Below are 55,993 nucleotides of genomic sequence, written 5' to 3' on the forward strand. Positions count from 1 at the left end.
TCGCCGCGCGGTCGAACAGCAGCCGGTGGCGCTGGCGCGGCGGCAATGTCATCAGTTCGGGATCGGTAACGCCGTCGACGACGTTTTGCAGCGACAAATCGTAGAGTTCGATATTGCGCGCGATATCGCGTTCGATCAGCAGCATCAGGTTGCGCGCATTTTCGACCGCATGGTCATACGCATCGCGCCGTGCCTCGATTAATAGCGACGCGGAAAGTCCCCAACTGAACATCAGCAGCACGATGCCCGCAACGAGCACGCCGCGGGGCGAAAGAATGCGTGCCACGATCGACGCGGTATGGCGGCGCAGCGTGGCGGGCAGCGGGAGTGACTTCATCCTCGGGCGTGGCGGGGGGCGGATATTCGCGGGGGCTGGCGGTTCCGCGCGGATTATTTCGAATTAATCGGCATTATCTCGCGAATTCGTGATTTTCGCGTACGCATGCAAAACATGCATGCGGAAAGGTCGATTCTAAACGGTTACGCATCATTACCGCATCCAGCGCGGGGGATTTGATTTGAATCGATTATCAGTTTCGGTCTTTTTGTCTGATTAATGGCGTGAAGGCCGGTCGATATTACGCATCGGTGCGGTAATTGGCGGATTGAGACAGGCTTCGCCCGCGCATCGGCCGAAATGAAAAACCGCATGACCTCGAATAATGCACGGTTCTTGTCCCGGCACGCAGTGGCGGCCGCGCCGACGCAGCCAACTCCTTGATTCTGCGAATTCTCTGCACGATGGCGGGCGTGCCGACCTGAGCTGCCCCGTTGGCGAATCAGGTAGAATCCGCGCTTCGCCGCAGGCGCCCGCCGCGCAATGCGTATCGGGGCCGCATCGAATGCATCGCTGGACGCGCACCGCGCTCCGATACCGCATGCGCCGGCTACGGATGCCGGCCCGCTCAACGTTCGTCTGGTTTTATGTCCGCAATTCCGAATTCCGACCAACCCGGTTCGTCCGCGAACCCACCCAAGCTTCATCGCGCGCTGAAGGCGCGCCACCTGACGATGATCGCCATCGGCGGTTCGATCGGCACGGGCCTGTTCGTCGCGTCCGGCGCGTCGATCTCGCAGGCCGGCCCTTGCGGCGCGATGGTCGCGTACATGCTGATCGGCCTGATGGTGTACTTCCTGATGACGAGCCTCGGCGAGATGGCTGCGTTCATGCCGGTGTCGGGTTCGTTCGCGACCTACGGCGCGAAATACGTGGACGAAGGCTTCGGCTTCGCGCTCGGCTGGAACTACTGGTACAACTGGGCCGTGACGATCGCGGTGGAACTCGTCGCCGCGCAGCTCGTGATGCACTACTGGTTTCCGGACGTCCCGGGCGTGTGGTGGAGCGCGGCCTTCCTCGGCGTGATGTTCCTGCTCAACGCGCTCACCGTGCGCGGGTTTGGCGAAGCCGAATACTGGTTCGCGCTGATCAAGGTCGTGACGGTGGTCGCCTTCATCGGCGTCGGCCTGCTGATGATCTTCGGCATTCTGAAGGGCGCGCCGAGCAACGGCTGGGGCAACCTGACGATCGGCGACGCGCCGTTCGCGGGCGGCCTGCCGGCGCTGATGGGCGTGGCGATGATCGCGGGCTTCTCGTTCCAGGGCACCGAGCTGATCGGCGTCGCGGCCGGTGAGTCGGAGAACCCGCGCACGACGATTCCGCGCGCGGTGCGCCAGGTGTTCTGGCGGATCCTGCTGTTCTACGTGTTCGCGATCTTCGTGATCGGCGTGCTGATTCCGTACACCGACCCGAACCTGCTGAAGACGGACGTGACGGACATCGGCGTGAGCCCGTTCACGCTCGTGTTCCGCCACGCGGGCCTCGCGTTCGCGGCCGGCGTGATGAACGCGGTGATCCTGACGGCCGTGCTGTCGGCCGGCAACTCGGGCATGTACGCGTCGACGCGGATGCTCTATACCCTCGCGACCGAGGGTCGCGCACCGAAGATCTTCGCGAAGCTGTCGTCAGGCGGCGTGCCGCGCAACGCGCTGTATGCGACCACCGCCGTCGGCGCGCTGTGCTTCTTCACGTCGCTGTACGGCGACAAGACCGTGTACCTGTGGCTGCTGAACACGTCGGGCATGACGGGCTTCATCGCGTGGCTCGGCATCGCGGTCAGCCATTACCGCTTCCGCAAGGGCTACGTGAAGCAGGGCTACTCGCTCGACCAGCTGCCGTACCAGTCGAAGTGGTTCCCGTTCGGCCCGCTGTTCGCGTTCGTGCTGTGCCTCGTGATCGCGCTCGGCCAGGATTACCAGGCGTTCCTCGCGAACCGGATCGACTGGGCCGGCGTCGCCGCGACCTACGTCGGCATTCCGCTGTTCCTCGTCGTGTGGCTCGGCTTCCGGTTCCTGAAGAAGAGCCGCTTCGTGCGCTACGAAGACATGGAGATCGCGCCGTGGATCGCCGCGAGCCGCGGCGCGCAGCGGCAGCCGGTGGCGAACCGCGAAACCGCGGGCTGACGCGGGCGCGGCAGGCAGCCGCGCGGCGGACGACGAAACGGGAAGCCGCGTGCTTCCCGTTTTTTTTGCCCGGCTTTTGCCTGCACGGGGTCAAAGCCGGTTATATTGCCCGACCCTACCGGGCCACGGCCCGGCCGGCGCGACAGGCGCAGCGCGGATCGGCATCCGGCGTGCGCGGCGCGCGGCGGCCGGCGGAATGCCCGGCGTTTTCATCGTTCCGTCCGGGCCGGCACGGCCCGCGGAGCGCGCAATCCAGAGGAATCCATGAGCGCATCACCCGCCGAGCGGAAGGCCGGACCCGTTTCCATCGTGCGAATCGAAGCCGCGATCAACGCGTGGCGCGAAGTGTACCCGCCGGCGCCGGACGGCGAGGACGGCTACGCGCTGGACGCCGGCAGCAACTGCCTCGCCGAACTGTACGGCACGATGATCTGCTACCAGTTGCCGGACGTGCCGCTCGACTCGCTGAGCCCCGAGCAGCGCGATGCGCTCTACGCGACCGAGGTGTGACGCGCGGTCGTGACGTCATCGTCACACGGCGTCGATGAAGCAACGGGAAGCTCGCGGGCTTCCCGTTTTGCTTCGGGCCGCGCGTGGCGGCGGGCGCCGCCTGCGGTATCGTGACGACATCATCCGGCCGCGGTTGGCGCCGGAGCGCTGTCCGGGAGACATCAAAATGGAGTTGAGACACCTCCGCTACTTCGTCGCGGTGGCCGAAGAGCGGAATTTCACGCGGGCGGCGGAGCGGCTGCATATCGCGCAGCCGCCGCTGAGCCGGCAGATCCAGCAGCTCGAGGAGGCGCTCGGCGTGCCGCTGTTCGAGCGCAACGCGCGGCCGCTGAAGCTGACCGACGCGGGCCGCTTCTTCTATTCGCACGCGGTGCAGCTGCTCGCGCAGACGACCGAGCTCGAATCGATGACGAAGCGCGTCGGCAAGATCGAGCGCAGCATGTCGGTCGGCTTCGTCGGCTCGACGCTGTACGGGATGCTGCCGAAGATCATCCGGCGCTTTCGCAGCGAGTATCCGGCCGTCGAGCTGAGCCTGCACGAGATGTCGACGATGGACCAGATCAAGGCGCTGAAGGAAGGGCGCATCGACGTCGGGTTCGGGCGCATTCGCCACGAGGATCCGAGCGTGCGGCGCGTCGTGCTGCGCGAGGAGCGGATGATCGTCGCGCTGCCGGTCGGCCACGTGCTCGACGCCGCGAAGCCCGTGCTGTCGCTGCACGATCTCGTGAACGACACGCTGATCATCTTCCCGAAGGCGCCGCGCCCGAGCTATGCGGACCAGGTGCTCGCGGCCTTTCACGATCGCGCGTTGCAGCCGCGCAGGATCTACGAGACGCGCGAGTTGCAGATCGCGCTCGGCCTCGTCGCGATGGGCGAGGGCGTGTCGGTCGTGCCGCACAGCGTGTACGGGCTGAAGCGCGACGACATCAGCTACAAGCCGCTCGACGATCCGAATCTCGTGTCGCCGATCATCATGAGCATGCGGATGCTCGACGAATCGGAGGACATCCGCGCGATGCAGGCGCTGATCTACCGGCTGTACGACGAAGCGCAGATGGAGTACCTGCCGCCGCAGCCCGAATGAACGCGCGGGCCGTAGGGGCTTGCTTGACACCGTGTGCGCCGGCCGGTCACCCTGTCCCGATTCGATGCGGCCGCCGGTGTGCGGCCGCTTTCACGCCGCAGGCAGACACATGACCGATATCCTGACCGAGGAGACCGCCGTCGAGACGCCGCAAGGGCGCCTCCATACGAAACGCTGGCGTGCGCGTCCCGCGCGCGACGCGGCAGCGCCCATCGTGCTGCTGCACGATTCGCTCGGCTGCGTCGACCTCTGGCGTGACTTTCCCGAGCAACTCGCGCGGGCCGCGCAGCGCGACGTGATCGCCTACGATCGCCTCGGTTTCGGCCGCTCGGATCGTCATCCGGGAACGCTCGGCACGACGTTCGTGCGCGACGAGGCCGATCATGCGTTCGCTGCGGTGCTCGAGCAACTGGGTGTCGATGCGTTCGTCGCGTTCGGACACAGCGTCGGCGGCGGGATGGCGGTGGGCTGTGCCGCCGCGTATCCCGAGCGCTGCCGCGCGCTCGTGACGGTCGCCGCACAGGCGTTCGTCGAGGATCGCACGCTGGACGGCATTCGCGAGGCGGGGCAGCAGTTCGACGAACCGGGGCAACTCGACCGGCTCGCGCGCTATCACGGCGACAAGGCCGAATGGGTGCTGCGCGCATGGGTCGACACGTGGCTGTCGCCGGCATTCCGCGACTGGAATCTCGACGACGACCTGCCGCGCGTGCAGTGCGCGACGCTCGCGATTCACGGCGAAGACGACGAGTACGGGTCCGACGTGCATCCGAAGCGGATCGCCGCACGCGTCGCGGGGCCGTCGTCGTTCCTGCTGCTCGCACGATGCGGACACATGCCGCACCGCGAGCGGACCGGCGACGTGCTGGCCGCCGTCGAGACGTTGCTGCGCGACGCGGGCGCCTGAGCGCCGGACAACCGGCGGGCCGGGCCCGCCGGCCGTCAGAACGACAGCTGGATCGCGAGATCGATCGCAAGCAGTGCGATCGAGCAGCCGATGCCGAGGATCACGTTCGGCAGCCGGTGCTCGAAGTCGCGATTGTCGCGGCGCATCGCGGCGCCGAGCAGGAAGATCGCCTCGACGACGATCTGCAGCCCGACGAACAGCAGCATCAGCAGATACTCGTAACCCATCTGCTTGAACGCGGCGAATTGCATCCCGTGATCGCGGATCCATTGGCCGACGCGCAGCAGTTCGTAGACGAACAGCAGGGCGGGGAACAGGTAACTGATGAAGTAGGTCGGCGCGGTGGCGTGCCGTAGTTCGAGGTGGAAGTGCTGATGCGTGGTGGCCATCACAACCCTCCTTGCAACGCGTGATTGCGGTCGCGACGGCGGCGCGATCGCGTGCGAACGAAGGGATTACCCGATGCACAATGCGCAGCCGTACGACGCCAGCATACTGCTGCGCGGGAAATTTGGCATGCGGTGCGTGCGATCGCCTTAAAAATGTGTGTGTGCCGTGCGACGCCGCGCAGGCGTGCACGCGTCAGCGTTTCGCTTCCGCGCCTTCGACAAACAGCTTCGCAACCGACTGGAACTCCCGTTTCAGCGACAACCCCGGCACGGTCAGCCAGCGCAGCATCGCCGCGAGATACAGGTGATGGAACCAGGTCGCGAGCTGATCGGCCTGCAGCGTGCCGTTCAGTTCGCCGGCCTGCTGCCCGGCGACGATCAGTTGCTGCCACACCAGCGCGATATCGCTGCCGTTCTCTCCGCCGCTTTCCGGTTCGACCGCACCGATGCTCAGGAGCCGGTGCCGCAGGTACGCGAGCAGGTACGCGGGATGCGCCTCGCACCACGCGGCCGACGCGTCGAGCACGCAGCCGATGCGCGATGCGAAGGTCTTGCGCCGTGCGACGTCGCGCTGCAGATGCGCGAGATCGCGCGCGAGCTCGCCTTCGAGCCAGTGCGCGAGCACGGCTTCCTTCGTCGGAAAGTGGTTGTACAGCGTGCGCTTCGCGACATCGGCCTCTGCCGCGATCTGCTCCATCGTGACGGCATCGTAGCCGTGTGCATCGAACAGGCGCGCGCCGGTGGCGGCGAGATGCGCGAGCATCTGGATGCGTTTGCGCGCGCGGCGGCCCGGATCGTCGGTCGGAATCGGCATGGCGGGGATTGACTAAAAATGTACGAATGGCATTAGTATACGACGTGCATTTTTTTGAATCCACCCGTTTCCATCGTGCGAGGAGTCGTGCATGAAGCTTGTCATCGCCACCTACGGCACCGAAGGCGATACGCGTCCGCTCGCGGCGCTCGGCCGCGCGCTGCTGGACGCCGGCCATGAGGTCCGCCTGCTCGCCGACGCGGCCACGCTCGGAGCGGCAGCCGCGCTCGGCGTGCCGTCGGCGCCGTTGTCTGGCGACATCCGCCGCGCGATTGCGCCGGACGGTGCGCTGGCCGATGCGGTGCGCGGGCGCGGCGGCTTCAACGACACGTCGAAGGCGCTCGCGGCGATCGCGAATGCGAACACGGCGGCGTGGATGCGTGAAGTGGCGGACGCGTCGGATGGCTGCGATGCGCTCCTCGTGTCGGGGCTTGCGTCGTTCGTCGGGCTGTCGGTCGCCGAGTATCGCGGTGTGCCGGCGATCGGCACCGGCATGATCCCGATCACGCCGACCGCCGAATTCGCTTCGCCGTTCCTGCCGCCGGGAAAGTTGCCGCGCTGGCTGAATCGTGCGAGCCACCGGTTCGTGAATGCGCTGTTGTGGCAGGCGTTCAGGCAGTCGACGAACGCCGCGCGCGCCGGCGTGTGCGGATTGCCGCCGCGCAAGCACGTGTGGTCCGATCATCCGATGCTGTACGGTGTGTCGCCGGCGCTGCTGTCCGGCCCGGCCGACTGGCCGTCGAATGTGCAGGCATGCGGCCAGTGGCGGATCGATGCGCGTGCGTGGGCGCCGCCGCCCGAATTGTCGGCGTTTCTCGAAGCGGGCGATCCGCCCGTGTACATCGGATTCGGCAGCATGGCCGGCTTCGACCGCGCCGCGATGGTCGACGCGCTGACCCATGCGCTCGCCGGCCGGCGCGCGCTGTTCTATCCGGGCTGGAGCGGTATCGACGCGTCGATGCTGTCCGCGCACGTCCGCATGATCGGCGACACGCCGCACGACTGGCTGTTCCCGCGCGTGGCGATGGCGATTCATCACGGCGGATCGGGCACCACGCATTCGGCTGCACGGGCCGGCATTCCGTCGGTCGTCGTGCCGTTCGCGGGCGATCAGTTCTTCTGGGCGAACCGGTTGCAGCGGCTCGGTGTGGCCGATGCGCCGGTGGTCGGCCGGCGCGTGGAGGCGGCCGCGCTGGCGCGGGCCATCGCGTTTGCCGAGCGGGGCGAGACGAAGGCGCGTGCGACCGAACTCGGCACGCGCATCGCGCAAGAGGACGGTTTGACGCCGGCTGTGCGTGCGATCGAGCGATGGGGGCGAGGCGCGGCACGGTGAACCCGCGCCGCGGCATCAGAAATGCCCGGTGAACCGGTAGCGGCTGCCCGGGTGCCACAGATTGGCGACCGACGCGACCATCGCCTGCGACCACGTGCGCCGATGCAGCAGCAGGCACGGCTCGCGGTCGTCCATCGTCAGGTGGCGGCGCGTTTCGGCGTCGGGCATCGCGGCCTCGATCCGGTATTCGACGCGCTGCAGCGGCGCGACGCGCGTCAGGTACTGGTTCGGCGTCGTCGTCGTGAAGTCCTGCAGCGCATATTCGGGTGCGCAGGCCGGATTGACCCAGCGTTCCTCGAGCTGCACGGGCGTATCGTTCTCGAAATGCAGCACGCGCGAATGAAAGATCGGGCTGCCCGTATCGAGCTGCAGCTCGTCGGCGAGCTTCGCGTCGGCGACGGCCGCGCCGACCTGGAGCACCTGCGCGCGGTAGCCGTGGCCGCGCGCGGCGACTTCGTCCGAGATGCTGCGGATCGCGACCAGCGTCGATTCGTATTTCGGCGAGGCGACATACGTGCCGGAGCCGCGCGTGCGCGTGAGCACCTGTTCGGCCGTCAGTTCGCGCAGCGCGCGGTTGACGGTCATCCGTGCGACGTTGAATTCGCGCGCGAGTTCGTTCTCCGACGGCACCTGGTCGCCTTCCGCCCACTCGCCGGCATGAATGCGGGCGAGGATGAAGTCCTTGATTTCCTGATAGATCGGTGTGGTCATGGGATCGCGATTCGAGAGTCGGCGGCGGCCCGCTGCCGAATGCCGATCCGGCGCGCGCCCGGCGCCGAGTGTACCGGTTTCGCGGGCGAGCGGGCCCGGATTCCCCGCATGATCCCTGTTCGGCCGGCGCGCGTCCATGCGGGATTGCACAGAGCGGCCGGCCTTGGACGGCCGGCGTGCGGTCAGAACCGATGCCGGATGCCGACCGTCGCGACGACCTGCGTGCGGGTCGACGAAGCCGCGAGCCCCGTCACGTTCGCGAACCCGAGCGTCGCGCCCGACGGTACGCCGAACTGGTGCTGGTACACGGTTTCCGCATAGACGTCGGTGCGCTTGCTCAGCGCGTAGCCGGCCATCAGCGTCACCTGGTGCCATTTCGGCCGGTGGCTGCCGGCGGCATCGTCGTAGCGGCCGTCGGTGAACGTGTAGGCGCCCGCGAGCGAGACGGCCGGCGTCAGCGCGTAGCGCGCATTGACCTCGTAGTTGTCGAAGCGCAGCGCATTCAGCGCGCCGGGCAGCGACGACGCGGCCGTGTCGTCGAACATCGAATGCGTCCACAGCGCGCCGACCGTCAGCCGGTCGAACGCATAGCTGCCGCCGGCGCCCATCACGCGCTGGCGCACGGCCGGGAAGTTCGCGCCGTCGTTGGTCGACAGCGCCCCGCCGGCCGTCAGCCCGCCGCGGTTGAGCTGCAGGTACGCGGCGCCGAGGCTGACCGGCCCGTTCGCATACGACACGCCCGCGCTGTACGCGCGGTTGTTCGCGAAGCCGCCGGCCGCGTTGCTGAACCCGTACAGGCCGCCGAACTGCCAGCCGGCGAGCGTCGGGCTCGTGTATTTCACCGCGTTGTCGATGTAGAACGAATCGTCGATGTTGTCGTTGTCGAACGGATGCGCCGCGAGGTTGTTGCCGTCGCCGTTGTTCGCCATCGCGAGCGGGCCGAGGGTGTCGACCACCGAGTCGTACTGGCGGCCGAGCGTCAGTGCGCCGTACTGGTCGCTCTGCAAGCCGACGTACGCGCGGCGGCCGAACATCGTGTTTTTGTAGGACTGCGTGCCGTTGTTCAGGTTGAAGCCGTTCTCGAGGCGGAACAGTGCATGCAGGCCGCCGCCGAGATCCTCGTTGCCGCTCAGGCCGAAGACCGTGTTCGACAGCAGGCCGCTGCCTTGCTGCCATGCGCTTTTGCCCGACTGGTTGTTCGTATAGGCGATACCGGCATCCAGCATCCCGTAGAGCGTGACGCTGCTTTGCGCATGCGCGGCGGCGCCGAAGAAGGCGAGGGAGAGGGTACCGACGACTGCTTTTTTCATTGCGTGTGCTTCCTGGAAAGGCCCGTTGCGACGGGAACGACGATTCGTCGCGCGTCTCCGTGCGGATCCGCGCGTTCAAATCGATGAAAGGGGGAGCGCGCGACGCGTGTCACGCGCGGCGGCGGCGAACGCCGGCTAGTGCTGCAACAGGCGGATCGCGCCGAATTCGGCGGCCGGCAGCACGCGGAGGATCGACAGGATCGCGGGCGACGCCTGCGACCGCGCGACTTCGAGCTCGATGCACGCGCGCCCGGTGCGGCTGTCGATCGCGGCCGTGTAGAAATTGAGTGCGGTACCGACGGCCTGATGCAGCCGGCGGCGCACGGCCGCGAGGTTGTCCGATTCGACGCGGATCGACAGCAGCACGAGCTCGTCCGCGGGGAGCCTGCGCCGCGAGCGCACGGGCGGCAGATCGTGTGAAGCAGCGGATTCGGTTCTGGTCGGTTTCATGCTTTCTTCCCCTGGTCGCATCGTGCTTCGCACCGCGGCAAGCTCGTCCTGGACATGGCACCCATTTTAAGAATCGCGGTGGCGATACGGTGTATAGACTCGCACGGGCACTGAAAAGAACGCATAAAAACGCAGCGCTCGTCGCCTTTCGTCTTTACAGCTTTTTTATTCCCCGTAAAGAAATTGAACACCGCTTTGATACGCGGATTTCTACACTGTCGCATCCCATTCGCCAGATGAGCATGGGGGCGTCATCCGGGCTTGCGCCGACACGGCAAGGCCCGCTATGCCGACAGTCGCGCGGCGATGCCGCGCATACGAACAAAGGGGAAAGCCATGTTGTGGATCACCGGCGCGCTATCGCTCGCGCTCTTCATCTATCTGTTTCATGCGTTGATCAAGCCCGAGCGGTATTGATCGGCGCGATTCAACAGGAATTCGAAAATATCGGTGAATGTCATGAGCGATCTGCTTTTCATTTTTTTCACGCTCGCGTTCTTTGCATTGACGGCCGGTTTCATCACCGGCCTCGACCGGATCTGAGCGAGCGTCGACATGTTCAACAATCTCATTCAATTCGCGATCGTGCTCGCGATCATGCTGGCGCTGGTGCCCGTCGTCGGGAAATGGCTCGCGCACGCCTTCACGAGCCCGCGCCACGCGTGGGTCGAGCGCCGCACCTACGCGCTGCTCGGCGTGAACCCCGACGAAGCGATGTCGTGGCAACGCTACGGGATGGTGCTGCTGCTCAGCAACGCCGGGATGATGCTGCTCGGCTACCTGCTGCTGCGCATCCAGGACGTGCTGCCGTTCGATGCGCTGCAGCGCGCGTCGCAAAGCCCCGACCTCGCGTTCAACACGGCCGCGTCGTTCATCACGAACACGAACTGGCAGGCCTATGCGGGCGAAAGCAGCCTGTCGAACTTCTCGCAGATGGCCGTCATCACGTTCCTGATGGTGGCGAGTGCAGCGACCGGCGTCGCGGCCGCGGGCGGCTTCATCCGCGGGCTGAGCCGCAAGAGCGCGGCCGACATCGGCAACTACTGGGTCGACTTCACGCGCGTGACCTATCGCGTGCTGCTGCCGCTCAGTTTTGTCATGGCGCTGGTTTACGTGTGGCAGGGCATGCCGCAGACGCTTGCGTCCGACGCCTGGGCAACCACGCTCGAAGGCGCACGCCAGCAGATTGTGATGGGGCCCGTCGCGAGCCTCGAATCGATCAAGCACATCGGCACGAACGGCGGCGGCTTCTTCAGCATGAACGCCGCGCACCCGTTCGAGAACCCGACGCCGCTCACCAACACGCTGCACATGCTGTCGATGCTGCTGATCCCGTCCGCGCTGACCTATGCGCTCGGCACGATGATCGGCCGGCGCCGCCAGGGCTGGGTGCTGCTGGGCGCATTCGTCGTGATGTTCGTCGGCTTCCTCGCCGTGATCTATTCGGCCGAGCAGCACGGCAACCCGCTCCTGACGGGCATCGGCGTCGACCAGCAGATGAGTGCGACGCAGCCGGGCGGCAACATGGAAGGCAAGGAGATGCGCTTCGGCATCGCGCAGACGAGCCTGTTCGCGACCGTCACGACGGCCGCGACCACCGGTTCGGTCGACGCGATGCACGATTCGCTGACGCCGCTGGGTGGGCTCGTGCCGATCGCGCAGATGATGCTGAACAACGTGTTCGGCGGCGACGGCGTCGGGCTGATCAACCTGTTCACGTTCGCGATCCTCACGGTGTTCCTCGTCGGGATGATGATCGGCCGCACGCCGGAATTCCTCGGCAAGAAGATCGAGGCGCGCGAGATGAAGTTCGTGATGCTCGCGGTGCTCGCGCATCCGTTCAGCATCCTCGGCTTCACCGCGCTGGCCGCGCTGCTGCACTCGACGATGGCGAGCCTCGCGAACCTCGGCCCGCACGGCTTCAGCGAAGTGCTGTACGCGTACACGTCGGGCACGGCCAACAACGGGTCCGCGTTCGCGGGGCTGAACGCGAACACGCCGTTCTTCAACACGACGATCGGCTTCGCGATGCTGATCGGCCGTTACCTGACGCTGCTGCCGATGCTCGCGGTCGCGGGCAGCCTCGCCGCGAAGAAGGCCGTGCCGGAAAGCGCGGGCACGCTGTCGACGTCGACGGGCCTGTTCGCCGGCCTGCTGGTGTTCGTGATCCTGGTGGTCGGCGGTCTCACGTTCCTGCCGGCGCTCGCGCTCGGCCCGGTCGTCGAGCACCTGCTGATGTCGGGCGGCCAACTGTTCTGAGGGAAACATCATGATTCAAGGCAATCGCCAGGCAGCGGCCGCCGCCGCGCCGGCATCCGATACTTCGTTCGGCGCGGCGACGCGCGGCCTCGTGCGGCCGGTGATCGCATCGTCGGTGCTGTTCATGCTCGTCACGGGCCTCGCGTATCCGCTGCTCACCACGGGCGTCGCGAACGTGCTGTTCCCGGCGCAGGCGCGCGGCAGCCTCGTGCAGCGCAACGGCACGACGATCGGCTCGGCAGTCATCGGGCAGCACTTCACGCGCGCCGGCTACTTCCACGCGCGGCCGAGCGCGACGGTCGGCACCGATCCGGCCGATCCGTCGAAGACGGTCGACCAGCCGTACAACGCGGCCGGCAGCGGCGCCAGCAACCAGGGTGCGACCAGCAAGAAGCTGCTCGCCGACGTCGCGCAGCGCGTGGGCGCATACCGGCAGGAGAACGCGCTCGCCGACGGCACGCCGGTGCCGGCGGACGCCGTCACCGCGTCCGCGTCGGGGCTCGATCCCGAGATCTCGGTCGCGAACGCGCGGCTGCAGGCGGCGCGCGTCGCGCATGCACGCGGCATCGATGCCGCGCAGGTGGCGGCGCTCGTCGATCGCACCGCGTTGCCGCGCCAGCTCGGCGTGCTCGGCGAACCGCGCGTACGCGTGCTCGACCTGAACCTCGCGCTCGACCGCACGTTCGGCCAGGCGGCCGGCGCGAAGCAATAGCAGGAACCACGGAGTCATTCATGTCCCATATCGAAACCCCGATCAACCCGGCGGCGTTGCCGGTCGGCGGCGTGCCGCCGATGCGCTGGACGGCCGTGCTGCGCGAGGCGTTCCGCAAGCTCGCGCCGCAGGTGCAGTTGAAGAACCCGGTGATGTTCGTCGTCTATCTCGGCAGCATCGTCACGACCGCGCTGTGGCTGCAGGCGCTGACCGGCACGGCCGATGCGCCGGCCGGCTTCATCTTCGCGGTCGCGTGCTGGCTGTGGTTCACCGTGCTGTTCGCGAACGCGGCCGAGGCGCTGGCCGAAGGGCGCGGCAAGGCGCAGGCCGACGCGCTGCGCGCGGCGCGCAAGCGCGTGTATGCGAAGGTGCTCGACGAGCCGAAGCAGGCCGGCAGCACGAGCCATCGCGTGCCGAGCGACGAACTCGCGGCCGGCAGCATCGTGCTCGTCGAGGCCGGCGACACGATTCCGGCCGACGGCGAAGTGATCGACGGCGTTGCGTCGGTCGACGAATCGGCGATCACCGGCGAATCGGCGCCGGTGATCCGCGAGTCGGGCGGCGATTTCTCGTCGGTGACGGGCGGCACGCGCGTGCTGTCCGACTGGATCATCGTGAAGATCACCGCGCAACCGGGCGAGGCGTTCCTCGACCGGATGATCGCGATGGTCGAAGGCGCGAAGCGCGGCAAGACGCCGAACGAGGTCGCGCTGACGATCCTGCTCGTCGCGCTGACGATCATCTTCCTGCTCGTGTGCGTGACGCTGCTGCCGTTCTCGCAGTTCAGCGTGCTGCTGAACGCGTCGGGCTCGGCCGTGAGCCTGACCGTGCTGATCGCGCTGCTCGTCTGCCTGATCCCGACGACGATCGGTGCGCTGCTGTCGGCGATCGGCATCGCGGGGATGAGCCGCATGATGCGCGCGAACGTGCTCGCGACGTCGGGCCGCGCGATCGAGGCGGCCGGCGACGTCGACGTGCTGCTGCTCGACAAGACCGGCACGATCACGCTCGGCAACCGGGAGGCCGTGCAGTTCCGGCCGGCGCCCGGGGTGGACGAGCGCGCGCTGGCCGAGGCCGCGCAACTGTCGTCGCTCGCCGACGAGACGCCCGAAGGGCGCTCGATCGTCGCGCTCGCGAAGCAGCGCTTCTCGCTGGACGTGGTGGGTGCCGCCGGCAGCATCGCGGTGCCGTTCAGCGCGCGTACGCGGATGAGCGGCCTCGACATCGGCGCACGCCAGGTGCGCAAGGGTGCGGCGTCGGCGATCCGCGCGCACGTCGATGCGCTCGGCGGCGTGTTTCCGCAAGCGGTCGAGACGGCCGTCAACGACATCGCGCGGCGCGGCGGCACACCGCTCGTCGTCGCCGACGGCTCGACGGTGCTCGGCGCGATCGAGCTGAAGGACATCGTCAAGCACGGGATCGGCGCGCGTTTCGCCGAGCTGCGCAAGGTCGGCGTGAAGACGGTGATGATCACCGGCGACAACCGGCTCACCGCGGCCGCGATCGCGGCGGAAGCCGGCGTCGACGACTACCTGGCCGAAGCGACGCCCGAAGACAAGCTGCGCCTGATCCGCGAGCACCAGGCGAAGGGCCATCTCGTCGCGATGACGGGCGACGGCACCAACGACGCGCCGGCGCTCGCGCAGGCCGACGTGGCCGTCGCGATGCACAGCGGCACGCAGGCGGCGAAGGAGGCGGCCAACATGGTCGACCTCGACAGCAACCCGACGAAGCTGATGCAGGTGGTCGAGGTCGGCAAGCAGATGATCATGACGCGCGGCGCGCTGACCACCTTCAGTGTTGCGAACGATCTCGCGAAGTACTTCGCGATCATCCCGGCGGCGTTCGTCGCGACGTATCCGGCGCTCGGCGCGCTGAACGTGATGGGGCTGAACAGCCCGACGTCGGCGATCCTGTCGGCGGTGATCTTCAACGCGCTGATCATCGTCGCGCTGATTCCCCTCGCGCTGAAAGGCGTGAAGTATCGCGCGGAGCCGGCCGCGAAGCTGCTGGGGCGCAACCTGCTGATCTACGGCGTGGGCGGCATCGTCGCGCCGTTCATCGGCATCAAGCTGATCGACATGCTGTTGACGCCGTTTATCTGACCGAACGCGCCGTCGCGGCCCCGCTCACGCCTTCGCGGCGTGTGCGGGGCCGTTCGGCGTTTCAATTGCCGGAAGCGATCATGGATGTGAATGTGAACGTGAACGAAGTGAATCGCCGGGCGAGGGTGCCGCAGGCGCCCGTGGCGGGCCGCGACAACTGGCGCCGCGTGCTGCGCGCATGCGCGTCGATGGCCGACCGCATCGCCGGTGCCGGGCCCGACACGCAGCCCGCGCTGGCCGTGCGCGAAGCGCATCCGCGCACGCAAGTCTGGATGTCGCGGTACGCGGTGCCGCTGCTGCTGGCCACGCTCGTCTGCGCGCTCGCGACGCTCGCGGCGAGCGCGCTGCTGCGCGTGTTCGACCTGTCGAACGTCGTGATGCTGTTCCTGATGACGGTCGTGCTGATCGCGCTGCGGCTCGGCAGGCTGGCCGGCGCGTGGGCCGCGTTCGTCTGCGTCGGCTGCTTCGACTTCTTCTTCGTCGAGCCGAGGCTGTCGTTCGCGGTGTCCGATACGCAGTACGTGTTCACATTCGCGCTGATGCTTGCCGTCGCGCTCGCGATCGGCCAGCTCGCGGCACGCCTGCGCGCGGAGGCGCGCGCCGCGCGGGCGAACGAGAAGCGCTCGGCGGCGCTCGCGCGTGTCGCGCACGATCTGTCGGCCGCAATCGAGACCGAACAGATCGCGTCGATCTGCACCGGCACGATCGCGCCGCTGCTCGGCGTGCGCGTCGCGCTCGTGCTGCCCGATGCGGATGACCGGCTGACGCCCGCGCGGCATGCGCGGTTCGTCGACGTACCGACGGCACGCTGGGTCTACGAAAATGCCCGCACGGCCGGTTGCGGATTGCCGCCGTTCGAGCGCGCGGCCGCGCAGTACCTGCCGCTGAAGGCGCCGATGCGCGTACGCGGCGTGCTCGTGCTGTTCGGCGATGCGCAGCCGGTGCCGACCGATCCGGACGACCGCCGGCTGATCGACGCATTGTGCTCGTCGATCGCGATGGCGCTCGAGCGCGTGCACTACGTCGGCGTCGCGCAGCACACGCTGGTCCGGATCGAAGGCGAGCGCTTGCGCAATGCGCTGCTCGCCGCCGTGTCGCACGACCTGAAGACGCCGCTCACCGCGATCCGCGGGCTCGCCGAGACGCTGGAGCGGCCCGAGCGGCTCGCGCACGGGCAACCGGCCGCGCTCGCGCACGGCATCCGCAACCAGGCCGAGGCGCTGCACGGGCTCGTCGTAAACCTGCTCGACCTCGCGCGGATGCAGAGCGAAGGCGTGCGGCTCAATCGCGAGTGGCACATGCTCGACGAGATCGTCGGCAGCGCGCTCGCGCACTCGGCCGGCGTGCTGGCCGGCCGCGACGTGAGCGTCGACCTGCCGGCCGACCTGCCGCTGATCGACGTCGACGCGCTGCTGATCGAGCGCGTGCTGATGAACCTGCTCGACAACGCCGCGAAATACGCGGGTGCGGAGGCGGCCGTGGCGGTGCGCGCACGCGTGTTCGGCGAAACGCTGTACGTATTCGTCGAGGACGACGGGCCCGGCTTCATCGCGCGCAACACCGAGCCGCTGTTCGAGCCGTTCGAGCGCGAACGCAAGGAACCGTCGATCAGCGGCGTGGGGCTCGGGCTCGCACTGTGCCGCAGCATCGTCAACGCGCACGGCGGCTCGATCCGCGCGGTGCCGCTCGATCCGCACGGCGCGCGGTTCGAGATTCGCCTGCCACTGGGCGCGCCGCCCGATATCGAACACGAGAGCCGGACATGATCAGATCGCGCGTATTGATCGTCGAGGACGAAGCGGACATTCGCCGCTTCGTGCGGATGGCGCTGGAACAGGAAGGGCTCGACACCTGCGAGGCGTCGACGGCCCGCGAGGCGCGGATGTATGCGTCGAGCAGCAAGCCCGATCTCGTGATCGTCGATCTCGGGCTGCCGGACGACGACGGCAAGGCCTTCATCCGCGAGTTGCGCCAATGGTCGACGGTGCCGGTGATCGTGCTGTCGGCGCGGCAGCAGGAGGTGGAGAAGGTCGCGGCGCTCGATGCGGGCGCCGACGATTACCTGCCCAAGCCGTTCGGCGTGCCCGAACTGCTCGCGCGGGCGCGCGCGCAGTTGCGGCGCGCGGCGTTCGTGTCGGCCGACGGGCAAGCGTCGTCGATCGTGCGGTTCGGCGACGTGACCGTCGATCTCGGCCGGCACGAAGTCGCGCGTGGCGGCGAGGCCGTGCATCTGACGCGCCTCGAATTCCGGCTGCTCGCCGCGCTGATCCGCGCGCGCGGCGGCGTGGTTGCCGCGCGGCAGCTGCTGGCCGAGGTCTGGGGCATTCACGACGCCGAGCGCGCGCACTACGTGCGCGTGTACATGACGAACCTGCGCCAGAAGCTCGAGCCGGTGCCGGCGCGGCCGCGGCACCTGCTGACGGAGCTGCAGTTCGGCTACCGGCTGGTCGGTCTGGAAACGGTCGGCGTGCCGCGCGAGGTCTAGACAGCCTTTGCGAGGTATCCGGTTGCCACCTTACGCCGCGAGAAAGCCGGAATTCAGCCTCGTGTAATCGATAATGAATTGAAAATTAAGGAGAATCGCGGCCCACGGCCATAATCCGCCGACAATTAGAGATAAACACGGATTGCTGGCGCCATCCCGGAAAAGGCAAAGTTGTATGTACAACTTGGCGCATCGCCGGAAGGGGCGATTGCCGGGTTGGAAGGGTTCCCGGCGGGCAGTCCGGCCGGAACCCGGCCCAGTTCGCCTCTGACAGGAACGCCATGAAGAAACTCGCGCTCAGTATTGCCCTTGCCTGCATCGCGGTCGGTGCCCACGCCAAGGATTGGTCGACGATCCGCTTCGGCGTCGACGCCAGCTACCCGCCGTTCGAATCGAAGGACGCAAGCGGCAAGGTCGTCGGCTTCGACGTCGATCTCGGCAACGAGATCTGCGCCCGCCTGAAGGCGAAATGCGTGTGGATCGAGAACGACTTCGACGGGATGATCCCCGCGCTGAAGGCGAAGAAGTTCGACGGCGTGCTGTCGTCGATGTCGATGACGCCGGCGCGCGCCGAGCAGATCGCGTTCTCCGACAAGCTGTTCAACACGCCGACGCGCCTCGTCGCGAAGAAGGGCACGAACCTGCAGCCGACGGCCGAATCGCTGAAGGGCAAGTCGGTCGGCGTCGAGCAGGGCACCATCCAGGAAACCTACGCGAAGGCCTACTGGGCGCCGAAGGGCGTGCAGGTCGTGCCTTACCAGAACCAGGACGGCGTGTACCAGGACCTGATGTCCGGCCGCCTCGACGCGGCGCTGCAGGACGCGGTGCAGGCCGACATCGGCTTCCTGAAGACGCCGCGCGGCGCGAACTTCGAATTCGCCGGCAAGGACCTCGACGATCCGAAGACGCTCGGCAACGGCGCCGGCATCGGCCTGCGCAAGGACGATGCCGACCTGAAGGCGAAGATCGACCATGCGATCGCCGACATCATCAAGGACGGCACGTACAAGAAGCTCGAGAAGAAGTACTTCGCGTTCGACGTCTACGGCGGCTGACCCTCCATGCGGCGCGCACCGATTGTGGCGCGCGCCGCGTGTGTTGCGGGTGCAACCCGCTTCGCGTGATGCGTCCGACTTGATGAGCAGGGTGCATCAGGTAGTGCGTAGATATCGTTTGATGCGCGGGTAATGGCTATTGACAATCCAGCCACCTCGCTCTGGACTCCTCATATGATCTTCCAAGGATTTGGCCCGCTGCTGTGGGCCGGCACGGTCGAGACCGTGAAGCTCGCGGTGCTGTCGCTCGCCGCATCGCTCGTGCTGGGGCTCGCCGGCGCGGCGGCGAAACTGTCGGCGAACCGCGTGCTCAAGTCGATCGGCACGTTCTATACGACGCTGATCCGCGCGGTGCCGGACCTCGTGCTGATGCTGCTGCTGTTCTACGGGATCCAGATCCTGCTGAACAACGTGACCGACCTGATCGGCTGGGACCAGATCGACATCGACCCGTTCGTGGCCGGGGTCGTGACGCTCGGCTTCATCTACGGCGCGTACTTCACCGAGACGTTCCGCGGCGCGTTCCTCGCGGTGCCGCGCGGCCAGCTCGAAGCCGGCTTCGCGTACGGGATGAGCGGCTGGCGCGTGTTCCACCGCATCCTGTTCCCGCAGATGATGCGCTTCGCGCTGCCCGGCATCGGCAACAACTGGCAGGTGCTCGTGAAGGCCACCGCGCTCGTGTCGATCATCGGTCTTGCCGACGTCGTGAAAGCGTCGCAGGACGCCGGCAAGAGCACGCTCGATTTCTTCTTCTTCACGCTGGCTGCGGGCGCGATCTACCTCGCGATCACGACGGTGTCCAACGTCGTGCTGCATCACCTCGAGAAGCGTTATTCCGTCGGTGTCCGGAGGCTCGCACTGTGATCGAACTCGTCAGCCAGTACTGGCAAAGCTATCTCTATACCGACGGCTACCGTTTCAGCGGCCTCGCGATCACGCTGTGGCTGCTGGTCGTGTCGATCGCGCTCGGTTTCGCGCTCGCCGTGCCGCTCGCGATCGCGCGCGCGTCGTCGAACCGCTGGATCTCGGGCCCCGTCTGGCTCTACACGTACGTGTTCCGCGGCACGCCGCTCTACGTGCAGCTGCTGATGTGCTACACGGGCATCTACAGCCTGCAGGTCGTGCACAACCACGTGCTGCTCGACACGTTCTTCCGCAACGCGATGAACTGCACGCTGCTCGCGTTCGTGCTGAACGAATGCGCTTACGCGACGGAGATCTTCGCCGGTGCGATCAAGGCGACGCCGGCCGGCGAGATCGAAGCCGGGATGGCCTACGGGATGTCGCGCTTCAAGCTCTATACGCGCATCATCCTGCCGTCCGCGCTGCGCCGCTCGCTGCCGAGCTACAGCAACGAAGTGATCCTGATGCTGCACGCGACGACGCTCGCGTTCACCGCGACCGTGCCCGACATCCTGAAGGTCACGCGCGACGTCAATTCGGCAACCTACATGTCGTTCCAGGCCTACGGCATTGCCGCCGTGCTGTACGCCGTCGTCGTGTTCGCGCTCATCTGGGCGTTCCGCAAGCTGGAGACGCGCTGGCTCGCGTACCTCTCGCCGCGCAGCCACTAACGCATCCGCAAGATTCGCAAGGAAGGACCCAGCATGTACAAGCTTACCGTTGACAACCTGCACAAGAAATTCGGCGACAACGAGGTGTTGAAGGGCGTGTCGATGAAGGCGAAGGCCGGCGACGTCATCAGCATCATCGGCTCGAGCGGCTCCGGCAAGAGCACGTTCCTGCGCTGCATCAACTTCCTCGAGCAGCCGTGCTCGGGGCAGATCACGATCGGCAGCGAGCCGATCCAGACCACGCGCGACCGCAACGGCTCGTTGCGCGTGGCCGACCAGAAGCAGCTGCAGCGGATGCGCACGAAGCTGTCGATGGTGTTCCAGCACTTCAACCTGTGGGCGCACATGACGGTGCTCGAGAACGTGATCGAGGCGCCGATGGCCGTGCTCGGGATCGGCAAGGATGAAGCGATCGAACGGGCGCGCAAGTACCTGGAGAAGGTCGGCCTCGCGCCGCGCGTCGAGGGCATGTATCCGTCGCACCTGTCGGGCGGCCAGCAGCAGCGAGTCGCGATCGCGCGTGCGCTCGCGATGGAGCCCGAAGTGATGCTGTTCGACGAGCCGACGTCGGCGCTCGATCCGGAACTGGTGGGCGAAGTGCTGAAGGTGATGCAGAAGCTGGCCGAGGAAGGCCGCACGATGATCGTCGTCACGCACGAGATGGGCTTCGCGCGCAACGTGTCGAATCACGTGATCTTCCTGCATCAGGGGAAGATCGAGGAAGAGGGCGATCCGCAGCAGATTCTCGTGAATCCGAAGAGCGAGCGGCTCGGGCAGTTCCTGTCGGGGCGGTTGAAGTAAGACCGCGTGCGGGTTTTGCATCAACGCCCGTGAAGTCGTCGCGGCTTCACGGGCGTCGATGCGAACCACGCCTACTGTTGCGCGAGCGCGTCCGTCAACGGCCGCTGCGCGACACGCACGAGATTGTCGCGGCCCGCACTCGGGCTCGACCATTGCAGGTGCATGCTGGCCGGTCCGTTCGCATGCACGTACTCCACGCGGATCGGCACGTTCCGCTTCTGCGCGAGGTGGATGCGGCCCTTCGCGGTCGCGAGCCCCGGCTGTTCCTTGTCGATCACCTTGCGCCCGTCGATCCACACGCGCGCGACGTTGTCGCTCGTCACGCTGAACGTGTAGTCGTCGCCCTTCGGAATATCGAGCGCGCCGGTCCAGCGGATCGCATAGTTCGTCGCATTCATCCCCTTCGACGCATCGGGCGAATCGGTGCCGCGCTCGGTGTTCAGGTCGAAATCGACCAGCGGCGTGATCGACGAGAACACCGGCGTCGTGAACGTCGTGTCGTTGTAGTACGTCGCGTTCAGCACGCGCAGCCGCGAGCTGAATGCACTCGCGAGCGCCTGCACCTCGGCCGTGCTCCACGGGTGGCCGTCGGGGTAGAGCGTGCCCTGGAACGGCGTGGCCGGCTCGACGGTGGCCGGCGCGGATGCCGTTTGCCCCCAGTGGAAGCGCGTATTCGTGCGGCCGATCATCAGTTCCCACACGAGGAAGCCCGTCTTGCCGCCGTACGTCGACGCGATGCCGGCCATCGTCTGGCCGGCCTGGCCGCCCGGCCAGCCGCGCTGCAGCGTTTCCGAATTCAGGCTGTCGAGCAGGCTCGGCGGCAGCGAGTAGTCGGGCGTCGTCGCGTTGAGCGCATACGGGTGGAATGCATGGAAGTCGGAGAAGTAGTCGCCTTCCGCCTCCTGCACGTTCGGCGAATTGATCGGCTGCGTCGCGCCCGCGTTCAGGATCGCGATGCGCGCGTCGTTCATCATCAGCGCGCGCGTCGGCTGCAGCGCGCCGTTGCCGCTGCAGCCGGGCTCGTTCATCGGTTCCCAGTACAGGATGCGCGGATCGTTGCGGTGCGCGGACACGAAATCGGCGATGTAGTGCTGCAGGTCCTGCTTGTACGTGGTCGACGCGCCCGCCGCGACCGGCTGCAGGTACTGCTGCTCGACCGACTGCCCGGGCGACTGCACCCAGCGGCTGTTGTGCACGCCGAAGATCGGCGCGGGCTGCGGGCCGTATGCGGGATCGACGTGCCAGCAGTCGTCGTAGAAGATCGGCGCGACCTTCAGGCCGTGGCGCGCGGCGATCTCGAGCAGGCTGTCGAACTTCGCGAGGAACGCATCGCGGTCGTTGACCCAGTTCAGGTAGTGCAGGTAGACGGTGATCGTGTTCATCCCGTACGTCTGCGCGTAGTCGAGCTCGCGGTCGACGATCGCCGGATCGTAGTTCTGCCAGAAGTCGATCGCGTTGACGGCATTCCACGGGTTGTACACGGCGCCGACCACGCGCGAGAAGTCGTACGTTGCCGGCGCGACGTCCGGATAGCGGCTGACGGTCACGTTGCTGAACGCGACGCTCGCGCCGAAGCGGCGCAGCCCGAACGCACCCGCGCGCAGCGCGGTCGTCAGGCCGCTCGTCGCGTCGTTGATGCTGATCACCTGCGTGCCGTCGACATAGACGTCGATCGCGTTGTTGCGCGTGACAACCTTCAGGTGATGCGTGCTGCCCGGCACGATCGCGGGCGCCGGGTAGTCGACGAAGTCGGTCCAGTTGTTCTGCTCGCGGCCGACCTGCACGACGTGGCGCACCGCATCGAGCCCGATGTAGTAGCCCGTCAGTGCGTCGGTGCCGACCGTCGGGTTCGTCACGTGCACGATGAAGCCCGCGTTCGCGGTATTGGCGCCGGGTGCCGGTGCGCCGATCGTGACGTCCGCTTCGTACGACGCGTGACCGTACGCCGGATGCTGCGCGTTCGTGACGAGCTTCGCGCCGTCCGTGCTCGTGCCGTCGATCCGGATCGTGTTCGCCCCGCCGCTCGTCCAGGCCGGGCCGTACGTATCGAAGTCGGCGAGCGTCAGCGTTTGCGTGTCGGTCGCGACAGGCGGCGCCGGCGGTGCATAGGGCGGCACGCCGCGCGACGACACGCGCAACGCGGGCGTCGGCCCCGGCAGGCCGAGCGTGACGAGCTGGTTCGGGAAGTGCGACGGGCCGCCGTACCCGGCATTCATGAAATCGCCGGATGCCGCGGGATTCGCGGCGGCGGCACTGTCGCTCGCCGCGGCGTCGATGGCGGCACGCGCGGCGAGTGCCGATGCGGACGGGGCGGACGAATCATCGCCGCCGCATGACGCGAGCAGCACGACGACCGCCAGTGCGGCGGGGTTGAGACGAGACGTGATAGTCATTCTGGACTCCCGGATGAATGAGGAGAAGCGGACGACTGGTGACTCGATGCGGATGCAGCGGTATCCGGACAGGACGCGTCGCGGAACGGTAGGCGTGTGATGTGCGGACGGGCGGAGCGGGCAGCGCGGCGGGTTCGCGCGCATTCGCTTCCGGTCGCCGTCTCGTCGTGTTGCCTTGTGGTGGCTCGGGGTTCTGCCCGATGCCGACGCAAGTATAGAAATGCTTTTAAATTATTACTAATAATTTAGCGATGGTGTTTACCCTGAAGCAGGCGACGGCCGAGGGTAAGGCGGACGGGAAGGGACGCGCGGCAAGGCGGCGGGCGGCGAATGCGCCGCGCCGTCGGGTGTTCGGCGGGAAGGCTAAGGCGAAGGCGGGCGCGTACTTACGCGCTGGCCGATTGCGCGGCCGTTTCGACGGTCCGCACCGAGCCGCGCTCGACCAGCGGCCCGTCGAGCTTGATCGCGCGGCGGCGCACGGGCATCCCGACCGCGCGGTTCTGCTCCTCCTGCAGCAGGATCTCGACGGCCCAGCGGCCGAGCTCGTAGTTCGGCAGCACGATCGTCGACAGCGGCGGGTGCGTGTGCCGCGCGATTTCCTGGTCGTCGTAGCCGAGCACCGACACGTCGTCGGGCACGCGCATCCCGAGATGCTTGACTGCCTCGATCGCGCCGATCGCCATCAGGTCGTTCGCGCAGAAGATCGCGGTGGGCGGGTTCGGCTCGCGCAGCAGCGACAGCGTCTGCTCGAAGCCGGTATCCGAACCCCAGTCGCCGTCGCGCACGAGCTCCGGCGCGAACGGAATGTCGGCCGTCGCGAGCGCGGTGCGATAGCCCTTCAGGCGATCCTTCGCGGCGTCCTGCCACGGCTCGCCGTTGACGTAGCCGATGCGCCGGTGGCCCGCACGCAGCAGGTATTCGGTCGCCGCATGCCCGCCCGCGACTTCGGCCGGCACGATCGACGACAGCCCGCTTTCGGCCGTATAGCAGTTGAGCAGCACGGCCGGCACGCGCAGCAGCTCGGGCGGCAGCGTGACCTTGCGCGTATAGACGGTCGCATAGACGACGCCGAGCAGGTTCGGCATCGCGAGCACCGAATCGAGCACCTGGCGCTCGATGTCGACGTTGCCGTGCGTCGAGTACACGGCGAGCAGCTTGCCGTTCGCATAGGCCGCGTCGCGTGCGCCGTCGATGTTGACGACCGGATGCGGGCTCGTCGAGATCTCGTCGGCGAGATAGACGATCAGGTCGCGCTCGCCGTCGTGCGTCATCGCCACTTCGCGCGGCAGGAAGCGATAGCCGAGCTCGTGCGCGATCTTCAGCACCTTCTCGCGCGTGGTGTCCGAGAACTTGGTGCCCGCCGCGTTGTTCAGCACGAGGGAGACGGTGGATTGCGACACGCCGGCAAGCTTGGCGATGTCGGTCATCGTGGGGCGACGTTGAGTAGAGCGTTTCACGGTAGGAGCGCGGTCCGGCCTCGGCAGGATGGGCAAATGAATCGGTAATGAGCGGGTCGGATCAATCTGACTCGACGGTAACATCGGCAAATCTGGCCGGCAATCAAGCTTTACGCGTGCTTTGCCGGATGCGTCGACGTCGAGATAATAATATCAACAAATATTATTGACCACGCGTGCCGCGCCGTGCCATCCTTTGCCGCACCTGCCCGCGGCCGGCGCCGTATGCCGTCCGGCGGGGTCGTCAGTCTCGCGTCCGGGGATGATCGATGATGCCGATGGAACTACCGCGCAGCGCCAACCTGATCGAATTGACCAGCGCCACGGCCCGCGTGTGCGTCGCGCCGAAGGTCGGCGGCTCGATCGCCGCCTACTACGAGGTCGAGCGCGACCGCCAGCGGCACTGGTTCCGGCCTGCCACCGCCGAGGCGGTCGCGAGCGGCGACCCGCTCGGCATGGCGAGTTTCCCGCTGTTCCCCTACTGCAATCGCATCCGCGACGCGAAGTTCGCATTCGACGGCCGCACGATCGACCTGTCCGGCCCGCACGATGCATTCCGGCATGCGCTGCACGGCCACGGCTGGAGCCGGCCGTGGCAGGTCGGGCGACAGGACGCCGCCTCGGTCGAGCTGCACTTCGAGCACCGCCCCGAGCGCGGCCGGCAGGGCGACTGGCCGTTCCGCTACGAGGCGCGCCAGACGATCCGGCTGGACGGCGGCAGCCTGTCGATCACGCTGTTCGCGCGCAATCTCGACGCGCTGCCGATGCCGTTCGGCATGGGCCATCATCCGTATTACGTCCGGACCTCGCGCACGCTCGTCAGGGCGCAGGTGGACGCCATGTGGCACATCGACGACGACGTTTTGCCGACCCGCGTCGGCGCGCATCCGGCCGTCGATGCGCTGCGCGACGGGCTGCGGGTCGATGCGTTCGATCTCGACAACAATTTCGTGGGCTGGGCACGCGAGGCCGCGGTGATCTGGCCCGAGCGCGGCTGCCAGGTCGTGTTGTCGGCGCAGCGGCCGTTCGACCAGCTCGTCGTGTTCGCACCCGCCGGCGCCGATGCGCTGTGCGTCGAGCCTGTGACGAACACGACGGACTGCTTCAACGTGGGCGCGCGCGACCGCGCCGCGCCCGTCGGCGGCTGCGTGCTGGCGCCCGGCGAGTCGCTGGAAGCCACGCTGCGCTGGACGCCTGGCCCGATCTGAGCGGGCGCCCCGGCGGTACGGGATTATCCCGAGTCGGGCAGGCGATAATATCGAGTAATAATATTAATTCGTGACGCCGGAGCCGACCGTGTGTGCCACGGCGTGCGGGTCGATCACAACACAACACTTGGAGACGATGATGCCGAGCCGTGCAAAGCTGCAACGTATCGTGGTGACGATGGGTGTGACGCTCGGATGCGTCGCGATCGCGCAGGCGCAGGACAATGCGCAGAAGGTCGGGTCGAGTTCCGCGCAGACCTGCACGAATCCGAAGCCGGGCAGCGTGAAGCTGACCGATCTGGTGGTCGGCTTCTCGCAGTCGGAGAACGAACAGAATCCGTTCCGCGCGACCGAAACCGCCTCGGTGCGCGCCGCTGCGAAGGCGGCTGGCGTCAAGCGGCTGCTGTATACGAATGCGAACGCGAACCAGGCGAAGCAGGTCGCCGACATCGAAAGCATGATCAACCAGGGCGCGCAGGCTCTGATCGTCGCGCCGAACGATTCGACCGGCCTGCAGCCCGCACTCGCGCAGGCACGCGCGAAGGGCATCCCCGTCGTGACGATCGACCGGCAGACGGCCGGCACGCCGTGCCAGGATTTCATCACGTTCCTCGGCTCCGACTTCTTCCGGCAAGGGCAGCGTGCCGCGCAGGCGCTCGCCGATGCGACCGGCGGCAAGGCGACGATCGCCGAGATCCAGGGCGGCTACGGCAATACCGTCGAGAGCCAGCGAACCGACGGTTTCGCCGACGGCCTGAAGAAATTCCCGAACATGAAGATCGTCGCGTCGCAGACCGCGAACTGGTCGGCCACCGAAGCGCAGAAGGTGATGGAGCAGGTGCTGCTCGCGCATCCCGACGTGACCGCCGTCTACGCGCAGGCCGACACGATGGCGCTCGGCGCGATGACCGCGCTGCGGCAGGCCGGCAAGCAGCGCGGCGTGACGGTCGTGTCGATCGACGGCACGAAGGATTTCGTCACCGCGATCGCGAACGGTTCGGCCGCGGCGAGCGTCGAGACGAACCCGCGCTTCGGCCCGCTCGCGTTCAAGTCGCTCGAAGCGTGGTTCGCCGGCAAGCCAGTCGCGCAGAAGCAGATCATGGACGATGCGCTGTACGACAAGGCGAACGCGAAGCATTCGCTCGAAGCGAACCTCGTCTACTGATCCGCGGGCAACCGGTCCACAAAACCGCTCACACGCGAACGCGAGGCGCACGATGGATGCAACGCTTCCCGCCGGACCCGGCGCCGACGATGGCACCGGCGGCAGACCGGTCGTGCTCGAGACGCGCGGCGTCGGCAAGACGTTCGGGGTCGTGCGTGCGCTCGACGGCGTGTCGCTGACCTTGCGCGCAGGCGAGGTGCACGGGCTGATGGGCGAGAACGGCGCCGGCAAGTCGACGCTGATCAAGATCCTCACCGGCTTTCACCAGCCCGATGCGGGCGAGATCCGTGTCGACGGCGCGCCCGTGTCGTTCGACAGCCCGCGTGCCGCGCAGCGCGCGGGCATCTGCGCGGTCTACCAGGAAATCAACCTGATCCCGGAACGCAGCGTGGCCGAGAACATCTTCCTCGGCCACGAGCCGCGCCGGTTCGGCCCGTGGATCGATCGCCGCGCGATGCTGGCGCGTACGCGCGAGATCGTCGAGCGCTTCGGGCTCGACGTCGATCCGGCCGACAAGGTCGGTTCGCTCGGGCTCGGGCAGCAGCAGATGGTGTCGATCGCGCGCGGCGTGTCGCTCGGCGCGCGCGTGCTGATTCTCGACGAACCGACGTCCGCGTTGAGCGGTGCGGAAGTGGAGGTGCTGTTCGGCGCCGTCGACCAGTTGCGCGCGACCGGCATCGCGATCGTGCTCGTGAGCCATCGGCTGTCCGAGTGCTACCGGATGTGCGACCGGCTCACGGTGCTGCGTGACGGCGCGGTGGTGCGCAGCGATACGCCCGACCGGCTGCCGCGCATGGCGCTGATTTCGGCGATGCTCGGCCGCGAGGTCGGCACGCATGGCCCGCGCGAACAGGCGGAAGCCGCCGCTGCCGATACGGCGCAGGAGCCGGCACTCACCGTCGACGGGTTGCGCTGGGGCACGCGTTTGCGCGACGTGTCGTTCCGCGTCGCGCCGAAGGAAATCGTCGGGCTCGCGGGCCTGCTCGGCGCGGGGCGTACCGAAACGTTCAAGGCCGTGTTCGGCGCGCAGCCGCCGGATGGCGGCGCGGTGCGCGTCGGCGGCCACGCGCTCGATGGTGCGGATCCCTCGCGCGCGATTCGCGCGGGGCTCGCGTTCCTGTCCGAGGATCGCCGCTCGGAAGGCATTTTCTCGAAGCTGTCGGTGCGCGAGAACATCGTCGTCTGCGTGCTGCCGCGCATCGCGCGCTTCGGCTTCATCTCCGTGCGCAAGCAGGAAGCGCTCGTCGAGCGCTACATCCGCGAGCTGGGCATCAAGACGTCGCATGCGGGCGCGCCGATCTCGACGCTGTCCGGCGGCAACCAGCAGAAGGCGCTGATCGCGCGCTGCCTGTCGACCGAGCCGTCGGTGCTGCTGCTCGACGATCCGACGCGCGGCATCGACGTCGGCGCGAAGGCGGAAGTGCACGATCTCGTCAAGCGGCTCGCCGATGCAGGGCTCGCCGTCGTCGCGACGTCGTCGGAGATGGAAGAGTTGCTCGAGCTGGCCGACCGGCTCGTGATCCTGCATGAAGGCGCGACGAGCGGCGAGCTGTCGACGCGCGGCGCGAGCCCCGACGACGTGACCGCGTTGCTCGCGAACCAGGCGTAGCGCGCCGGATATCGATTTGAGGATGAGGAAAGCGTGAACCTTGCCAACCTGATGAGCGAACCGGATGAAGCACGCCGCACGTCGCGCCGCTCGCTGTTCGCGCAGGCGCGCGACCACAGCGTGTATCTCGCGTTCGTCGCGCTCGCCGTCTTCAACCTGGTCGTCACGCCCGGTTTCTCGAATCCGCTCGCCGCGCGCAGCCTGCTGTTCCAGGCCGCGCCGATCGTGCTGATCGCGCTCGGGCAGAACCTCGCGATCGCGACGCGCGGGATCGACCTGTCGGTCGGTTCGGTGATGGCGCTGTCGAGTGCGATCATCGCCGTGTGCTTGCCGTATGGAACGGGCGCGGCATTCGCGGCGGCCATTGCGATCGGGCTCGCGGTCGGCCTCTTCAACGGCGGGCTCGTCGCGCGGCTCGGCATCGATCCGCTGATTTCCGGGCTTGCGTTGCTGGTTGCCGCGCGCGGGCTGGCGCAAGCATTGCTCGGCGGCTCGCGCGTGAGCCTGCCGCCTTCCGATGCGTTCGATTTCATCGGCGTCGGCACGTTCGCCGGGCTGCCGGTCGTGATGCTGATCGCGCTCGTGTGCGCGGCCGTCGTGTTCTTCGTCGTGCGCAACACGACGTTCGGGCGCTACACGATCCTCGTCGGCGCGAGCCGCGATGCCGCGCATCTCGCCGGTGTTCCGGTGCGCCGTACGTTGCTCGCGGTTTACGCGGCGAGCGGCGCGCTGGCCGGGCTCGCCGGCCTGTTCGCCACCGCGCGTCTCGGCGCGGGCGATCCGAACTACGTCGGCGTGAACTTCGAACTCGATGCGATCGCCGCGTCGGTGATCGGCGGCACGCCGTTGTCGGGCGGGCGCGTATCGATCGTCGGCACCGTGTTCGGCGTGCTGCTGCTGCAACTGCTCGACGCCAGCTTCATCATGAACAACATCAGCTACACGTATGCGCAGATCCTGAAGGCCGCGTTCATCCTCGGTGCGCTGTACCTGCAGCGCTCGGGAGCCTGACATGTCGACCGCGCCGATTTCCACGCCTACCGCGCAGGACGCGAGCCGCGCCCGCCGCGCGCAATTCGTCCGTCTCGTGCAGGCGCGCGGCGCGATCGCGATCCTCGTGCTCGTGTGCCTGATCGCCGGCCGCGTGTTTCCGCATTTCCTGAGCGCGCCGAACCTGCTCGACATCGTCGCGGCCGCCGCGTTCGTCGCGCTGATCACGATCGGGCAGAGCTTCGTCATCATCCTCGGCGGGTTCGACCTGTCGGTCGGCTCGCTCGTCGGGCTCGGCACCGTGATTGCCGCGTATGCGGCGCCGTATGGCTGGGGCGCGGCGCTCGCCGCACCCGTCTGCGCCGGGCTGATCGTCGGGCTCATGAACGGCTGGCTGATCGCACGGGCGCGGATGGCGCCGTTCATCGTCACGCTCGCCGCGCTGCTCGGGTTGAAAGGGCTGGCGCTCGTGCTCGCGAGCCAGGACATGCTGATCGCGAATCCCGGGTTCTTCGCGACGATCGCGAACGGTACGCTGTTCGGGATCGGCAATCTCGTCTGGATCGTGCTCGTCGCGTACCTCGTCGCCGCGTTCGTGCTGAATCACACGCGCTACGGCGCGGGCGTGTTCGCGATCGGCGGCAACGAGGAAGCCGCGCGGATGCTCGGCGTGAACGTCGAAGGGCTCAAGATCGTCACGTACGGGCTGAGCGGGGCGCTCGCGGGGCTCGCCGGCGCGCTGCTCGCGTCGCGGCTCGATTCGGGCCTGCCGGGCGCGGGCAACAGCTACGAACTGCAGTCGATCGCCGCGGCGGTGATCGGCGGCGTGCTGCTGACGGGCGGCGTCGGCACGCTGTTCGGGCCGCTCGCGGGCGTGCTGCTGCTCGGCGTGATCGAGAACGTGATCAACCAGGTCGGCACGTTGAGCCCGTACTACCAGAACCTCGCGAGCGGCGCGTTCCTGCTGCTCGCGGTGATCGCGCAGACGCTGCTGACGGGCAAGCGGCGCAAGCGGTGATGCGCACGGTTGCGTGCAGCTGCAAACTGGAACGCTAAATGCTTGTCACGCGTGATCCTTTCGATGAAGGAGCACGACGATGAGCACACCGACCACCACCGCCTTTTCCCACGTCAGGCCGCAGGACACCGTATTTCGCGGCGAAGGCCTGCGCGACTTCTTCCTGTATCGCGATCTTGGCATCGCGGCCGCGACGAACGGCAAGGTCGTCGCGCAACTCGTCAGGGCAAATCATGCACCGGAGGCGGGCACCGGCTGGCACCGTCACGAGGCCGAGTTCCATATCGTGATCATGCTGAAGGGCTGGGCGCGCTTCATGTACGGCGAACAGGAAACGCTGGTGGCCGCCGGCGACTGCGTGCACCAGGCGCCGGGGATCGTCCACTACCTGTTCGACTACTCGCCAGATATGGAGTACCTGGAGATCGTCGGGCCCGCCGATTTCAAGTCGATCGACGTCGACGGGCCGTGCGCGGTACCGACGCCGACGCCCTGGAGCGAGGCCGGCGCGTAGCTTTCACGCGTTGCTGCACACGCTGTCGACGAACCGCCTTCGGGCGGTTTTTTATTTCGCCATCGGCACCCGCGACGGGCTTCCTTCGCTTCGACGCGTTGCTTCGAATTCCCAAGCGTTCCCGAGCTGAAGATCCGGAAAGAAAGGAAAGGCATTCGTCAGCTTCGACGGCCGATTGGCGATGCGATGTCAAAGATCGTCAATTGCACGCACGCGCGGTGCACGGCCTGTCGACGACCGGCGTTAAGGAGGTACCAGCCGGATCACCGGCTGACCTATCCGGGAGAGTTTCACCATGAACCGCATCGCGAAGATCCTGACGGCAACCGCACTGGCTTGCGCCGTGCTCGTGCCGGCACTGGCCGAAGCGCATTCGCACCGCGTGTGCCACTTCGATCATCACCACCATCGCGTGTGCCGCTGGGTGCGGTAAACGTGGTCTTTCCCGGGGATGTCCCGGACGTTTCATCTTTCAGGCAAATCAGGAGAGGATCATGAAAAAGACGATGTTGATCGCCGCGCTGGTCGCCGGCATGGGTATGTCGATCGGTGCGTTCGCGCAGGTTCCGGCCAGCGCGCCGGCCGGCACGACCGGTCTGTGCAAGGACGGCTCGTTCTACTCGGGCGCGTCGAAGAAGGGCGCATGTGCCGGCCACAAGGGCGTGAAGGCGTGGTACGGCGCATCGGCCGCTGCCGCGGCGAGCGCGCCGGCAGCAGCACCGGCCACGGCGGCTTCCGCTGCGCCGGCATCGGGCGCCGCACCCGCGAAGAGCGCCGCCGCAACGACCGCAGCAGCGCCGGGCGGCGGTGCGGGCAAGGTGTGGGCGAACGACAGCACGAAGGTCTATCACTGCTCGACCGACAAGTACTACGGCAAGACGAAGCACGGCAGCTACATGTCGGAAGCCGACGCGAAGGCGAAGGGCTACCACGCGTCGCACGGCAAGGCCTGCTCGTAACGCAGAGCCGGCGCGCGCGTGCAGTCGAGCGCGCGTCGTCCGAACGCGGCAGCACACGTCGCCCCGCCTCTCCGGCGGGGCGATTCATTTGCAGCGCCGTGCACGCTCAGTGCGCGAGATGCGATCGCGTTTCGGTCGCCGCGTCATCCCCGGTTGCGCGCGCATCGAGCAGCGCGCGCAGCGTGACGTAGTGGGTGCCGCTTGCGTCGCCTTCCGCGGTCGCGGTGCGATCGTACGGCTCGTTGTCGTGGATCGTCGCCCGCACGATCGGATAGATCTGCGTTTCCCACCGGCTGCCGTTGAACACGCCGTAGTGCCCCACACCCGTCTGTACGTGGTGCGTCTTCAGATACGGCGGTAAACCCGAACACAGTTCCTGCGCGGCCACCGTCTGGCCTACTGCGCAGATATCGTCTTTCTCGCCTTCGATCGTCAACAGCGCGGTGCGATGAATCGCAGCCGGTTCGACGAGCCTGTCGCCGACGACCAACTCGCCGCGCGCGAGCGCGTATTGCTGGAACACCTTCTCGACCGTTTCCAGATAGAACTCCGCGGTGAGATCGGCCGTCGCGAAGTATTCGTCGTAGAAGTGCCGCAGCGTGTCGGCTTTCGCTGGGTCGCCTTTTGCGCGTTCGTAGTACAGATCGGCGAACGACGCCGCATGCCGGTCCGGGTTCATCGACATGAACGCGCCCACTTGCACGAAGCCCGGATACACGCACCGCTGCGCGCCGACGAAACCCGTCGGCACCACGCTGATCAGGTTGCGCGCGAACCATTCGATCGGCTGGCTCGTCGCGAGTTCGTTGACCTTCGTCGGATTCACGCGGCAGTCGATCGGGCCGGCCATCAGCGTGAGGCTCGCCGGTTGTGCCGGATCGCCGCCGGCCGCCATCAGCGCAACTGCCGCCAGCGACGCGACGGTCGGTTGGCAGATCGCCAGCACGTGCGCGTCCGGGCCAATGTGGCGGATGAAGTCGACCACGTGCGTGACGTATTCGTCGAAACCGAAGCGGCCGGCTGCCAGCGGGATGTCGCGCGGGTTGTGCCAGTCGGTGATGTACACGTCGTGATCGGCCAGCATCGTGCGTACCGTGCCGCGCAGCAGTGTCGCGAAGTGCCCGGACATCGGCGCGACGATCAGCACGCGCGGTTGGCGCGTGACCGCCCGCGCCTTGCGGAAATGCAGCAGCGTCCCGAACGGTGTCGTTGTCGCCGCTTCCTCGACGATCGGCACCGTTTCGCCGTCGACGACGATCGACTCGATCCCGAACGGCGGGCGCCGGTGCGAGAACGCGCAGCATTCGAGCAGTTCGCACAGCGCGTCGACCATGCGGCCCGTCGGTGTCGACGTCGCCGGCGGCCACAGCGACATCGTCGCGCGCGTGGCGGCTGCCCATGCGCGCGCCGGGCGCAGGCATTCAGCAGACCATTGATAAAACGGATAGGCAAGCAGGTTCATGGCCGTCGTTCGTTGCGCCGCAGAACAGGGAACGAGGCAAGCCGTGTGCCAGCATGCGGCTGGCACGCGCGTTGCACGCGGTTCGAGAGCGCGGCAGCGCAAGCGGCACGTGACGACGGATGGACGAAGGCGACGCGCCGCTGCGCCGTCCCGGCGCGCGATACGTGCCGCGATGCCGTGCGACGTTGCGCCAGTTCGGCGAACGGAGCGCACAGGTGTGGTGCGGGCGGTCGCACGGCGCGTCCGTTTGCGGTGCAGGGGCACGAACGACATTCAGCAGGGGAGTCACATGGAATCCAACGCACGGACGACGCTGACCATCAGCAGCCGCAATTACTCGTCATGGTCGATGCGCGGCTGGTTGCTCGCGAAGCTGAGCGGGCTCGCGTTCGAGACGATCAGCGTGCCGATCGATGCGACGTCGCGCGCGGAGTTGCTGCTGCTGTCGCCATCGATCCTCGTGCCGTGCCTGACGCACGACGGCAACGCGGTGTGGGACACGCTCGCGATCGCCGAATACCTGAACGAGATCCGCCCGCAGGCGCGGCTGCTGCCCGACGACCGCCATGCACGCGCGCACTGCCGGTCGATTTGCGGCGAAATGCACTCCGGCTTCAGCGCATTGCGATCCGCGCTGCCGATGAACCTGCGCGGGCATTTCCCCGGCTTCCGGATCTGGTCGCGCGCGCAGCACGACATCGAGCGGATCGTGACGATCTGGCGCGAATGCCTCGCCGAGTACGGCGGCCCCTGGCTGTTCGGTGCGGAGATCGGCATTGCCGATGCGATGTACGCGCCGGTCGTCACGCGCTTCCTGACCTACGACTTGAAGCTCGAACCGGATGTCGCCGAATACTGCCTGCGCGTGCTCGCGCATCCGTTCGTCGCCGAGTGGATCGAAGCGGCGAAGGCCGAGCACGAAGACATCGACGAACTCGACATGGAGTTCTGACGCACGCACTCGCCGCACACTTCCAATTTCGCGACATGCGCAAGAGGCGAAACGAACATTCGATGCGCTCGCGCAACTCGCAAACGTTTTACCTTGATTTCGGTTCGAAACGAGGACGAATTCCCTAAAGGATGTTGAGCCCGATGACGTAAACGAGTCACGGGGATGACTCGCGATCGCACGCTTCAGACGTGCGACGCGCAGTCCGCAACAACCAGCGCAGCAGGGGGATCGACTTGTGAATCGTCAGCAATCGTGGACGCGTACGGCGGCGCCCGGGGAAATCATCTATTCCGAGGGCTTCGCCGGCGAGCCCGTCATCTTTCTGATTACCGACGGCAAGGTCGAGCTGTCCACGCGATGCGACGACAAGCGCGTCATCGTCGCGACGCTCGGCCGTGGCGAGTTCTTCGGCGAATCGGCGTTGCTCGCGGCCGAACCGCGAGCGCATACCGCGAAGGCGCTGTCGTTCTGTCAGCTCACCGTCGTGCCGGCCAGCATGCTCGATGACGAAATCGAGCGTGTGTCCGCGCTGCTGCGCCACATCGTGCGGACGATGATTCGCCGCGTGAAGCGCAAGGACGACCAGCTCGCTACCTACACGCATGGCGACTTCATGCCGGGCGTGCTGTCGTATGCGCACCTGCTGGCGCTGATGGCGAACGCCGATGGGCGCGAAGCCGCTGACACGTGGGCGCGCCGGCCGATGCAGGCCCATGCGGCCGAAACCTCGGTGCCGCTCGCCGAAGTGATCCGCAAATGCCGCGCGATTGCCGGCCACTCGCGCCCGCACGTGCTCGCGATGCTGCGACGCATGGAGAAGCTCAATCTCGTCACGATCGAAGCCGCGCAGGGTGACGCTGCCGGCAGCGCAACCGACCATGCGGCCTCGTCGGATGCGCGCCAGGTCGTCACGTTCGACGCCGCGCGCGTGATCGATCGCGCGCAGCAGGTGGCCGATCACGATCTCGACCTGTCGATCAACAGCGAACTCGAACTCATCGAACTGGCCGATCTCGAATCGCTGATCGGCGTCGACAGGACGCTGCTGCTCAACAAGCTCTCGAACGGCGAGATCGCCGACGAAGTGTTCGCGTTCCGCAAATCGAAGGTGCTCAGTTTCGTCGAGCAGAAGGGTGTGGCGTACTTCTCGCGGCGCAACGGCCGTCGCGGCGGCGACGTGCGCGCGCTGGAGGACATCGTGTGGGTCGACCAGCGCACGCTGTTCGACGTGATCAGCGCGTTCGATACGTACGACCTCGCGAAGCTGATCGCGAACCTCGACGATCGCGCCGTGGCCGACAAGCTGTTTTCCGTGATGACCGAGGCGCGGCGCAACGAAGTGTCGTGGGTCATGCGCCGCGAGATCAAGCTCGATCCGATCGAGGTCGAGGAGATCGAGCAGCGCGTGCTGGATGCCGTGCGTGTGGCGAAGGCGCCTGCGGCGGGCGTGGCGCCGGTGGCGTCGACGTCGGCGTCGGATGCGTGAAACGGAGAAGCGTATGGATCTGTTGACCCTGGCCGGTGTGGTGCTCGGCGGCGCGGCGATCGTGTTCGGTTTCGCACTCGAAGGCGGGCATTTCTCGATGCTGTTCCAGTTCGAGGCGCTCGTGATCGTGCTCGGCGGCACGCTCGGCGCGGTGATGATCCAGAACACGTGGGCGCGCTTCTTCGACGCGGTGAAGCAGCTGCGGCTCGCGTTCGTGCGCGCGCGCGAGGTCGATCGCAAGAACCTGTCCGACCTGCTCGAATGGGGTGATCGCGCGAAGCTCGACGGGTTGCTCGCATTCGAATCGATGGATGTGAGCGGCATTCATCCATTCGCGCGCCGCGGGCTCGAACTGCTCGCGAACGGCGTATCGACCGCCGTGCTCGAGGATGCGTTGCAGCGCGAGCTCGATGCGTACGAACGCAGCCGCCTCGCCGCCGTGCGCGTGTGGCAGCAGGCCGGCGGTTATGCGCCGACCTTCGGCATTCTCGGCTCGGTGCTCGGGCTTGTGCAGGTGACGAGCCATATTCTCGAACCCGCGCAACTCGGGCCGGGCATCGCGATGGCGTTCGTCGCGACGCTGTATGGCCTTGCGTTCGCGAACCTCGTGTTCCTGCCGCTGTACGGCAAGCTGCGCGCGCAGATCGACAGCGAGATGCGGTTCCGCAAGCTGTATCTCGACGGCTTGCTCGCGATTTCGCGCAAGGAGTCGCCGCATACGATCGAAACGCGCTTGACCGGCGACGTGCGCGGGCGCGCGGCGGAATCGCTGGCGTGATGTTTGTGCGCTTTGTGCTTGCGCCTGGGCCTGTATCTGTACCGCATGACGAACCCGGATTCCCGACAGCATGACTGCTCGAACTGACGGCGCATCCGCTGCCGATCGCGACGATGACGAACTCGAAGGCGCGCAGTCCGGACGCTGGCTGATTTCGTACGCGGATCTCATCACGACGCTGATGGTGCTGTTTCTCGCGCTGTACGTGCTGCAGCTCGCGAAATACAACGCGCTCGATGCGCGGTACCAGACGCTCGCGCGGCAGGCCGGTGGTGCTGCGACTGCCGCCGCCGAACCCGTCAAGTCCGACGCTGCGCCGCCGTGGCTCGCGTTGCTCGATTCGTTGAAGTCGAACGGCCGGATCTCGCTGGTGAAGGCGCCGCACGGTGTCGAGATCGGCATCGACGCGAAGATCCTGTTCAATGTCGGCGATGCGCGCTTGCTGCCCGATTCGTCGCCCGTGCTGAACCAGATTGCGCAGGCACTCGGCGATCACGCGACAGGCGACATCCTCGTCGAAGGCCACACGGACAACGTGCCGATCGCGAACGCGAAATACGAATCGAACTGGGAGCTGTCGTCGGCGCGTGCGGGCAGTGTCGTGCGCTACCTGACCGAGCGCGGTATCGCGCCGCATCAGCTGGCCGCGATCGGGCGGGCCGATACGCAGCCGCTCGTCGCGGGCGACGATGCTGCATCAAGGGCGCGAAACCGGCGCGTCACGATCTTTGTTGCCTACTGATTCGCGTGGTACTTGCGTTGTGCCATCCCATATAGGCGGCCGCATATGCCCGCCTGTCATCAACATAACGAATCTCGCATGATTGGTATCTGAAATCAGCGATGCGGTTCTGCGTGTGCATGCCGATAACCCAAACTGGCTCAGACCGAGCGGTTATCGAGGGTTCCCCATGCATTTCTGGCGCAAGCTTTCCATTCAGAACAAGCTGATTCTCAGCATGACGAGTTGCCTGCTCGTGTTCGTCGCGATTTCGAGCGGGCTCAGCGTTCGTCTGATCGGCAACGCGGTGCGCGATCGCGTCGTCCGCGAAGAACTGCCGACCGCCGTGAACGGCATTCGCGCCGACGTGCAGCGCCAGATGGCCGGCCCGATCGCCGCGTCGCGCATCCTCGCGCGCGATGCGTTCCTGCTGCAATGGGAAGCCGACGGCGAACCCGATGCCGGCACGCGCAACTGGATCCAGTTCGCGAAGAACGTGAAGGACGAGCAGAAGGCCGCGTCCGTGCAGTGGGTGTCGGTGAAGAGCGGCAACTACTACAACGAAGCCGGCCTGCAGCGGAAAGTGACCGACAAGGATCAGTGGCTGACCAGCTTCCTGTCGTCCGGCAAGGCGTTCGACGTGAACATGGATCGCGAGGTGACCGTCGGCGGCTACATGATGTTCATCAACAGCCGCGTGGAAATCGACGGTGTGCCGATTGGCGCGGCGTGCATGAGCCTGTCCGTCGATGCGCTTGCGAAGGGTATCTCGGCTTACCGGATCGGTGAGAGCGGGTTTGCGTACCTCGTGCGCCCAGATGGCGCGATCATGATGCATCGCGATACGTCGCTGATCGACGGCAAGCATTTTCTGAAGGATGAGCCGGGGTTGCCGGGCGATGCGTCGTCGACGTTGCTTGCCGGTAAGCCTTATGCGTACCTCAGCTATGAGGGTGATGGCGGCGCGCGGTTCATCGCGACGTCGTTCATTCCTGAGTTGAACGCGTATGTGGTCGTCCAAGTGCCGCAGGCCGAACTGCTCGGGCCGGTGACGCGGGCGATCCATAGTGCGGCGCTGGTTGCGGCGGTAGTGGGGCTTGGGGTTGCGTTGCTCGTGATCTGGCTGGTGGGGCGCGCGATTGCTGCACCGATTCGTCGGGCGGCGACGCTGTTGTCGGAGATCGCGAGCGGCCAGGGCGATTTGACGCGCCGGATGACGGTCGAGAGCGGGGACGAGATCGGGCAGCTGTCGGATGCGTTCAACCGGTTCGTGTCGTCGCTGTCGACGCTGGTTCATCGGATTCGTGCGGCTTCGGCTTCGATCGCGACCGGGTCGGCGCAGATTGCTTCGGGGAATGCGGATCTCAGCGAGCGCACCGAAGGGCAATCGAGCAACCTGGAGCGGACGGCTTCGTCGATGGAAGAGATCACGGCCGTGGTGCGTAACAACACCGAGACGGCGACTACGGCCGCGAAGATGATCAATGGGGCGGCGGATACGGCGGCGCGTGGCGGGCAGGTGGTGGGGGAAGTCGTGACGACGATGGAGCAGATCAGCAACGCATCGCAACGGATCTCCGAGATCATCGTGATGATCGACAGTATCTCGTTTCAGACGAATATTCTGGCGTTGAATGCTGCGGTGGAGGCGGCGCGGGCGGGGGAGCAGGGGCGTGGGTTCGCTGTCGTTGCTTCGGAAGTACGGAATCTGGCGCAGCGCAGCGCGCAGGCGGCGAAGGAGATCAAATCGCTGATCGAGCACAGCGCGGGGACGGTGGGTGCCGGGTCGCGGCTCGTTAGTGAGGCGGGGAAGGTGATGAGCGATGTTGTCTCGCAGGTTCAGGGCGTTAGCGCGATGATGAGCGAGATTGCCGAGGCTAGCCTGGAGCAGAGTGCTGGCATTGATCAGATTGGGGATGCGGTGCAGTCGCTTGATCAGATGACCCAGCAGAATGCGGCTTTGGTCGAGGAAAGCGCTGCGGCTGCGGAGAGTTTGAAGCAGCAGGCTGCGGAACTGACGAAGCTGGTTTCGGCTTTTAAGGTGGATGAGTAAGGGCTGGTTTGGGATTTAGAATAGAGCGCTTCTGAGGGACGGCTGCCGTGGGTTCACAGCAGCCGTTTTTGTATGTTGGCGCGGGATTCGGTGGCGGTTATAAAAATGAAACGCATTTCAAGGTGGAAGATTGGAGTGGGGGCGGTGGTTCTCGTCGCGGTGGTGGCTGCGGTGGGTGCGAAGGTGATTGCGTCGCCTACCGATTCGTATCTTGTCTATCGGAAGAAAGCCGTTGACGCGGTTACCGCGGCGCGGATGGAAGATCAGGCGGATCTGGACAGGAAATATACGGCCGAGGTGAATGCGCGGCTGGTCAAGCTTGTCGGGACGGTCAGGGCGAAAGGTTTTCCCGCGAAGGCGGGGAGTACCGTGGATACCCTCTACATCGATAACGGGATGACACCCGGGCCGGATGGACTGCTCTTGAAGTCGAATGACGGGAAGGTGAATCTCGTTGTGACGACGGTTCCGCTTTTGAAGGCTTGGGTGGCAACGGCGGATGCGGGGATCAAGTCGGCGGATGATATCGCGGCGATTTTCGATAACGAGACGTTTTACACCGATGTGCTTGGCGGCGACGCTGCGGAGTTTCGGTTTGCCGAATTGCCGGTGAAGCGAAAGCCGGCTGATGCGGTGGTGAAGGCGTTGCTGGTGGGTGACAGCCAGGACGGGATGCCGGATGGGCCGAATACGTTGTTGGTGTCGGTCAGGCAGGGCGCGCGGGTTTATATCCTGTGGCGGGATGCGACGTTGCCGACGATTGCCGCTTGCAGTGCGGAGCACGTTGCCGAGGAACAGCGACCAGCCTGTTTCGCGCAGCAATTACCTAAACAGAGGCGTTATTCGCGGTTTGTGTCCGATGCGCAGGCGATGGTCGATGCAGTTGTTCAATAGGATGCAATTGTCTTGATTGTCGTCGAGTCGGGTGGGCGTTATCAACATTGGTCCAAGCTTTGGGAATGCCATCTTGAATGAGTCAGCGTTGGAACTTACGAAGCCACGTGTTCCGTTGTTTCGGGCAGGTAACCCGTGCACGCTTGTTACACGTGTCGGAACCATGCTTGCGATGACCATGCTTTGGTCAGGTCTTGCAAGCGCAGCACTGCAGTCCAATCTACGCTTTGCATTGCTCGGCGGAGCGGCAGTGCTCTATAGCAATGCGGCGAACCCTCAAGATCCATTGCCCCGTCGGGCCTGGAAGAAAGCGGTTTTCTCCTTTCCGAATGGAACGACATTTGGCTTGTTGCCGCGAGCGGGTGAATCGAACGCTGGCGGGGGAACGCAGATGGAGCCGCTCAACAAATGGAATATCTCCCCTTCAGGTCGATATGTAATCGTTATGCGAAACGATCAGGGAACAGTGTCCACGGGGCAGGGGCAACCGGACACGGTACTGAACCGCGAGTACTGTTCCATGATTGAGATAAAAACAGGCTGTATCACGGCCGAGCAAACCGGAGAGATTTGCGGGGCAGGATGGCAACCGAGTCAAGGCGCTCAGTGGGGAACAGATTCCCAAACTTCGATGATGCTCACGCGAGATCGTCCCACGGCAAGCAACAAGTTGGCCTCTATCAATGCGGGACAGCCTGCGCGTTTGCTGATGCGCGACGCTTCGGGGGCCGACAACCTCTTGCGTTGTGACCCGCCTTCCTCGGCCAATCGAGAGTCTTATCGGAAAATTGCAGCAGCTCTAAAGGCGGACGGGGCGCACTTCGATGCGCAACTGATTGATACGGCGCTTTCGAAAGGCTCTGCCACCTCTGTAGGCACGCCAGCGGCGCAAGAAGCGGGTGTTGAAGGCCCGACCGCCGCGGTGTCGGTTGCAAAAGCGACTCTGTTCACGGCCCCCGACGAAGCGACTGCAAGTCGAGCCTATCTCGTCCAGAATGATGTCGTAACGGTACTGAAGCAGTCTCCGACGGGGTGGGCCTACGTGAACTACGTTAAAGCCACCGGTAAACATCTATTTGGCTGGGTCAGAGTCGATCAGATCTCGCTTAGGCAATGATGTGTAAAAGGTTGGACTAGATCAAACAGGCAGCGTCAGATCGGCTGACTCACTTCGGCCAGGAAGCGTCGTTCGCCTGCATTTCTCGTCGCCACTTTGACATCGATTCCCTGCCGGTGAGCAGTCGGTCAGTTGGATTGGCCGGTAAAGCCTTAAGATTTTTAAGTAAATGCCGATAAGCAATAGATGGCATGTGACTCTCATCGAGAGCCACCACCTCTAAGTCAGTTGAAGCTCCGATGTCGTTGTTTTCAAAACGGCGTATTCGTTGGTTGACGCGGGAAATAATATATTTCAGAAGGAGAATTAATTGGTTGAGTTGAAACTGGAAAATATTCGTGGGATCAGAAGTATGTCGCTCTCACTTCCATTGAAAAAAGGACTTTACGCAATTACAGGCGAAAACGGGATCGGGAAGAGTACAATATTTGCCGCACTTTCAAAGCTTGTTTACCGTGGCGCATTGCAAAATTTCTTTAAAAATGATGGGGAAGCAACTTCTAAGATCTCCTATCGCAGCGGGGGGGATGAAAATGTTTGGGAGAAAAAAATAAGTTGGCAGAGAACCGATCAATGCCAAAGCGAAATTTGCGTCGATGGGTTTTACGAGGGAAGCCTGATATTTGGAAATAGATTTAGCGACGCACATATATCCAGGGTTTCCAAGGCAATTAAGATCTCCCCGGCCGACCTTCGTGACTCCGACCCCTTCGTCTCAGAAAATCTAGGCTGGATTCTTCGAAATGATAAAAGCCATTTTTCTGGGTTAAAGCGCGTTAAATCAAAACCTGTTGCAGAAGGTCTTGGTTTTCACGGAATTCCGTATCTTATCGAAAGGAACGGGAAGTGGCTTCATTATCTTAAAATGAGCTCCGGGGAATTTTTGCTTATTGGGTTGCTTCATCTTATCAATGAGCGCGTAAAGTACAAAGAAAAGAAACAAAACGATCATCTTAGTGTGATCATTATGGATGAAATTGAGTTGGCATTGCATCCTTCAGCGCAGGATCGGCTTGCAATTTTCCTGAACAAAATATCGGATCAGCATAATTTTTGCATTTATTTTGCCACGCACAGTGTCCAAATTATTGCAAATGTTCGACCCGAGAAAATTTTTCATCTTGAATCACCTACTGCAGGCGTGATTGAAGTACTTAACCCATGCTACCCTGCGTATGCTACCAGATGTCTATATACGGCAGATGGATTTGATTACATCCTGCTTGTCGAAGATGATCTCGCAAAATTCTTGGTTGAAGGGTGTCTTCGAGAAAAATCGATGTATAGCAGTCGATTGATAAAAATACTACCTTGCGGCGGATGGGAGAAAACGTTGGAGCTGCAACACGAAATCTCTCAATCGAGGCTTGCTGGTAACGCGTGCAAGGTAATATCGATACTCGATGGGGACATAAGGGGCGAGTGCGATAAACTTTACGGAAATGGCACGCAATATGGTGCACTCCCCAAGCAATTTTTGCCGATCAAGAGTTTGGAAAAATATCTTCTCAAAAAACTCGCATTGGATCTGGATGTGGCGTTTATGAGAAAATTTGGCGACGAATTTTTCCAAGTAAGAAGCTTGAGCGATATAATGAATGATTATAAATCAGATAAAAGATCTTCGTCGGATTCAAATGGCAAGGGATTGTTCTCTGTTCTTAAACGATGCGCCTCGGAACAGGGGATTGCTGACGAAATATTCAAAAGGGATGTGTGTCGGTTTATATACGATTACGAAGATCTTTCGAAACTGAAAGAAAGTATAAAACGGCTTTGCTCATAGTCGGTTGATTTGATGGGCAACCTTCTGGATAAGTAGATTATCGTCAAAAACGTCTATTGGTGATTGGCTGCTGGAATCGTATTGGTATTAGTCGCGCACAAGATGTAAAGACTTAGCCTTCCCGCTATTGCGTCGCTGATGAATAGTCGAGAGGTGCTGAAACTGACGGAGGCGGGCGTTCTGCCACATATTCCTCAGCGTAGCGGATGCTCGGAACCGTTGCGCTGAGGAAAGCTGCAGCAATTCCTCGGGAGCTATCCGGAATTCCGTGTGCGAGGCGGGTTGAGATTCAGACTCCAATGTTGAATCGTTCCGGGTAAAGCAGCGCGAACTGAGTCATGGCGCTCTTCCAATCGTGCCGGGAACCGGTCCACTTGGCCACGATGTTGCGCAGCGCCAGCCAGATCAGTTTGAGCGCGGCCTCGTCCGACGGGAAGTGGCCGCGCGCCTTGATGATCTTTCGAAGCTGCATGTGCAGCGACTCGATCGCGTTGGTCGTATATACAATTTTCCGGATATCAGGCGCGAAGGCGTAGAACGGAATCACCTGATCCCAGGCTCGGCGCCAGAGCGCGGCAATCGGAGGGTATTTCGTACCCCATGGGCTCGTATCGAACGTATCCAGCGCCACGGCGGCCGCTTCGGCGCTCGGTGCCCGATAGACCTCCTTGAGCGCCGCTGCGACCGATTTCCGGTCTTTCCAGCTCGCGAAGTCCAGCGAGTTCCGGATCAGATGCACGATGCAGGTCTGGACCGTCGTTTCCGGGAACACCGTGTTGATCGCTTCCGGGAAGCCCTTCAGGCCGTCGACCACGGCGATCAGAATGTCCTGCACGCCGCGCAGCTTCAGGTCGTTCACCACCCGCAGCCAGAACTTGGCCCCCTCGGTCTGCTCGATCCAAAGGCCCAGCACATCACGTGTGCCGTCACGGCGCACTCCCAGCGCCAGGTAGATCGCCTTGTTGCGCACGACGCCTTCGTCGCGGATCTTGACTCGCAAGGCGTCGAAGAACACGACCGGGTACATCGGCTCGAGCGGCCGCTGCTGCCATTCGCGCACTTCGTCGATCACCGCGTCGGTCACCGTGCTGACGAAGTCCGGTGACACCTCGATGCCGTACATCTCCAGCAGGAAACCCTGAATCTCCCGCACGCTCATGCCGCGTGCGTACATCGCGATGATCTTGTCGTCGAAGCCGGTGAAGCGTCGCTCGCCCTTGGCGATCAGTACCGGATCAAAGGTGCCTTCGCGGTCGCGCGGAATCTCGACGTCGAGCAGGTCGTCGTCGGTCGTGATGCGCTTGCGGCTGGTGCCGTTGCGGTGGTTCGTGCTACTCGCCGGCTTGGCTTCACCCTTCTCGTAACCGAGATGATGGGTCAGTTCGCCGCCCAGCGCACGCTCGAAGATCGCCTTCTTGAGCGCGGCCAGTTGCTCATTGATCGTCGCCCGGTCCAGCGTCCCGGGCACCAGTTGCTTGATGAGTTCCGGGTCCAGGTTCAAGCCCTTGCCCGGTTCAATCGTCACTTCTTCCTTGCGTTTGCGTGGCATAAAGTGGCTCCTTGGTCGCCAGTTTATGCCTCACACACAAACATTCGGATAGGCTCATTCCTCGATCATCCTCACGCCTTGCACAGTGCCATAGATTGACGAGATGCATACGTTTGTCGACTGCAGATGATCCTCAGTGTTGCGTAAGCAAGCTTGAATGCCAAGCAAGTAACTCGGTGGTGCCTCGCCGTCGCTGATAGGCGAATTTCTGCAGTCGCCGGAGTGCAGTAATCAACTCCATACGAACGGGCGTCCGCTTGACTATCAAAAGTGGACGGCACTGCCGCTTCGGCCCAAAGGGCGGTTCAGGGGCCATCACCGCCATTGGTGACGGGGGTCGCATTGTCCGATATCTATCTGACGTTGACCGATCGGTCAGGTCTCGGCCTATACAAATGAAGCAGGTCACCAAGCCTCACTCGTTAGTTCTGTCGGGACCGGAAAGCTTCCTCTTACAACGACATCTGCTCCAGCACGGTCGAAGGAGCCGCGTGCCGCGCGCACCCCTATGCCTAACGGCCAATCCCCCTCATTTCCCCTTTTCTGAGATGCCAGCCCGACTACACTGGTCATGAAGCCTTGCTTCTCACCATCGGATGCTGAACGTAGTCCCCTCCACCCCGATGGTCGATAAAAGTCTTGCCCAACAAGACACAGCGAAGAGGGGAGAAAGAAGGGGAAACCCAAGGCATCAAAGAAGCGCGGGCCGTATGGGCGGCAACCCATACGACCCGCTGACCACCACCAACTCACACCAGGAGTCGGAAATGGCTGACGCCAATAGTAAGACACGTCGTAGAAAGAACAAACCGGTCAACATGCAGGAGACGTTTGAGCTGGTCCTGCGCAACTACCCGGATCTTCCCAAGCGAGGCTGGCCGTACCTGCCGTGGATGAAGGCGATCGATATCAATTTCAAGATCTTCGGATTCAAGCCGGGCGACCGCGTGTACCTGAGAGTCAGCGACGTCGACCGGTCGATCACGATCACGCCGGACTACAGCCAGTTGGCGTTGCGAGAGCAGCCGTACCACGATCCTGATTGGGAACCGGCGCCGGAATAACACCTGCAAGGGCCGCCTGAAACGGCTCTAGCGAGTGGAATGCATACGTTTCCCGAACGCGATTGACCGCCGGGGCGACACAGCCCCGGCCATCGCCGCAAACGCCGCGACTCACCCCTAAAGCGACCTTCAACAACTGTCACGACCGAAAGGCCCGTGAGGCCGCGTCGCGCACGCCGAAATAGCAAAATGGCTTCACATTACCGCCCGCCAGCCCGCCGCTTCACAACCGCTCCCCGCTGCAACACATACTCGATCCGCGCACCTTCATCGGCCACAACCCCGATATCCTCGAGCGGATTGCCATCGAGCACGACGAGATCGGCGATCGCCCCCACGGCAACCACCCCAAGCACCCCCGGCATATTCACGATCTCCGCCGCCACCGTAGTCGCCGACCTGAGCGCTTCCAGATTCCCAAGCACCTCCGCCCGAATCCGGAACTCGCCCGACTGAAACGCATGCATCTCGCCGAGCAGGTCCGACCCGAACCCCATCTTCACGCCGGCCTTCGCATAGATCTCAAGCGACTCGCGTCCTTTCTGCTGCACGGAAGCCACTTTCGCGATGGAGTCCGCCGGCATCCCGAACTCCGCCCCGTGTTTAGCCAGCGCGTCATAAGTCACCAGCGTCGGCACCACGAACGCCCCACGCTCATGCATGAGCGTGGCAGCCGCTTCGTCCACGAGATTCCCGTGCTCGATCGTCCGCACGCCGCATCGCACGGCCCGCGCAATTGCCCGCCCCGTATACGCATGCGCCATCACATAAGTATTCGCGGCCTCGGCCTCGTCGACGATCGCCCGAATCTCGTCCTCCGAATACTGCGTGTTCGCAATCGGATCGGTCGGCGAAGCCACGCCGCCTGACGCCATGATCTTGATCTGCGTCGCGCCTTTCTGAATCTCCTCACGCACGGCGAGCCGCACGCCTTCGACGCCATCGACGACCCGCGCAATCGCGCCCGTCCTGAAACAGCAGGAGCAGGGCTCCAGCACATCGCCGCGAGGCCGGAAATCACCATGCCCGCCGGTCTGCGACAACGCTTTCCCCGACGGAAAAATCCGCGGCCCAGGAATCAGCCCCGTCTCGACCGCCTGCATCAGGCTCCAATCCGCGCCCCCCGCATCTCGCACACTGGTAAACCCACGCGACAACATCGCATCGAGAATCGGCAGCGACCGAATCGCCGCGAGAATATTCGGCTGCGTCGCATTCGCGCCCAGGTTCGCGTTCGACGCCAGCACATGCACATGGCAATCGATGAACCCCGGCATCACGGTCTTGCCGCGCACGTCGATCACCTGCGCATTCGGCAAATCCACCGGCCGATCGGTGACTTCGACGATCCGCTCGCCTTCGATCACGACATGATGATGTTCGAGCAACACGCCTCGTTCGAGGTCGAGTACGTTGCCGCCTTGAAGCACGGTAATGGTCATGGGGGAAAAATCCTTATCGAGTCGTTGCGGCCGCACGCTTCGCATCCCTCACGAAGCGCGTGCCGACGAAACTGACGGCCGCCGCGAGCATCACGTAGAACGCAGGCGCCATGTTGCTGCCGGTGCGGGCGATGAGCCACGTGATCAGGAACGGCGCGAAGCCGCCAAAGATCGTCACCGCGAAGTTGTACGCAACGGATAACCCCGTCGACAGCACCTTGGTCGGAAACAGCTCCGCGAATGCCGCGAGGATCGGCCCCGTATAGGTCGCGATCAGCACGCCGAACACGGCCTGGAACACGATCAGCGACACGAACCCGGGCGCATGGTTGATCCAAGAGAACATCGGCCACGCGAGCACGAGGATCGCGAGCGCCGAGCCGGACAGGAATACGCGTCGCCCCCACGCGTCGGCGAGTCGCCCGACGATCGGCGAGCAGCACATGATCATCAGCCCGCCGACCATGCCGGCCGTGAAGCCGGTCGATTGCGGCAGATGCAGCGTGCGCACGGAATAGGTCGGCATGTAGAACAGCAGCACGTAGGTGCAGACGGTCCACAGGATGACCATCGAGAAACTCGCGAACGTCTCGCGCGGATACGTGTGCAGCACTTCCTTCAGCGGCGAGCTTTCCTTCGCCTGCGATTCGACGGCGCTGAACGCGGGCGTCTCGTCGAGATGGCTGCGAATGAAGTAACCGACCGGCCCGACGATGATCCCGAGCAGGAACGGCAGCCGCCAGCCCCAGCTATGCAGCGCCTGCGTGTCGAGCGACGTCGTGACGAACGTGCCGGTCGCCGCACCGAGCAGCACGGCGAAGCCGATGCTCGACTGGATCCAACTGGAGTAATACGCGCGCTTCTCCGGCGGCGCGTATTCGGTGAGGAACGCGGTGGCGCCGCCCATCTCGCCGCCGGCCGAGAAGCCTTGCAGCAGCCGCGCGACGACGATCATGAGCGGCGCGGCGATGCCGGCCTGTTCGTAGGTCGGCGCGATGCCGATCAGCGCGGTGCCGGCGGCCATCAGCAGGATCGTGAGCGACAGCGCGGCCTTGCGTCCGACCTTGTCGGCATAGACGCCGAGCACGATGCCGCCCACCGGCCGCATGAAGAAGCCCACGCCGAACGTCGCGACGGTGAGCAGCACGGATGTCAGTTCGTTGCCGGTCGGGAAGAACAGCTTCGCGATGATCACCGCGAAGAAACTGTAGACGGTGAAGTCGAACCATTCGAGGCCGTTGCCGATCACGGTCGCGACGATGGCGCGGCGGCGCTGTTGCACCGCCGCATCGACGGAAGGCGCGGCGCGCGGGGAAAGCGTTCCTTGCATGGTCTCTTCCTTGGTCAGAAGACGGGACGGCTGCCCCGCGTGAATCCCATGCTAAGGACAGCCGGATTTTTTTCTGAAACGAAAGATTCGCATGCCTGCATGCGCTGCACGCATGCGTCGCGCTCGGGGCATTCAGGGCGCGGTCTGCTGCTCTGCCTGTTCGAACAGCCAGCGGGTGAACAGGCGGGCGGCCTGGTTCTGCGCGCGGTCGTTCGGCGAGATCACGTAGTAGCCGCCGCCGTGGCTCGCGGACGCTTCCGTCACGCGCACGAGCAGGCCGGCTTCGATGCACGCGTCGATCATGTAGCGCCAGCCGAGCGACACGCCCTGGCCGAGAATCGTCATCTGCACGATTTGTGGATAGGAGTTGATCGTGATGTCCTGCGGCTGCGCTTTCTGCCGGTCGACGTCGTTCATGTCGAACCATTCGGACCACGACATCCATTGGCGCTGGCCGTCTTCGAGGCGCAGCAGCGTTTCGTTCGCGAGATCGGCCGCGTCGAGCGTGCGGCCGGCCAGATAGCCGGGCGCGCAGACGGGGAACACTTCTTCGTCGAACAGCCGGCGCGCGGTGTATTCGGCCGGCGCCTGCTGACGCACGTAGTAGACGCCGACGTCGAATTCCGCGGGCGACATCGATGCAAGACCATCGCGCACGATCAGGCGCAGCTTGATGCTTGGATACGTGGCGCGAAAGTTCGGTAGCCGCGGCGTGAGCCACAGCAGCGCGACGCCGGACGAGCACGCGATCGTCAGTTCGAGATCGCCGTACGGTTTCATTACGTCGTGCGTGGCTTGCGCGCATTGCGTGAGCAGATGGTGGACTTGTGCCGCGTATTGCTCGCCGGCGATCGTGAGCCGCAGCGAACGGTGTTCGCGAACGAACAGCGAGCGGCCGAGAAATTCCTCGAGCTGCTGGATCTGGCGGCTGATCGCGCTTTGGGTCAGGTGCAGTTCGGTGGCGGCTTTCGTGAAACTCGCGTGCCGCACGGCGGCTTCGAACGCGATCAGGCACTGAAGAGGCGGCAGAGGCGTGATGCGCATGGCGGACAGGGAATCGGGGGCGCTATCGACATGATACGGGCGAATCGAACGGAAATGACCCGGCGGGAAGGGCGTTGCCGATCAGCCTGTTCGTGCGGAGATCGGGTACGACGCGCGAGCGGCCAGGCAACGCGCGCAGCCAGTTAGGGCCGCATCGCTTCGCCGAAAAGTGGATCGCGAGGTAAAACAGTTACAAGTTAGCGGTTGACGCGCACCTGCCCGGCGGTTAGTGTATGCGTCGAAGTCCAAGAAGTCCGATTGCTGTTCATCAATTGCTCGCTCCTCCAAGCGGTATTCGTTGTCCTCTCCCTCCTTGACGCTTCACGCGCTCTTCAACAGAGCAAATCTCTCTATTTTTTTATCAAGGAATCTTCATGGATACCGGTATCGTCAAGTGGTTCAACGACAGCAAAGGCTTTGGCTTCATCACGCCGGACAACGGCGGTGACGACCTCTTCGCTCACTTCTCGGAAATTCGTGCCGACGGCTTCAAGACGCTGGCTGAAAACCAGAAGGTGAGCTTCGAGACGAAGCAAGGCCCGAAGGGTCTGCAAGCGGCCAACATCAAGCCGCTGTAAAGTTTGAAGGGCCCGGCCTCCCATAATGGGCGCCGGGTCGCAGCGACATCCTCACGGAGCCTGGTCTCCTAAAGTTGGCGCGATTGTTCCTGGCTGCCGCTGTTAAGTCGGCAGCTGGCCAAGCGCCACACGTCTCGTTGCACTTCATTCCCCCCTCCGGCCGCAACGCCTGATTTTCGCTTTCCGACTGCTTTTCAGATTCAGCTCGCAATGGCTTTGAATCGGCGTATCCGTGCGCATTTCGCACGGCACGCGCGCAGTCGTTCATTATTAAAATTAAAAATGCAAACCAAACACAATCATCAATACAACGGCTATGCCGTCCAGCCCTCGGCGCATCGTTTGCCCGACGGCAGTTTTTCCGCCAACCTGCTGCTCGAGCGCGTCGATGGCGCGTCTGCCGAAGGCCGCTACCAGTTCTATTCGCTCGATTACTTCCCGAGCGAAGCGCAAGCGCTGCGGCACTCGGCACGCTGGGCGCGCCGCTGGGTCGACACGCGCGGTTAAAGGCAACGCGGTAGTGCCGAATACTCAACGCATATAGAGTCCTCCGGGCGCGCACGACAACGCGCGCCCGAACCTCGCGTGCGGCCGGTTCTTGCGCGACGACCTGAGCGGCCAGGGCGGACCGAACGGTGCTGCCAACCTCCGCATTTGTGCGAAGATTGCCGATATCCCAAATATGCGAGACCGCCGTGACCCAATCGACCGCCGAGGGCACCCCGGAAGCAACCGCCCACTCACCCTGGATGCCTGTCGCGCTGGCCGAACTCGGTATCCGCCGCCACCCGCCGGGCAGCATCAACCCGCGTATCGTCGAATACAACAACCAGACGAACCTGGTCGGCTACGACGACAAGATTTCCTGGTGCTCGTCCTTCGTCAACTGGTGCATGACCCACGCCGGGTTCCGCGGCACCGGCTCCGCGCTCGCACGCTCATGGCTCGAATGGGGCCGGCCGCTGGAGCGCCCGGTCTACGGCTGCATCGCGATCCTGACACGCGACGATCCGACGAGCTGGAAAGGGCACGTCGGTTTCTACCTGCGTCACGACGCCGAGCATGTTCACCTGTTCGGCGGCAACCAGCTGGAAGAAGTGCGCGAACTCGCGTACCCGTTGCATGAAGTGATCGGCTACCGCTGGCCGGCCGCTGCCAATCTGCCGCACACCGCATTGACCCACCCGGAGCCCGTCGGCGCGCCAACCCGCCGTCGCCGGCCTCCGCACCCACAAGGAGCCAGCAGTGCAAACCGGTAATCTCCGTCTCTACGCGGATGCGCAATACACGAGCCCTTATGCGATGTCGGTTTTCGTCGCGCTCGAGGAAAAAGCGCTGCCGTACGAACTGGTGACCGTCGATCTCGGCAACCGTGCGCATTTCGCGCCGGACTATGCGGCGACGTCGCTGACGCAACGCGTGCCGACGCTCGTGCACGACGATTTCGCGCTGTCGGAATCGTCGGCGATCACCGAGTATCTCGACGAGACTTTCCCGGGCACGCGGCTCTATCCGGCCGAGCCGCGCCAGCGCGCGCGGGCGCGCCAGGTGCAGGCATGGCTGCGCAGCGACCTGATGCCGATCCGCACGGAACGGTCGACCGAAGTGCTGTTCTACGGCCCGTCGAGCGAGCCGCTGTCGAGTCTCGCGCAGGCCGCCGCGCAGAAGCTGTTCGCGGCTGCCGACAAACTGCTCGCGCCGGGCGCGGCGAACCTGTTCGGCGAGTGGAGCATCGCGGATGTCGATCTGGCGGTGATGCTGAACCGTCTGGTGCTGAATGACGATCCGGTGCCGCAGCGTCTTGCCGACTATGCGCGTGCGCAGTGGGAGCGGGCGTCGGTGCAGCGCTGGGTGAAGCTGAAGCGACCGGCGCTGTAATTCGCCGAGGCAAGCGGCATGTCGGCGGCGCGGCAAACGACGCAGCCCGACGGCACGCCGTACGCGCCGAAAATCGGCATGCCGGATTGAGTCGGCTTCCCCCTTTCACAAACGAATCCGCCCGAACCGCCATGAGCTATCTTCCCCAACTCGCCGCAGTCGGCGGCGTGATGTTGCTGGCGTGCGTCAGCCCCGGCCCCGACCTGATCGCTGTTTCGTCCCATGCGCTCGGCAATCGCCGTGCGGGCCTGCTGGCCGCGTTGGGTATCGCGTCGTCGCATGCGGTCTGGGCGGCGATGGCGATTTTCGGGCTCGGGCTGATCGTCGCGAAGCTTGCGTGGCTGTACGAGGCGATCCGCATCGCTGGTGCCGCGTACCTGATTTACCTCGGTATCAAGACGCTGTCGGGCCTGCGACAGTCGGCGCAACAGGCCGAATCCGCGAGCCAGCCGGTTGTTCGAGGCGGCGTGCATGCGTACCGGAAAGGGCTGCTGGTCGGGTTGACCAATCCAAAGGGTGCAGCGTTTTTCGGCAGTTTGTTCGTCACGCTGTTGCCCGCACACGCACCGGCGTGGGTGCATGGCACGACGCTGGCGGTTGTCGTCGCTGTCTCGCTGACGTGGTTTTGCACGGTCGCCGTGCTGTTCTCGACGAACCGCGTGCAGATCGGCTACGCGAAACTGCGCAAGCCGATCGACGCGGTGATGGGGACGATCCTGCTGGGGCTCGGCGCGAAGCTGGCGCTGGATCGGTAACGCAGCGAGAACCTGTCCGCATTTTTGTGGGCGAGGCCGGCCTCGACGACGCGCCGCAGCAGGTCTGCGCGCGCGTCGAACCATTGGTGTTGCTTGGCAACGCGATCGACGATCGCTCGATCCACGCCGAGTGCCTTGCCCGCTTCGTGCACGGCGCTACGTGGCCGATAAATCATCCGTCCTTCGACAAACGGCAACGTGCGCAACAAGCGGGCCAGATAGAACACGTTCTGGCCGAGGCCGTTTGCCCAGACGTTCAGGCCGGCATGCGTGAAAACCGAATTCCGATTCGCATGATTGTTCACCCGAGAGCGTATGCGTCGCTTACCACTGGTAGGCTGCGCCAGCACCGTACGTATTTCCGCCCGCACCGTTGATCGCCACCCCTCCCTTGACCTTCAGGTTGTTCGTGATTCGAGCGGTAAAGCCAAGGGCCACTGCCTGATATCCCTGGAAGCCGGCGGTACCTATGCCGAACGAGAGTGTCTTCCCGGGATCGACTTCAGGAATCATCGTCAGCGCGGCGGCACTGGCAATTCCGGAATAGGCCATCCTTGCCACCTGATTCACGTTCGACTGCACGGCGCCCAATTGCGACATGTTGACTGCGTCCGTCGGGTTCATCCCGGGCGCCAGATTCGTGATCCTGCGCTCGTTGCCAGGCGAGCCCACCGACACCGTGTTCGATTCGGTCGCGATTGAGCCCGCGCCGAGCGCGACCGAATTCTCCGCTGTTGCTATCGCTCCCGCGCCGAGCGCAACGGAGTTCGTCCCCGAGGCGAGCGCGTTGGTGCCCGCTGCCGTGGCGGAGCCGTTGACGACCTGTGCTGCGGCGCCTGTCGCGACCGGATTTGCCGACATGCCCTGATCTGCTTGCGCGGCAACGACTGCCTTCGTGCTGGTCGAGAGCGAGGTCGAGCTGGTAGACAGCGAAGCCGTCCCCGTCGATGGGGTGCTTTGCGCAGTACTGGCACTTGTCGAGGTCGATGTCGAGAGCGCGGTAGCCGTAGGCGTGCTCGTGGTCTGCACCGCGGCTTTGCCGGACCCCTGGGAGTTTATCTGCGTGGACAGGGAGGCCAATCCCGTCGACAGCGATGTCACCGCGGTATTCAACGTCGCCACCTTGCCGTTTGTCGTGTTCAAGCTGGTCGAGAGAGATGCAACGCCGGTGAAGAGCTGAACCACGCTGGTCGATGTGGAAAGGCTCAACGTCGACAGGCTGTTGTTGACCGCGTTCAGTTTGTTGAGCCAGGAGGCAATCGAGCCGGAATACGAGGTCGACAACGACGCCAGATTGCTGTTCGTCGTGTTCAGGCTCGTGGAGAGTGAGGTCACGCCGTTCGCCGCCGCGCTGATTCCGGTCGATGCCGATGTCGACAGGCTCGATACGTTGTTGTTGGTCGTGTTCAGACTCGTTGATAGTGAGTTGACCCTGCCGGTCGTCGTGTTCAAGCTCGTGGAAAGCGAGCCGACCGTGCTGTTCGTCGTGTTCAGGCCAGTCGACAGCGAGCTTACGCCGCTTTGCGCCGTGCTGATGCCGGCCGCGGTCGAGGTCGACAGGCTTGCCACTTTGCTGTTGGTCGCGATCAGACTTGTCGACAGCGAGGTCACACCGCTTTGTGCCGTGCTGATGCCGGCCGCGGCCGAAGTCGACAGGCTTGACACGTTGCTGTTGGTGGTGTTCAGGCCGGTCGACAAGGAGGTCACGCCGCTTTGCGCCGTGCTGATGCCGGCCGCGGCCGACGTCGACAGGCTCGCCACGTTGCTGTTGGTGGTGTTCAGGCCCGTCGACAGGGATGTCACACCGCTTTGCGCCGTGCTGATGCCGGCTGCGGTCGATGTCGAAAGACTTGCCACGTTGCTGTTCGTCGTATTCACGCTGGTCGACAGAGAGGTCACGCCGCTTTGCGCCGTGCTGATGCCGGCCGCGGCCGACGTCGACAGGCTCGCCACGTTGCTGTTGGTCGTGTTCAGGCCCGTCGACAGGGAGGTCACACCGCTTTGTGCCGTGCTGATACCGACCGCGGCCGACGTCGACAGGCTCGCCACGTTGCTGTTGGTAATGTTCAGGCCCGTCGACAGCGAGCTGACGTTGCCGTTGGTCGAATTCAAGCTGGTCGACAGCGATCCCACGTCGGTCGATTCCTGCGTCGACAGTGCACTGAGGGTGCTGTTGGTCGTGTTCAGGCTCGTCGACAGCGAGGTCACGCCACTTTGCGCCGTGCTGATGCCGGCCGCGGCCGAGGTCGACAGGCTCGTCACGTTACTGTTCGTGGTGTTCAGGCCCGTCGACAACGAGCTGACGTTGCCGTTGGTCGCATTCAAGCTGGTCGACAACGATCCGACGTCGGTCGATTCCTGGGTCGACAGTGCACCGAGGGTGCTGTTGGTCGTAGTCAGGCTCGTCGACAGGGAGGTCACACCGCTTTGTGTCGCGCTGATGCCAGCCGCAGCCGAAGTCGACAGGCTCGTCACGTTGCTGTTCGTCGCATTCACGCTGGTTGACAACGATCCGACGTCGGTCGACTCCTGCGTCGACAGTGCACCGAGGGTACTGTTGGTCGTGGTCAGGCTGGTCGACAGGGAGGTCACACCGCTTTGCGCCGTGCTGATACCGGCCGCTGCCGAAGTCGACAGACTCGCCACGTTGCTGTTCGTCGTATTCACGCTGGTCGACAACGATCCGACGTCGGTCGATTCCTGGGTCGACAGTGCACCGAGGGTGCTGTTGGTCGTGGTCAGGCTGGTCGACAGCGAGCTCACACCGCTTTGTGCCGCGCTGATGCCGGCCGCGGCCGAGGTCGACAGGCTCGCCACGTTACTGTTGGT

The 55,993-nt window shown here is 64.7% G+C and carries 54 protein-coding genes and 1 pseudogene (1 of these 55 running past the window's edge); 39 read left to right on the forward strand and 16 right to left on the reverse strand.

The genetic code is table 11. The features are described 5' to 3' along the window. Positions 1 to 337, reverse strand: partial view of a sensor domain-containing diguanylate cyclase gene (locus tag DIE03_RS30085; RefSeq protein WP_124455862.1) — the 5' end (the start) only. 1,196 nt of this gene lie to the left of the window's left edge; the window shows 337 of its 1,533 coding nt (coding positions 1-337); the start codon lies at positions 335 to 337; its stop codon lies beyond the left edge, outside the window. A 587-nt stretch (positions 338 to 924) separates the two neighbouring features. Between DIE03_RS30085 and DIE03_RS30090 the strand changes: the two genes are divergently transcribed. The 4 genes from DIE03_RS30090 (at position 925) to DIE03_RS30105 (ending at position 4,961) form a co-directional block, all read left to right on the forward strand. Further along, positions 925 to 2,460 (forward strand): amino acid permease, encoded by a 1,536-nt coding sequence (locus DIE03_RS30090; RefSeq protein WP_124455863.1) that lies wholly within the window; start codon positions 925 to 927, stop codon positions 2,458 to 2,460. 264 nt (positions 2,461 to 2,724) lie between these two features. Then, positions 2,725 to 2,970: a DUF3717 domain-containing protein gene (locus tag DIE03_RS30095; RefSeq protein ID WP_074804087.1), complete on the forward strand. Its 246-nt coding sequence runs from the start codon at positions 2,725 to 2,727 to the stop codon at positions 2,968 to 2,970. Positions 2,971 to 3,136: 166 nt separating this feature from the next. Then, positions 3,137 to 4,054 carry a LysR family transcriptional regulator gene (locus DIE03_RS30100; protein ID WP_124455864.1) on the forward strand — a complete coding sequence of 306 codons (918 nt, stop codon included), beginning with the start codon at positions 3,137 to 3,139 and terminating at the stop codon, positions 4,052 to 4,054. 109 nt (positions 4,055 to 4,163) lie between these two features. Further along, positions 4,164 to 4,961: an alpha/beta fold hydrolase gene (locus tag DIE03_RS30105; RefSeq protein WP_124455865.1), complete on the forward strand. Its 798-nt coding sequence runs from the start codon at positions 4,164 to 4,166 to the stop codon at positions 4,959 to 4,961. Between the two features lie 35 nt (positions 4,962 to 4,996). On the opposite strand, the gene DIE03_RS30110 is transcribed toward DIE03_RS30105, so the two are convergent. Further along, positions 4,997 to 5,350 carry a hypothetical protein gene (locus tag DIE03_RS30110; protein WP_124455866.1) on the reverse strand — a complete coding sequence of 118 codons (354 nt, stop codon included), beginning with the start codon at positions 5,348 to 5,350 and terminating at the stop codon, positions 4,997 to 4,999. 193 nt (positions 5,351 to 5,543) lie between these two features. Next, a complete protein-coding gene (locus DIE03_RS30120) occupies positions 5,544 to 6,164 on the reverse strand; it encodes a TetR/AcrR family transcriptional regulator (RefSeq protein ID WP_124455867.1) in 621 nt (206 codons plus the stop codon). Between the two features lie 91 nt (positions 6,165 to 6,255). Here DIE03_RS30120 and DIE03_RS30125 point away from each other — a divergent pair, with 91 nt between their 5' ends. Next, the gene (locus tag DIE03_RS30125; RefSeq protein WP_124455868.1) at positions 6,256 to 7,497 is read left to right on the forward strand and encodes a glycosyltransferase; all 1,242 of its coding nucleotides are present in this window, start codon (positions 6,256 to 6,258) and stop codon (positions 7,495 to 7,497) included. 15 nt (positions 7,498 to 7,512) lie between these two features. On the opposite strand, the gene hutC is transcribed toward DIE03_RS30125, so the two are convergent. The 3 genes from hutC to DIE03_RS30140 all read right to left on the reverse strand — a co-directional run bounded on the left by hutC (position 7,513) and on the right by DIE03_RS30140 (position 9,968). Beyond that, the gene (gene hutC, locus DIE03_RS30130; RefSeq protein ID WP_124455869.1) at positions 7,513 to 8,208 is read right to left on the reverse strand and encodes a histidine utilization repressor; all 696 of its coding nucleotides are present in this window, start codon (positions 8,206 to 8,208) and stop codon (positions 7,513 to 7,515) included. A gap of 182 nt (positions 8,209 to 8,390) precedes the next feature. Continuing rightward, the gene (locus DIE03_RS30135) at positions 8,391 to 9,518 is read right to left on the reverse strand and encodes a porin (protein WP_124455870.1); all 1,128 of its coding nucleotides are present in this window, start codon (positions 9,516 to 9,518) and stop codon (positions 8,391 to 8,393) included. A 135-nt stretch (positions 9,519 to 9,653) separates the two neighbouring features. Further along, positions 9,654 to 9,968: a hypothetical protein gene (locus DIE03_RS30140; RefSeq protein WP_124455871.1), complete on the reverse strand. Its 315-nt coding sequence runs from the start codon at positions 9,966 to 9,968 to the stop codon at positions 9,654 to 9,656. A 336-nt stretch (positions 9,969 to 10,304) separates the two neighbouring features. Between DIE03_RS30140 and kdpF the strand changes: the two genes are divergently transcribed. Beyond that, positions 10,305 to 10,385, forward strand: coding sequence for a K(+)-transporting ATPase subunit F (gene kdpF / locus DIE03_RS39105; RefSeq protein WP_063623159.1), 81 nt, complete (start codon positions 10,305 to 10,307; stop codon positions 10,383 to 10,385). Here kdpF and DIE03_RS38435 read toward each other — a convergent pair. Continuing rightward, positions 10,355 to 10,525 (reverse strand): hypothetical protein, encoded by a 171-nt coding sequence (locus DIE03_RS38435; RefSeq protein ID WP_175845364.1) that lies wholly within the window; start codon positions 10,523 to 10,525, stop codon positions 10,355 to 10,357. The genes kdpF and DIE03_RS38435 overlap by 31 nt on opposite strands. On the opposite strand from DIE03_RS38435, the gene kdpA reads away from it, so the two are divergent. The 9 genes from kdpA to DIE03_RS30195 all read left to right on the forward strand — a co-directional run bounded on the left by kdpA (position 10,524) and on the right by DIE03_RS30195 (position 20,959). Next, positions 10,524 to 12,227 (forward strand): potassium-transporting ATPase subunit KdpA, encoded by a 1,704-nt coding sequence (kdpA, locus tag DIE03_RS30155; protein ID WP_124455872.1) that lies wholly within the window; start codon positions 10,524 to 10,526, stop codon positions 12,225 to 12,227. The genes DIE03_RS38435 and kdpA overlap by 2 nt on opposite strands. 10 nt (positions 12,228 to 12,237) lie before the next feature. Then, complete coding sequence (gene kdpC, locus DIE03_RS30160; RefSeq protein ID WP_185658252.1) at positions 12,238 to 12,939, forward strand: potassium-transporting ATPase subunit KdpC; 702 nt, start codon at positions 12,238 to 12,240, stop codon at positions 12,937 to 12,939. A gap of 80 nt (positions 12,940 to 13,019) precedes the next feature. Further along, entirely contained in the window at positions 13,020 to 15,044 is a 2,025-nt protein-coding gene (kdpB, locus tag DIE03_RS30165; RefSeq protein WP_221623703.1) for a potassium-transporting ATPase subunit KdpB, read from the forward strand. 80 nt (positions 15,045 to 15,124) lie between these two features. Then, positions 15,125 to 16,810, forward strand: a complete 1,686-nt coding sequence (locus tag DIE03_RS30170; protein WP_124455874.1) for a DUF4118 domain-containing protein — start codon at positions 15,125 to 15,127, stop codon at positions 16,808 to 16,810. Then, entirely contained in the window at positions 16,807 to 17,529 is a 723-nt protein-coding gene (locus tag DIE03_RS30175) for a response regulator (RefSeq protein WP_124455875.1), read from the forward strand. The genes DIE03_RS30170 and DIE03_RS30175 overlap by 4 nt, the downstream gene beginning before the upstream one ends. A 281-nt stretch (positions 17,530 to 17,810) precedes the next feature. Beyond that, complete coding sequence (locus DIE03_RS30180) at positions 17,811 to 18,584, forward strand: ABC transporter substrate-binding protein (protein ID WP_124455876.1); 774 nt, start codon at positions 17,811 to 17,813, stop codon at positions 18,582 to 18,584. A 174-nt stretch (positions 18,585 to 18,758) separates the two neighbouring features. Next, a complete protein-coding gene (locus DIE03_RS30185) occupies positions 18,759 to 19,448 on the forward strand; it encodes an ABC transporter permease (protein ID WP_124455877.1) in 690 nt (229 codons plus the stop codon). Beyond that, positions 19,445 to 20,158 (forward strand): ABC transporter permease, encoded by a 714-nt coding sequence (locus DIE03_RS30190; protein WP_124455878.1) that lies wholly within the window; start codon positions 19,445 to 19,447, stop codon positions 20,156 to 20,158. The genes DIE03_RS30185 and DIE03_RS30190 overlap by 4 nt, the downstream gene beginning before the upstream one ends. Positions 20,159 to 20,191: 33 nt before the next feature. Then, positions 20,192 to 20,959, forward strand: a complete 768-nt coding sequence (locus tag DIE03_RS30195) for an ABC transporter ATP-binding protein (RefSeq protein WP_124455879.1) — start codon at positions 20,192 to 20,194, stop codon at positions 20,957 to 20,959. 71 nt (positions 20,960 to 21,030) lie between these two features. Here the strand turns inward: DIE03_RS30195 and DIE03_RS30200 are convergent, their stop codons facing one another. Next, complete coding sequence (locus DIE03_RS30200; RefSeq protein WP_124455880.1) at positions 21,031 to 23,352, reverse strand: PA14 domain-containing protein; 2,322 nt, start codon at positions 23,350 to 23,352, stop codon at positions 21,031 to 21,033. Positions 23,353 to 23,738: 386 nt separating this feature from the next. Next, positions 23,739 to 24,779 (reverse strand): LacI family DNA-binding transcriptional regulator, encoded by a 1,041-nt coding sequence (locus DIE03_RS30205; protein ID WP_124455881.1) that lies wholly within the window; start codon positions 24,777 to 24,779, stop codon positions 23,739 to 23,741. Between the two features lie 302 nt (positions 24,780 to 25,081). On the opposite strand from DIE03_RS30205, the gene DIE03_RS30210 reads away from it, so the two are divergent. The 8 genes from DIE03_RS30210 to DIE03_RS30240 all read left to right on the forward strand — a co-directional run bounded on the left by DIE03_RS30210 (position 25,082) and on the right by DIE03_RS30240 (position 32,272). Then, a complete protein-coding gene (locus tag DIE03_RS30210) occupies positions 25,082 to 26,017 on the forward strand; it encodes an aldose 1-epimerase (RefSeq protein ID WP_124455909.1) in 936 nt (311 codons plus the stop codon). 136 nt (positions 26,018 to 26,153) lie between these two features. After that, a complete protein-coding gene (locus tag DIE03_RS30215) occupies positions 26,154 to 27,182 on the forward strand; it encodes an ABC transporter substrate-binding protein (protein ID WP_124455882.1) in 1,029 nt (342 codons plus the stop codon). 52 nt (positions 27,183 to 27,234) lie between these two features. Then, positions 27,235 to 28,791: a sugar ABC transporter ATP-binding protein gene (locus DIE03_RS30220; protein WP_124455883.1), complete on the forward strand. Its 1,557-nt coding sequence runs from the start codon at positions 27,235 to 27,237 to the stop codon at positions 28,789 to 28,791. A 33-nt stretch (positions 28,792 to 28,824) separates the two neighbouring features. Continuing rightward, positions 28,825 to 29,802: an ABC transporter permease gene (locus DIE03_RS30225; RefSeq protein ID WP_124455884.1), complete on the forward strand. Its 978-nt coding sequence runs from the start codon at positions 28,825 to 28,827 to the stop codon at positions 29,800 to 29,802. 1 nt (position 29,803) lies between these two features. Then, positions 29,804 to 30,799 (forward strand): ABC transporter permease, encoded by a 996-nt coding sequence (locus DIE03_RS30230; protein ID WP_124455885.1) that lies wholly within the window; start codon positions 29,804 to 29,806, stop codon positions 30,797 to 30,799. Between the two features lie 79 nt (positions 30,800 to 30,878). Further along, entirely contained in the window at positions 30,879 to 31,313 is a 435-nt protein-coding gene (locus DIE03_RS30235; RefSeq protein ID WP_124455886.1) for a cupin domain-containing protein, read from the forward strand. A 295-nt stretch (positions 31,314 to 31,608) separates the two neighbouring features. Then, complete coding sequence (locus tag DIE03_RS38440; RefSeq protein WP_006488624.1) at positions 31,609 to 31,746, forward strand: HHHH-motif protein; 138 nt, start codon at positions 31,609 to 31,611, stop codon at positions 31,744 to 31,746. A 61-nt stretch (positions 31,747 to 31,807) separates the two neighbouring features. Continuing rightward, positions 31,808 to 32,272 (forward strand): DUF3761 domain-containing protein, encoded by a 465-nt coding sequence (locus DIE03_RS30240; protein ID WP_124455887.1) that lies wholly within the window; start codon positions 31,808 to 31,810, stop codon positions 32,270 to 32,272. A gap of 106 nt (positions 32,273 to 32,378) precedes the next feature. Here DIE03_RS30240 and DIE03_RS30245 read toward each other — a convergent pair whose 3' ends face one another. Next, positions 32,379 to 33,734, reverse strand: a complete 1,356-nt coding sequence (locus DIE03_RS30245) for a polyhydroxyalkanoate depolymerase (RefSeq protein ID WP_124455888.1) — start codon at positions 33,732 to 33,734, stop codon at positions 32,379 to 32,381. 289 nt (positions 33,735 to 34,023) lie between these two features. Here DIE03_RS30245 and DIE03_RS30250 point away from each other — a divergent pair, with 289 nt between their 5' ends. From DIE03_RS30250 to DIE03_RS30285, 8 genes are all read left to right on the forward strand, one after another. Beyond that, positions 34,024 to 34,686 (forward strand): glutathione S-transferase family protein, encoded by a 663-nt coding sequence (locus tag DIE03_RS30250; protein WP_124455889.1) that lies wholly within the window; start codon positions 34,024 to 34,026, stop codon positions 34,684 to 34,686. A 238-nt stretch (positions 34,687 to 34,924) separates the two neighbouring features. Beyond that, complete coding sequence (locus DIE03_RS30255) at positions 34,925 to 36,175, forward strand: cyclic nucleotide-binding domain-containing protein (protein WP_124455890.1); 1,251 nt, start codon at positions 34,925 to 34,927, stop codon at positions 36,173 to 36,175. Positions 36,176 to 36,188: 13 nt separating this feature from the next. Next, positions 36,189 to 36,953, forward strand: coding sequence for a flagellar motor protein (locus DIE03_RS30260; RefSeq protein WP_124455891.1), 765 nt, complete (start codon positions 36,189 to 36,191; stop codon positions 36,951 to 36,953). Between the two features lie 70 nt (positions 36,954 to 37,023). After that, complete coding sequence (locus DIE03_RS30265) at positions 37,024 to 37,695, forward strand: OmpA family protein (RefSeq protein WP_124455892.1); 672 nt, start codon at positions 37,024 to 37,026, stop codon at positions 37,693 to 37,695. Between the two features lie 169 nt (positions 37,696 to 37,864). Continuing rightward, a complete protein-coding gene (locus DIE03_RS30270; RefSeq protein ID WP_124455893.1) occupies positions 37,865 to 39,727 on the forward strand; it encodes a methyl-accepting chemotaxis protein in 1,863 nt (620 codons plus the stop codon). 105 nt (positions 39,728 to 39,832) lie between these two features. Next, positions 39,833 to 40,621: a hypothetical protein gene (locus tag DIE03_RS30275; protein ID WP_124455894.1), complete on the forward strand. Its 789-nt coding sequence runs from the start codon at positions 39,833 to 39,835 to the stop codon at positions 40,619 to 40,621. 163 nt (positions 40,622 to 40,784) lie between these two features. Continuing rightward, on the forward strand, positions 40,785 to 41,738 hold the full coding sequence (locus DIE03_RS30280) for a hypothetical protein (RefSeq protein ID WP_124455895.1): 954 nt from the start codon (positions 40,785 to 40,787) through the stop codon (positions 41,736 to 41,738). A gap of 310 nt (positions 41,739 to 42,048) precedes the next feature. Beyond that, on the forward strand, positions 42,049 to 43,524 hold the full coding sequence (locus DIE03_RS30285; RefSeq protein ID WP_124455896.1) for an ATP-dependent endonuclease: 1,476 nt from the start codon (positions 42,049 to 42,051) through the stop codon (positions 43,522 to 43,524). A gap of 289 nt (positions 43,525 to 43,813) precedes the next feature. Here the strand turns inward: DIE03_RS30285 and DIE03_RS30290 are convergent, their stop codons facing one another. Then, positions 43,814 to 45,073, reverse strand: a complete 1,260-nt coding sequence (locus DIE03_RS30290) for an IS256 family transposase (RefSeq protein WP_124455897.1) — start codon at positions 45,071 to 45,073, stop codon at positions 43,814 to 43,816. A 767-nt stretch (positions 45,074 to 45,840) separates the two neighbouring features. Here DIE03_RS30290 and DIE03_RS30295 point away from each other — a divergent pair. Next, positions 45,841 to 46,137: a hypothetical protein gene (locus DIE03_RS30295; RefSeq protein WP_124455898.1), complete on the forward strand. Its 297-nt coding sequence runs from the start codon at positions 45,841 to 45,843 to the stop codon at positions 46,135 to 46,137. A 200-nt stretch (positions 46,138 to 46,337) separates the two neighbouring features. On the opposite strand, the gene DIE03_RS30300 is transcribed toward DIE03_RS30295, so the two are convergent. The 3 genes from DIE03_RS30300 to DIE03_RS30310 form a co-directional block, all read right to left on the reverse strand. Further along, positions 46,338 to 47,579: an amidohydrolase family protein gene (locus tag DIE03_RS30300; protein ID WP_124455899.1), complete on the reverse strand. Its 1,242-nt coding sequence runs from the start codon at positions 47,577 to 47,579 to the stop codon at positions 46,338 to 46,340. 13 nt (positions 47,580 to 47,592) lie between these two features. Next, positions 47,593 to 48,909 (reverse strand): MFS transporter, encoded by a 1,317-nt coding sequence (locus DIE03_RS30305; RefSeq protein WP_124455900.1) that lies wholly within the window; start codon positions 48,907 to 48,909, stop codon positions 47,593 to 47,595. A 132-nt stretch (positions 48,910 to 49,041) separates the two neighbouring features. Beyond that, positions 49,042 to 49,953 (reverse strand): LysR substrate-binding domain-containing protein, encoded by a 912-nt coding sequence (locus DIE03_RS30310; RefSeq protein ID WP_124455901.1) that lies wholly within the window; start codon positions 49,951 to 49,953, stop codon positions 49,042 to 49,044. A 374-nt stretch (positions 49,954 to 50,327) separates the two neighbouring features. On the opposite strand from DIE03_RS30310, the gene DIE03_RS30315 reads away from it, so the two are divergent. From DIE03_RS30315 to DIE03_RS30335, 5 genes and pseudogenes are all read left to right on the forward strand, one after another. Continuing rightward, positions 50,328 to 50,531, forward strand: a complete 204-nt coding sequence (locus DIE03_RS30315; protein ID WP_006485974.1) for a cold-shock protein — start codon at positions 50,328 to 50,330, stop codon at positions 50,529 to 50,531. A 282-nt stretch (positions 50,532 to 50,813) separates the two neighbouring features. Then, entirely contained in the window at positions 50,814 to 51,038 is a 225-nt protein-coding gene (locus DIE03_RS30320) for a hypothetical protein (RefSeq protein ID WP_124455902.1), read from the forward strand. Positions 51,039 to 51,280: 242 nt separating this feature from the next. Beyond that, positions 51,281 to 51,685: pseudogene (locus DIE03_RS30325) on the forward strand (TIGR02594 family protein); the annotation flags it as partial. 91 nt (positions 51,686 to 51,776) lie between these two features. Continuing rightward, positions 51,777 to 52,409, forward strand: coding sequence for a glutathione transferase (yfcF, locus tag DIE03_RS30330; RefSeq protein ID WP_124455903.1), 633 nt, complete (start codon positions 51,777 to 51,779; stop codon positions 52,407 to 52,409). Between the two features lie 131 nt (positions 52,410 to 52,540). Further along, entirely contained in the window at positions 52,541 to 53,164 is a 624-nt protein-coding gene (locus tag DIE03_RS30335) for a LysE family translocator (RefSeq protein WP_124455904.1), read from the forward strand. Here the strand turns inward: DIE03_RS30335 and DIE03_RS30340 are convergent. Both DIE03_RS30340 and DIE03_RS38855 read right to left on the reverse strand, forming a co-directional pair. After that, positions 53,080 to 53,469 carry a hypothetical protein gene (locus tag DIE03_RS30340; protein ID WP_124455905.1) on the reverse strand — a complete coding sequence of 130 codons (390 nt, stop codon included), beginning with the start codon at positions 53,467 to 53,469 and terminating at the stop codon, positions 53,080 to 53,082. The genes DIE03_RS30335 and DIE03_RS30340 overlap by 85 nt on opposite strands. A gap of 19 nt (positions 53,470 to 53,488) precedes the next feature. Beyond that, positions 53,489 to 54,025: a YadA-like family protein gene (locus DIE03_RS38855; RefSeq protein ID WP_260434979.1), complete on the reverse strand. Its 537-nt coding sequence runs from the start codon at positions 54,023 to 54,025 to the stop codon at positions 53,489 to 53,491. A 34-nt stretch (positions 54,026 to 54,059) separates the two neighbouring features. On the opposite strand from DIE03_RS38855, the gene DIE03_RS38860 reads away from it, so the two are divergent. Both DIE03_RS38860 and DIE03_RS38865 read left to right on the forward strand, forming a co-directional pair. Continuing rightward, positions 54,060 to 54,344 (forward strand): hypothetical protein, encoded by a 285-nt coding sequence (locus tag DIE03_RS38860; protein WP_260434980.1) that lies wholly within the window; start codon positions 54,060 to 54,062, stop codon positions 54,342 to 54,344. Between the two features lie 15 nt (positions 54,345 to 54,359). Further along, positions 54,360 to 55,993: hypothetical protein (locus DIE03_RS38865; RefSeq protein ID WP_409364440.1), on the forward strand; the 1,634-nt coding region annotated here is incomplete at its 3' end.

The organism is Burkholderia sp. Bp8992, assembly GCF_003853705.1.
Classification (GTDB): domain Bacteria; phylum Pseudomonadota; class Gammaproteobacteria; order Burkholderiales; family Burkholderiaceae; genus Burkholderia.

What these genes read in the sequence shown, in the direction of transcription:
- DIE03_RS30170 (WP_124455874.1), top strand. Translation starts at nt 15,125, where the DNA reads ATGGATGTGAATGTGAACGTGAACGAAGTGAATCGCCGGGCGAGGGTG.
- DIE03_RS30260 (WP_124455891.1), top strand. Translation starts at nt 36,189, where the DNA reads ATGGATCTGTTGACCCTGGCCGGTGTGGTGCTCGGCGGCGCGGCGATC.
- DIE03_RS30175 (WP_124455875.1), top strand. Translation starts at nt 16,807, where the DNA reads ATGATCAGATCGCGCGTATTGATCGTCGAGGACGAAGCGGACATTCGC.
- DIE03_RS30295 (WP_124455898.1), top strand. Translation starts at nt 45,841, where the DNA reads ATGGCTGACGCCAATAGTAAGACACGTCGTAGAAAGAACAAACCGGTC.
- DIE03_RS38440 (WP_006488624.1), top strand. Translation starts at nt 31,609, where the DNA reads ATGAACCGCATCGCGAAGATCCTGACGGCAACCGCACTGGCTTGCGCC.
- DIE03_RS30220 (WP_124455883.1), top strand. Translation starts at nt 27,235, where the DNA reads ATGGATGCAACGCTTCCCGCCGGACCCGGCGCCGACGATGGCACCGGC.
- DIE03_RS30100 (WP_124455864.1), top strand. Translation starts at nt 3,137, where the DNA reads ATGGAGTTGAGACACCTCCGCTACTTCGTCGCGGTGGCCGAAGAGCGG.
- kdpA (WP_124455872.1), top strand. Translation starts at nt 10,524, where the DNA reads ATGTTCAACAATCTCATTCAATTCGCGATCGTGCTCGCGATCATGCTG.
- DIE03_RS30135 (WP_124455870.1), bottom strand. Translation starts at nt 9,518, where the DNA reads ATGAAAAAAGCAGTCGTCGGTACCCTCTCCCTCGCCTTCTTCGGCGCC.
- DIE03_RS30290 (WP_124455897.1), bottom strand. Translation starts at nt 45,073, where the DNA reads ATGCCACGCAAACGCAAGGAAGAAGTGACGATTGAACCGGGCAAGGGC.
- DIE03_RS30205 (WP_124455881.1), bottom strand. Translation starts at nt 24,779, where the DNA reads ATGACCGACATCGCCAAGCTTGCCGGCGTGTCGCAATCCACCGTCTCC.
- DIE03_RS30250 (WP_124455889.1), top strand. Translation starts at nt 34,024, where the DNA reads ATGGAATCCAACGCACGGACGACGCTGACCATCAGCAGCCGCAATTAC.
- kdpF (WP_063623159.1), top strand. Translation starts at nt 10,305, where the DNA reads ATGTTGTGGATCACCGGCGCGCTATCGCTCGCGCTCTTCATCTATCTG.
- DIE03_RS30320 (WP_124455902.1), top strand. Translation starts at nt 50,814, where the DNA reads ATGCAAACCAAACACAATCATCAATACAACGGCTATGCCGTCCAGCCC.
- DIE03_RS38435 (WP_175845364.1), bottom strand. Translation starts at nt 10,525, where the DNA reads ATGTCGACGCTCGCTCAGATCCGGTCGAGGCCGGTGATGAAACCGGCC.
- DIE03_RS30310 (WP_124455901.1), bottom strand. Translation starts at nt 49,953, where the DNA reads ATGCGCATCACGCCTCTGCCGCCTCTTCAGTGCCTGATCGCGTTCGAA.
- DIE03_RS30300 (WP_124455899.1), bottom strand. Translation starts at nt 47,579, where the DNA reads ATGACCATTACCGTGCTTCAAGGCGGCAACGTACTCGACCTCGAACGA.
- DIE03_RS30280 (WP_124455895.1), top strand. Translation starts at nt 40,785, where the DNA reads ATGCTTGCGATGACCATGCTTTGGTCAGGTCTTGCAAGCGCAGCACTG.
- kdpB (WP_221623703.1), top strand. Translation starts at nt 13,020, where the DNA reads ATGCGCTGGACGGCCGTGCTGCGCGAGGCGTTCCGCAAGCTCGCGCCG.
- DIE03_RS30245 (WP_124455888.1), bottom strand. Translation starts at nt 33,734, where the DNA reads ATGAACCTGCTTGCCTATCCGTTTTATCAATGGTCTGCTGAATGCCTG.
- DIE03_RS30265 (WP_124455892.1), top strand. Translation starts at nt 37,024, where the DNA reads ATGACTGCTCGAACTGACGGCGCATCCGCTGCCGATCGCGACGATGAC.
- DIE03_RS30315 (WP_006485974.1), top strand. Translation starts at nt 50,328, where the DNA reads ATGGATACCGGTATCGTCAAGTGGTTCAACGACAGCAAAGGCTTTGGC.
- DIE03_RS30270 (WP_124455893.1), top strand. Translation starts at nt 37,865, where the DNA reads ATGCATTTCTGGCGCAAGCTTTCCATTCAGAACAAGCTGATTCTCAGC.
- DIE03_RS30090 (WP_124455863.1), top strand. Translation starts at nt 925, where the DNA reads ATGTCCGCAATTCCGAATTCCGACCAACCCGGTTCGTCCGCGAACCCA.
- DIE03_RS30185 (WP_124455877.1), top strand. Translation starts at nt 18,759, where the DNA reads ATGATCTTCCAAGGATTTGGCCCGCTGCTGTGGGCCGGCACGGTCGAG.
- DIE03_RS30140 (WP_124455871.1), bottom strand. Translation starts at nt 9,968, where the DNA reads ATGAAACCGACCAGAACCGAATCCGCTGCTTCACACGATCTGCCGCCC.
- DIE03_RS38855 (WP_260434979.1), bottom strand. Translation starts at nt 54,025, where the DNA reads ATGTCGGCAAATCCGGTCGCGACAGGCGCCGCAGCACAGGTCGTCAAC.
- DIE03_RS30235 (WP_124455886.1), top strand. Translation starts at nt 30,879, where the DNA reads ATGAGCACACCGACCACCACCGCCTTTTCCCACGTCAGGCCGCAGGAC.
- DIE03_RS30105 (WP_124455865.1), top strand. Translation starts at nt 4,164, where the DNA reads ATGACCGATATCCTGACCGAGGAGACCGCCGTCGAGACGCCGCAAGGG.
- DIE03_RS30240 (WP_124455887.1), top strand. Translation starts at nt 31,808, where the DNA reads ATGAAAAAGACGATGTTGATCGCCGCGCTGGTCGCCGGCATGGGTATG.
- kdpC (WP_185658252.1), top strand. Translation starts at nt 12,238, where the DNA reads ATGATTCAAGGCAATCGCCAGGCAGCGGCCGCCGCCGCGCCGGCATCC.
- DIE03_RS30125 (WP_124455868.1), top strand. Translation starts at nt 6,256, where the DNA reads ATGAAGCTTGTCATCGCCACCTACGGCACCGAAGGCGATACGCGTCCG.
- DIE03_RS30305 (WP_124455900.1), bottom strand. Translation starts at nt 48,909, where the DNA reads ATGCAAGGAACGCTTTCCCCGCGCGCCGCGCCTTCCGTCGATGCGGCG.
- DIE03_RS30215 (WP_124455882.1), top strand. Translation starts at nt 26,154, where the DNA reads ATGATGCCGAGCCGTGCAAAGCTGCAACGTATCGTGGTGACGATGGGT.
- DIE03_RS30095 (WP_074804087.1), top strand. Translation starts at nt 2,725, where the DNA reads ATGAGCGCATCACCCGCCGAGCGGAAGGCCGGACCCGTTTCCATCGTG.
- DIE03_RS30230 (WP_124455885.1), top strand. Translation starts at nt 29,804, where the DNA reads ATGTCGACCGCGCCGATTTCCACGCCTACCGCGCAGGACGCGAGCCGC.
- DIE03_RS30335 (WP_124455904.1), top strand. Translation starts at nt 52,541, where the DNA reads ATGAGCTATCTTCCCCAACTCGCCGCAGTCGGCGGCGTGATGTTGCTG.
- DIE03_RS30210 (WP_124455909.1), top strand. Translation starts at nt 25,082, where the DNA reads ATGCCGATGGAACTACCGCGCAGCGCCAACCTGATCGAATTGACCAGC.
- hutC (WP_124455869.1), bottom strand. Translation starts at nt 8,208, where the DNA reads ATGACCACACCGATCTATCAGGAAATCAAGGACTTCATCCTCGCCCGC.
- DIE03_RS30275 (WP_124455894.1), top strand. Translation starts at nt 39,833, where the DNA reads ATGAAACGCATTTCAAGGTGGAAGATTGGAGTGGGGGCGGTGGTTCTC.
- DIE03_RS30195 (WP_124455879.1), top strand. Translation starts at nt 20,192, where the DNA reads ATGTACAAGCTTACCGTTGACAACCTGCACAAGAAATTCGGCGACAAC.
- DIE03_RS30200 (WP_124455880.1), bottom strand. Translation starts at nt 23,352, where the DNA reads ATGACTATCACGTCTCGTCTCAACCCCGCCGCACTGGCGGTCGTCGTG.
- DIE03_RS30110 (WP_124455866.1), bottom strand. Translation starts at nt 5,350, where the DNA reads ATGGCCACCACGCATCAGCACTTCCACCTCGAACTACGGCACGCCACC.
- DIE03_RS30120 (WP_124455867.1), bottom strand. Translation starts at nt 6,164, where the DNA reads ATGCCGATTCCGACCGACGATCCGGGCCGCCGCGCGCGCAAACGCATC.
- DIE03_RS30180 (WP_124455876.1), top strand. Translation starts at nt 17,811, where the DNA reads ATGAAGAAACTCGCGCTCAGTATTGCCCTTGCCTGCATCGCGGTCGGT.